Source organism: Nocardia sp. NPDC057663 (assembly GCF_042799895.1).
In the GTDB taxonomy this organism is placed as follows: domain Bacteria; phylum Actinomycetota; class Actinomycetes; order Mycobacteriales; family Mycobacteriaceae; genus Nocardia.
Genome location: NZ_JBHVHX010000017.1, coordinates 1 through 56,434 on the forward strand (window position 1 = coordinate 1; position 56,434 = coordinate 56,434).

The following is a 56,434-nucleotide window of genomic DNA, read 5'->3' on the forward strand; positions in this document are numbered from 1 at the left end:
GTAAACTTTGTCGGAGGCTTCTTTTGTTTATATTTCAAACCTCCGCGTGTTTCTTCACGGGGTTTTTTGGTAGCGCCGGCGGGAGCAGCGGCCCGCGCCGGCGCCTCCGGTCTAGTTCTTGCGCCAGTCGTCGAAGCGCTTGCCCAGATCGGCGACCGTTCGCCCGACTTCCTGGCCCACGGTGTTCACCGCCGATCCCATGTCCTTGCCCAGGTCACGCACGGTGCGCACCAGCAGATCCTCGGACTGGTCGAAGGACTCGCGGTAGCTGCGGGCCGCCTCCTTGACCTCGTCGCCGATCCGTGCGTTCTTGTCGTGCTCGCGGCGCGGGTAGCTGCCGCCGAGCACCCGCTCGTAGTCGCCGGACTGGATCCAGCGGCGCAGTTCGGCGGCGCGCAGCACCGAGAACGGGTGCGACTGCAGTTCCAGGTTGAGCAGCTTGAGGACACCGTCGCGCAGGTCACCCGAGCGCAGGTAGTCGTCGGCCTGGTCGAGGAACGCGCCGTGGTTCATCTCGTGCAGCCAGGCGCCGCCTGCGGTCTTCATGTGCACGCGCACCGAGGCCTCCACGTCCTGGCAGCACAGCAGCCCGGCCCGGTCGCCGGACAACTCCGACTTGCGGCTCCACTCCATCAGCGCCGCCACGATCGCCCGCAGCGCCCAGCCGCCGACCGGCAGCCAGCCGACCGAGGCCGACAGCCGCATCAGGTGCAGGAGCATCGTGCGATACACCGCGTGCCCGGACAGCGCGTGCCCGAGCTCGTGGCCGATGACGAACCGCAGTTCCTCGGTGTCCATCAGTTCGAGCAGGCCGGTGGTGAGCACGATGAACGGCCGGTCCATGCCGATGGTGAAGGCGTTGACCGACGGGTCCTGCAGGACATACATCTCCGGCGTGGTCTGCGCGTCGAGTACCCCGACACAGTCGGCACGCAGCTCGTGCAGCGTGCGGAACTGGCGGTCGTCGACCCGGACGGCGGTCGCGAGGTACATCAGCCGGTGCTGACGTTCTCGCAGCAGGCTCGACAGTGCCCGCAGCACCGTGTCGAAGCCGCTGAGCGAGCGCAGCGCCACCAGTGCGGTGCGGTCGGCGGGGTGTTCCCAGGCGCGCGTGCTGATTTCCGGCAAACGCACCCGGACGCGGTCAGGAGCCATGGTCATAGGATGAAATCCCCCCTCGGTGTGGAACTCTCGTCGATTCGAATCATCATGTCGCAATCTGCTACAGTCTGCCTGTGTCGTCGAGTGTCGCCCCGCAGATCCGCCATGAACTGGCGTTGATCGCTGTCGGCAACCTCGCCGTCGCGGACATCCTCTGTCGATGATCGGCCACCGGACACGTCTGCGCGTTCCTGCCCAGTAGACTGGCGCGCGCTTTTCCTTTCGCAGTCGTAGTCCGTCACTCCGGGGGCCAGTGGGCCCGAGTCGCGCCGACTGTCGTGTCTTCCGCACACGACAGGTCTACCGATCGACAAGAACGTTCCCTGCCGCAGTGAAAAACGTTGCGCCGCAGGTCTTTCCCGAAAGGTTCACCCCGATGTCTCGCAACACCTGGATCGGCTCGCGCCGCCGCGCCGCCGCCATCGCGCTCACTGCTGTCGCCGCGGTCACCCTGGCCGCCTGCGGCGGTGGCGCCAGCGACTCGACCGACGGCGCCGCCGGAGCCGACGGCAGCGGGGGCACTCTCAACCTCTACGCCTACGCCGTCCCGAAGCCGGGCTTCGACAAGGTCGTGCCCGAGTTCAACAAGACCGAGGCGGGCAAGGGCGTGCAGATCCAGGCCTCCTACGGCGCCTCGGGCGACCAGTCGCGCAAGGTCAAGGACGGCGCCGAGGCCGATGTCGTGAACTTCTCGGTCGAGCCCGACATCACCCGTCTCGTCGACGCGGGCCTGGTGGAGTCGAACTGGAACGCCGACGCGAGCAAGGGCATCCCCTTCGGCTCGGTCGTCACCCTGGTCGTGCGCAAGGGCAACCCCAAGGGCATCAAGGACTGGGACGATCTGCTCAAGCCCGGTGTCGAGGTCGTCACCCCGAACCCGTTCAGCTCGGGCTCGGCCAAGTGGAACCTGCTCGCCCCCTACGCCGCCAAGAGCGACGGCGGCAAGAACCAGCAGGCCGGCCTGGACTACCTCGCGCAGCTGATCTCGCCCGAGCACGTCAAGGTGCAGCCGAAGTCGGGCCGCGAAGCCACCGAGACCTTCCTGCAGGGCACCGGTGACGTGCTGCTGAGCTACGAGAACGAGGCCATCTTCTCCGAGCGCAACGGCGACCCGATCGAGCACATCAACCCGCCGACCACCTTCAAGATCGAGAACCCGGTCGCGGTGCTGAAGAACTCCAAGAACCTGGCCAAGGCCACCGCGTTCCGCGACTTCCTGTTCACCCCCGAGGGCCAGAAGGCGTGGGCGCAGGCCGGCTTCCGTCCGGTCGACCCGAAGGTCGCCGCCGAGTTCGCCAAGGACTTCCCGCAGCCGGCCAAGCTGTGGACCATCGATGACCTCGGTGGCTGGAAGGCCGTCGACAAGGAGCTGTTCGCACAGGGCACCGGCAAGGTCGCGGTCATCTACGACCAGGCCACCAAGTAGGGCGTGACCCAGCGCACACGCGATACTGGACAACTGTGACTGACAGCAGTGGGCACGCCGGGACCGGGACAACCCCCGATCCCGGCGTTGCCGTGAAACTGGAGAAATCGCCGCCGCCCGCGCGCGGACCACGCTGGTCGTGGCTGCGCGTCACCGGCTCGGTGGGCCCGCTCGGCATCGCCATCACCGTGCTCTGGCTCAGCATCATCGTGCTCCTGCCGCTGGCGGCGCTGACCGTCAGCTCGCTCGAGGGCGGCTGGTCGGCTTTCTGGGACGCGGTCACCGCGCCGGCGGCCCTCGATTCGCTGCGGGTGACGATCGGCGTCTCCGTCGTCGTCGCCGTGCTCAATGTGGTGATGGGCACCCTCATCGCCTGGGTGCTGGTGCGTGACGAGTTCCCCGGCAAGGGAGTCGTCAACGCGCTGATCGATCTGCCGTTCGCGCTGCCGACGATCGTCGCCTCGATCGTGCTGCTCGCGCTGTACGGCCCGAACAGTCCGGTCGACATCCACCTCAACGCCACCCAGCCCGGTCTGGTCGTCGCGCTGGCGTTCGTCACGCTGCCGTTCGTCGTGCGGTCGGTGCAGCCGGTGCTGATCGAGGTCGACAAGGAAGTGGAGCAGGCCGCGCTCTCGCTCGGCGCGAGCAACTGGATCACCTTCCGCCGCATCGTGCTGCCGACGCTGACCCCGGCGATCATCTCCGGCGGCGGTCTCGCCTTCGCCAGGGCGATCGGCGAGTACGGCTCGGTGGTACTGATCGGCGGCAATATCCCGCGCGAGACGCAGATGACCTCGCAGTACATCCAGCAGCAGATCGAGGTCGACCGTCCGCTGAACGCGGCGGCGGTCTCGGTGGCGCTGCTGGTCATCTCCTTCGCCACGCTGTTCGTGCTGCGGTTGCTGGCTGAGCGTGCGTCCCGGAAGGAGAGGGCAGCCGAATGAAGCTCTCCGTGTTCACTCGCCTTTCGCTGCGCACCGTGGCGCTGGGCTACCTGCTGATTCTGCTGGTGCTGCCGCTGGGGATCATTCTGTACCGCACGTTCGAGCGGGGGATCGGTGCGTTCATCGACTCGATCACCACGCCCGCGGCGATCTCGGCATTCCAGCTGTCGATGCTCATCGTGGCCATCGTCGTCCCGCTGAACGTGATCTTCGGTGTCATCACCGCGCTGGCGCTGGTCCGTAGCAAGTTCCCCGGCCGCAATCTGGTCCAGGGCATCGTGGACCTGCCGATCGCGACGTCGCCGGTCGTGGTGGGTGTTTCGCTGATCCTGCTCTGGGGCGCGGGCGGCTGGTTCGGCGCGATCGAGAACACCGGCTTCAAGGTGATCTTCAGTTTGCCCGGCATGGTGATCGCGACGATCTTCGTCACGTTGCCGTTCGTGGTGCGCGAGGTCGAACCGGTGCTGCACGAGATCGGTGAGGACCAGGAGATGGCCGCCGCGACGCTCGGCGCCAACCGCTGGCAGACCTTCTGGCGGATCACCCTGCCCGCCATTCGCTGGGGTTTGACCTACGGCGTCGTGCTCACCGTCGCTCGTTCACTCGGCGAGTTCGGCGCGGTGATCATGGTCTCGACCGCACTGCCAGGCAAGTCGCAGACGCTGACCCTGCTGGTGCACGGTCGCTACATCAACGACCACAACACCTTCGGCGCCTACAGCGCGGCCACCCTGCTGATGGGCATGGCCCTGGTGGTACTTCTCCTGATGACTCTCCTCGAACGCAAGCGGGGCCCCGAATGATCACCGTGACCAACGCGCGCAAGAACTACGGTTCCTTCGCCGCACTCGACGACGTCAGCATCGACATCACCTCCGGCGAGCTGACCGCCCTGCTCGGCCCGTCCGGTTCGGGCAAGTCGACACTGCTGCGCTCGATCGCGGGCCTGGAGTCGCTGGACTCGGGCATCGTGATGATCGCGGGCAACGACGTCACCCACGTGGCGCCGCAGAAGCGCGACATCGGCTTCGTGTTCCAGCACTACGCCGCGTTCAAGCACATGACGGTGCGCGACAACGTCGCCTTCGGCCTGACCATCCGCAAGCGGCCGAAGAAGGAGATCGACAAGCGCGTCGACGAGCTGCTCGGCATCGTCGGCCTGGACGGCTTCCAGCATCGCTACCCGGCGCAGCTCTCCGGTGGCCAGCGCCAGCGCATGGCACTGGCGCGCGCGCTCGCCGTCGACCCGCAGGTGCTGCTGCTCGACGAGCCGTTCGGCGCCCTCGACGCGAAGGTCCGCACCGACCTGCGGAAGTGGCTGCGCAGGCTGCACGACGAGGTCCACGTGACGACCGTCCTGGTCACCCACGACCAGGAGGAGGCGCTCGACGTCGCCGACCGGATCGCGGTGATGAACAAGGGCCGCATCGAACAGATCGGCTCGCCCGAGGACGTCTACGACCGCCCTGCCAACGAGTTCGTCATGTCGTTCCTCGGTGCGGTGGCCCGGCTCAACGGCCACCTGGTGCGCCCGCACGACATTCGCGTGGGCCGGGATCCGAGCATGGCGATGGCCGAGCACGAGGGCACCGCGGAGTCCGCGGGCGTCACCAGGGCGACGGTCGAACGCATCGTCCGGCTCGGTTTCGAGGTGCGTCTCGAGCTGCGCAATGCGGCGACCGGCGATCAGTTCGCCGCGCAGGTCACCCGCGGTGACGCCGCGGCCCTGCACCTCAGCGAGGGCGAGACTGTCTACGCTCGCGCCACCCGGATCCCGGATCTGCCGCAGAGCTGAGATCCCGCGCCCCTGTTGCCCGGGGTCACCCGGTGGGACGATATGGATTCGGTGCGGTCGCGGCCGCACCGAATCGGGCGGGGCCGAGCATGCGGGGAGCGCGCGGGCCGCGTCGACGGTGGTCGGGAACCCGGGGGTTCACCCGCCTGAGCGCAGGCGCCAGGACCGGAGGAAGACATCATGTCGACCGGGGTGTTCAGCGTAGATCCGTTACGTCGCTCCATCGGAGCGCAGGTCATCGGCCCAGGGGAGGCGGGCTATGACGAGGCTCGCACCGTCTGGAACGGCGCGATCGACCAACGGCCGCTCGCGGTCGTGCGACCCGCCGACACCGCCGAGGTCGCCGAGGCGGTCGGCGTGCTCCGGGCAATAGAGGCGGACCTGACCGTGCGCGGCGGTGGCCACAACTACGCCGGTCACGCGGTGGCCGACGGCGCGGTGATGCTCGATCTGAGCAGGCTCGACAGTGTGCTCGTCGACCGGCTGCGCCGGCGCGCTCGCTGCGGTGGCGGCGCGACCTGGGCCGAGCTCGACGGCACGGCCGCGACCCAGGGACTCGCGGTGACCGGCGGTTTCATCAGCGACACCGGTATCGGCGGGCTCACCCTCGGCGGCGGGTTCGGCTGGCTCACCCCGCTGTTCGGAATGACCTGCGACAACCTGGTGTCGGCGGAGGTGGTGACCGCCGACGGTCGTGTGGTCGTGGCGTCGGAGCGGGAGAATCCCGATCTGTTCTGGGCCCTGCGCGGCGGTGGCGGCAACTTCGGGATCGTCACGAGTTTCGAGTTCGACCTGCACGAATTCGGGCCGATGGTGCAGGTAGCGCTGCTGTTCTGGCCACCGGAGGACGGCGTCGCCGCGCTGACCGAGGGCCAGGCAGTACTGATGAACCTGCCCGATCGGCACTGCGGCTCGATGAACGCGATCAGCGGCCCGCCCGCGCCGTTCGTCCCGGAGCGCTGGCAGGGCGAACCCGGTTTCGTGGTCGGCATCGCCGGTGACGGCACGGCCGACGATCTCGCCGACGCGGTGGTTCTGCTGCGGGCACTCACCCCGGCCCCGGCCTGGGAACTGGTCGCCGAGATGCCGTACCCGGCGTTGCAGCAGCTGTTCGACGACATCGCGCCGTGGGGGATGTGCGCCTACGAGAAGTCGCTGTACCTGGACCGGATCGATGTCGCGGCGGCCGAGGTGATGGTGCGCCACTACCCGCTGCGGACCTCGCCGTTGTCGGTGATGCCGGTGATGCCGCTGTGCGGGCAGTTCTGCGCGACGGCCGACGCCGACTCCGCGTTCGGCGGGTCGCGAGCTCCGGGCGTGGTCGTCAATGTCTCCGGGTCGTGCCCCGATCCGGCCGGTTTCGCCGCCGAGCGGGCGTGGGTGCGCGATTTCTGGACCGAATTGCGCCCGTTCGCCCGTGCCGAGCAGGGCTACGTCAACTTCCTGAGCGATACCGGGCAGGAGCAGGTCGCGCAGACCTACGGTGCCAAGTACGGCCGGTTGCGCGCGGTCAAAGCCGCGTGGGATCCGGCCAATGTGTTCTGGCACAACGCGAACATCCCGCCCGCCGTCGGCTGAGTTGTCGAGCCGTTCGCTGAGCGTCCACGGCACTGCACCGCGCGCTGGGTTCGCGCAGGGTAGCCGGTACCGGCGGTCCGTTCGGCGAAACGGCGCGCTCGGCGCGAACTTATTTTCCGCGCCTACCGACCGGCTCCGCACGACTGTGCATGACGCAGTGTCACAGGTAGAACCATTTTTACTGGTGAGTAGCTTTTCCTCCAGGCGTTTCGACGCGCCGAACACGCGAAATCGGGACCATTGCAGAGTTGACGTGACCTCTCGTAGGTGTAACTATTGGAAACAGTAAACGTCCCTTGAGGAGAGGCAGTGACGACGATGTCTGCGCCCACCACCCCTGACGTCGATCCCGTAGTCGCGGAGGCTCAGGCGTACGCCGAGAAGTTGCTGATGCTGTCGGAGGCGTCGGTCAACCGCCACTTCGACCCGTTCGAGGACATCGACTGGGACAACCCGGAGTTCGACCCGGACCACAAGCCCGAGCGCTGGGTCCTGGTCACCTCGGCCGACCCGATCGGCCGCCACGCCTGGTACCAGGCGCTGCCGCTGGCCGAGAAGATCGAGATCGGCAAGGTCCGCCAGGCCAATGTCGCCAAGGTCGGCCTGCAGTTCGAGGCCATCCTGATCATCGGCATGATGCAGCACATCTTCAACCTGAAGAACAACGACCCGGAGTTCCGGTACTGCTCGCACGAGATGATCGAAGAGCACAACCACACTCTGATGTTCCAGGAGATGGTCAACCGCGTCGCCGACGTGCCGGGCATGAACCCGCTCGTGCGTCAGCTGCGCCACCTGGCCGCGCCGGTCGGCGCCGCGATGCCGAACCTGTTCTTCATGGCCGTGCTGGCCGGCGAAGAGCCGATCGACCACATCCAGAAGGACATCCTGCGCTCGGGTGACGACATCCACCCGATCATGCGCGGCGTGATGGCGATCCACGTGGCCGAGGAAGCTCGCCACATCTCCTTCGCCCACGAGTTCCTGAAGAAGAACGTGCCTGCCCAGCCCGCGCTCAACAAGGCTGTGCTCTCGATCGCCATGCCGATCATCATGTTCATCCTGGGCCGTGCCATCGCGACCCCGCCGAAGACCTTCTTCAAGCAGTTCGACATGCCGAAGGATGTCCGCAAGGAGCTGTTCTACGGTTCCAAGGAAGCCAAGCAGGTCTTCGCCGACTACTTCATCGACGTGCGCGCGCTCGCCGACGAGATCGGTCTGATGAACCCGGTCGCCAAGCGGGTCTGGAAGCTGCTCGGCATCGACGGCCCGTCCAGCCGTTACCGCTCGGAGCCCAAGCGCTCCGCCAAGCACGCGGCCTGAGTCGGTAGCACCATGCCATACGTTGTCACCCAGTCATGTTGTAGTGACGCCTCGTGCGTCTACGCATGCCCGGTCAACTGCATTCATCCGACCCCGGATGAGCCGGACTTCCTCACCGCGGAGATGCTCTACGTCGACCCGGCGGCATGCGTGGACTGTGGCGCCTGCGCCACCGCATGCCCCGTCGACGCCATCACCTCGTCGAAGAAGCTCACCGAAGAGCAGAAGCCCTTCATCGAGATCAACGCCGACTTCTACCGCATCCAGCGCGACCGGCCGACCCTGGCCAGGCCCGTGATGCCGCCGGCGATCGACACCCAGCGTTCGCCGCTGCGCGTCGCCATCGTCGGTTCGGGCCCGTCGGCGATGTACGCCGCCGACGAGCTGCTGACCCAGCCCGGCGTCGCGGTCACCATGTTCGACCGGCTGCCCCAGGCCTACGGTCTGGCCAGGCTCGGCGTCGCGCCCGACCACAAGCGCACCCGTCAGGTCGCCGACCTGTTCGACGTGATGTCGAAGCAGGAGGGCTTCGGTACCTACCTCGACGTGGAGATCGGCAAGCACATCAGCCATGCCGATCTGCTCGAGCACTTCCACAGCGTGATCTACGCCGTGGGCGCGTCCTCGGATCGCAAGCTGGGTATCCCGGGTGAGGGTCTGTCCGGCAATGTGTCGGCCACCGACTTCGTCGCCTGGTACAACGGCCATCCCGAGCATGTCGACGACCGGTTCGATCTGAACCAGCAGCGCGTCGTGATCGTCGGCAACGGCAACGTCGCCCTCGATGTCGCCCGCATCCTGACCGTCGATCCGGCCACGCTGGCCGACACCGACATCGCGCCGCACGCGCTGAAGGCATTGCGGGAGAGCAAGATCGAAGAGGTCGTGATCCTGGGTCGTCGTGGCCCCGCCGAGTCGGCGTTCACGGTGCCCGAGTTCGTCGGCCTGCTGGCCGCCGACATCGACATCGCGATCGAAGGCGAGCTGCCCGAGGTCACGCCCGAGCTGCCGTACAAGATCGAGCAGAAGCTGCGACTGCTGCACAGCGTCGCCAACCGCCCGTTCGGCGAGCGCAGGCGCATCGTGTTCCGCTACCTGTCCTCGCCGGTGGAGATCCTCGGCACCGACACGGTGACGGGTGTGCGGGTCGAGCGCAACGAGCTGGTCACCGACGCCGAGGGCCGCACCAGTGCGGTGCCGGCCGGCGACACCGATCTGCTCGAGGCGGGCGTCGTGCTCACCTCGGTCGGCTACCGCGGGGTGCCGACCAAGGATCTGCCGTTCGACGACGCGCGTGGCGTCATCCCGAACGAGCAGGGCCGGGTGCTCGCCGCGGCGGATGGCGAGGTCGTCACCGGCACGTATGTGACCGGCTGGATCAAGCGCGGCCCGACCGGCTTCATCGGGACCAACAAGTCCTGCGCGCAGGAGACCGTGCAGCAGCTCGCCGCGGACTTCAACACCGGCACGCTGCGCGAGCCCGCTCGTGACGCGCGGGAGTTCGATCGTCTGGTGCGCGCCCGCCGGCCCCAGGCGCGCGCAGGCGGCGCGGCGGCGCCGCACGAGCGCCCGTTGCGGCGTCTGCTCGCTCGCAGCTGATCCGCGAAACCGAAGGCCCGCCACGTCGTCCGAGTACGACGCGGCGGGCCTTCGGCGTTCACTGCGCGGTGAAGCCGCCGTCCACGGTGACCGCGGCTCCGGTGACGAACGACGCCTCGGCGCTGAGCAGGAACGCGCACAGCGCCGCGATCTCCGCGGGCTGCGCGATCCGCCCGATCGGGTGCAGCGCCGCGATCGCCGCCTCGCCCTCCGGGGTGGCGCCCATCGAGGCGCGGAACGCCGGGGTGTCGACGGCGCCGGAGACCAGCGCGTTGACCCGGACTCCGGATGCCGCGGTCTCCAGCGCTGCCGACCTGGTGAGCCCGACGACACCGTGCTTGGCCGCCACATACGGCGCCACCGACGCCATGCCGACGACGCCGAGATTGGACGCGTTGTTCAGGATCGCGCCGCCGCCGGAGGCCATGATCGCGGGCACCTGGTGCCGCAGCCCGTGGAACACCCCGGTGAGGTTCAGGTCGAGCTCGGTGCGCCACGCCGCGTCGTCGATCTCGGCGATCGGACCGAACGCGGTGACCGCGCCCGCGTTGTTGAACGCCGCGTCGAGCCTGCCGTACTCGGTGAGCGCGGCCTGGGTCAGCCGTTCGACGTCGGCGTCGACCGTGACGTCGGTGGGAACGAACAGCGCCCGTCCGCCCGCCGCGCGGATCTGTTCGGCGACCTGCTCGCCCTGATCCTTGCCGCGGGAGCCCAGGACGACGGCGGCGCCCTCGGACGCGACCCGCTGCGCGACCGCCTGACCGATGCCGGAACCGGCGCCGGTGACGAGGACGACCTGGCCGGCGAAACGAGTGGACATAGTTATTCCCTTCTCTCCCTTAATATTCGGAGGTCGATTCGGTGTCTCTCCGCGCTTCGAGTCAACCGCGGTGAGCGGGCCGGTGCCGGCGGGTATCGGCCGCGACGTTGATGCGTCATAGGTTTCGGCATGCGCTTCGATATGCGGTACCGCCCTGGGGCGATATTCGAAATCCGATAGGCAGTAATTGAATTGATTACCGGTCGGTAAGTGCATTAATTGACGGCCATAACAGACCGAAGGAATGTATTCATTAGGGGCTCAAGTCGATTACCAGCGAGTAGCTGTATCCCGGAGTCTGCCAGTCGATCTGGGAGCGTTCAGGGGACTGGACGGTCGTCCGCATCCCTGTTCACCTGCAAAAACCATCCAACAAGGGCCAAAGGTCACGTCTTTCGTATCAATCAGGCAGCAATTCGGATTTCGGCCGGTTAATCTGTGCGAGCTGTTTGGAAGACGACCGCGGCCACATGGTGCGCTCGCGTGCTGGACGTGGTCACGGTGCGTTGACGGGATAGCAAAAACATGACCAGAGGTCTGGGCTTCAGCATCGGTACGGTCAATGCGATTACGGCGGCAGTAGCCGATGATCCGACCAAACCGGCGGTGCGCACACGGCGTACCGCACTCACCTTCGACGAAGCGGGCCGGCCCCGCATCGGAGCGATCAACGAATTCGCCACGGCGGTGACGGATTTCGCGGACCTGAGCCGCGAGCCGGAACCGATGGTGATCGGTGGCCGGTTCTACTCGGCGACCAACCTGATCGCCGCGGTGGTCACGGGGCTCATCGAGCTGGCCGAACCGGCAGCCGGCGCCGTATTGACCTATCCCGCCGTGTATTCCGACAAACAGGTCGGACGGCTCGGGCAGGCGCTGCACCTGGCGGGCGCCGGGCAGGTGCTGCTCGCGCCGGAACCGGTCGCCGCCGCGGAATGGCTCGAGGCCGACCAGGGGCCGTTGGCTCCGGGTTTCGTCCTCGTCTACGACCTGGGTGCGAACAGTCTCGACCTCACCGTCCTGCGCGTCGGACCGGACTGGCCGCACCATCCGATGGTCGGAACTCCGGTGCGCTCCACCGATTTCGGCGGCAAGCCGCTGGGCGAGATGGTCGCCCGCTACATCGGTTCGCCCCGATCGGGCCGTGCCACGCAGATGCTCACCTCGATGGTGAACACCGATGCGCTGCGGTCCGAGCACATCCGCGACACCTTCCCGCTGGTCAGCAAGAGCGTGGCCGCCGCGGGCCTGCGACTGGCCGATCTCTCGCGCATCCTGATCGTCGGCGGAGCTTCGCGTCCGCCCGAGGTCGCGCGCGCGCTCGCCGAACTCGGCGTCCCGCTGGTCACCGTCGCCGACCCCGGCCAGGTGGTCGCCTCGGGCGCGGCAGCCTTGGCGGCCCGCACGTTCGCCCCCGTGCAGGAGGGCGGCCCCTCGGCGCCGCACGTGGCCGTGTTCTCCAGTGCCGCCGTCGTTTCCGCGCTCGCCATGTCGGCGATGACGGTGTTCGGCAGCCCCTTCGACCCGGGTCTGACCCCGGTCCTCGACCGTTTCCCGGCCCTCGGCGGCCCCACCGAAGCGCTGCTCTACGACATGAGCGCCGACCTCGTCGCCGCCCAGGCCACCGGGCTGCTCGGTGCTGTCGACCCGCTCACCGGCCGGGTCCGCGTCGCAGGCGCCGTCGCCGCGCAGACGGCCTACGAAATGATCGTCGCCCCCGCGAACGCGGGCCGTGGCAAGTCCCTCACCGGCGGCGAGCGCGGCGGCCCCGGCCACCAGGACACGGGCGACGACTGTCTCTCACCGCTGGCCAGGATGACCTACGGCGACCCCGCACGCTTCATCAACCCGCTGCCTTTCCGTATCAAGGCACCTTCCCAGAACGTCCCGACCAACCCGGGCACCCCCGGACTCCCGAACGAGGGTCCGATCACGACACCAGGTTCGGGCGTCCCTTCGGTCCCCGCACCGGGCACACCCACCGAACCCGGTGCCACCATTCCCGGCACCGCCCCGGCTCCGACCACACCGACGGACGGCACAACGACACCCTCCACCGGCACCTCGGGATCCGTCGGCGGAATCGGTACGGGTACAGCACCTTCCGGCGCACCCGGCACCAGCGGCACGACACCCGGAGGTACCTCGTCCGGTGGAACAACAGGCCCCGGCTCGACCGACGGCGGCGCCCCCAGCGGTGGAACAACGGGTGGCACCGACACCTCCGCAGGCGGTGCGTCCGGCGGCGCTACGGGCGGAACCTCCGGCGGCGCGTCGGGTGGCGATACCAGCGGTGGCGCATCGAGCGGCGGTTCGGACAGCGGTGCTTCCGGTGGAAGTGACTCGGGTGGTGGTGCTTCCGGTGGTGGTGCGTCGGGTGGCGGCGCATCTGGCGGTGGCGCCTCGGGTGGTGGTGCTTCCGGCGGAAGTGACTCGGGCGGTGGTGCTTCCGGTGGTGGTGCCTCGGGTGGCGGTGCTTTCGGCGGTGACTCCGGCGGAAAAGCATCCTCCGGTGGGGCATCGTCGGGTGGCGCCTCTTCCGGTGGTGCGTCGTCCGGTGGTTCCAAGGCTGGTGGCGTCGGTGGTGGTGGCGTCGGTGGTGGCGGCGTCGGTGGTGGTGGCGTCGGTGGTGGTGGCGGCATTGGCGGTGGTGGTGGCGTCGGTGGTGGCGGCATTGGCGGTGGTGGTGGCGTCGGCGGTGGTGGCATTGGTGGTGGCATCGGCGGTGGTGGTGGAGGGGTCGGTGGCGGCTTGCGCCGCTGAGTGGTAGACCGCCCGGCGAACGGCAGCCACTCGCGTTCGTACCGATGACGGGGTGAGGCGGCTGGCGGCTGCCCACTGCTCTGCGGAGCGGGTGGCGGCGGGACGGTTCCCGCCGCTGAGTGGCCGGTCCCGTTCAGCTGGAACATCCGGAGATTGTTGCTGGTAGCGGTGGGAAATATCGCGTGGGTGTCGGTGGGGGCGGGCACAATAGGGTGATGGCAGTACTCGGGGGAGCGCCGAAATTGATTGCGCTCGATGTGGACGGGACTCTGTTGGCTACGGGGTTCGCGATCAGTGCGCGGGTCGCGGCGGCGGTGGGGGCCGCGGTCGCGGCGGGGGCGCATGTCGTCGTGACGACCGGGCGCACCGTGCTGACGACGCGGCCGGTGCTGAAGGAATTGGGGCTCACCGAGGGGCACGCGTTGTGTTCCAACGGAGCCGTACACGTCGATGTGGCGCGCGGTGAACCGGTCGCGGTGCAGTCGTTCGATCCGGGGCCCGCCGTACTGGCCTTGCGCGCGCTGTTTCCCGACATGATCTTCGCGGCCGAACGGGTGGGCGAGGGCGTCTGGGCGACGGGCCACGGACCGGGGGAATTCTCCATCGGTGAGTTCCAGCTGGTCGATCATCACGTGCTGAGCAGTGCGCCGACGCCGCGGCTCAACGGCTGGTGGCCCGGTGGGAGCGCCGAGGAGATGGTGCGGATGCTCGCATCGCTGGTGGTGCCCGACGCCTCGTGGGTGCACGGCGAATTCGGCCCGTGGGTCACCGTGTCACGGCGCGGGGTGTCCAAAGGCTGGGCGCTCGAACGACTCCGGCGCTCGCTCGGCGTCGAACCGGAGGCGACACTGGCCATCGGCGACGGCTTCAACGATCGCGAGATGCTGCGCTGGGCGGCGCATTCGGTCGCGATGGCCGGCTCGCCCGACGCGGTGCTCGCCTTGGCCGACGAGGTGACCGGCGACGTCGCCGAGGACGGTGTCGCCACCGTCCTCGAGCGCTGGTTCGCCGCCTGAACTGTCAGGCCGAGGCTGCCGCGTCCCGGTCGGCGGTCATCGCGACGAAATGCGGGTTACTCATGATCCCGAGGACATTGCCGAACGGATCGAGCACCGCCGCGGTCGCGAACCCGGCGCCCTCGCCGCGCTCGGTGATCGGCTCGTACTCGGTGGCGCCCAGCTCGAGCAGGCGGGCGAAGGTGGCGGCGAGGTCGTCGACATGCCAGAACACGACACCGCCGCCACCGGGAGCGTTGCGCGCGCCCGCGGGAGCGTAGGCGCGATTGATGATGCCGAGCTCGGCGTGCATCGGCCCGACCCGGAACTCGTAGTAGCCGCCCGGCACCTCGTAATACGGTGCGATGCCGAGGAACTCGGCGTACCAGTCCTTGGCGGCGGTGAGGTCGTCGGCGTAGTAGGTGGTGGTGGCCATTCCGCGCAGCATGTCTGCTCCTGTGTCGTCGTTGTGGTGAGAACAACTCTGCCAGCCAAAGTGCTCACCGAATGAGCACTTTGTTCGGCAGAATCAGCGAGTATGCGAGCGGACAGATTGGTAGCCACCCTGCTGTTGATGCAGGCGCGTGGCCGGGTGACGGCTGCCGAGGTCGCCACCGAACTCGAGGTATCGGTCGCGACCGCGCGCCGCGATCTGGAGGCGTTGTCGGCGGCGGGTATCCCGGTGTATCCCCAGGCCGGGCGCGGTGGCGGTTGGTCGCTGATCGGCGGCGCCCGCACCGACCTGTCCGGGCTGACAGCAGGCGAGACGCGGGCACTGTTCCTGCTGGCGGGCCCCGCGGCGCAGGCCGCACCCGAGCTGAAGTCCGCACTGCGCAAGCTGGTGCGGGCGCTGCCGCAGACCTTCCGGGAGGACGCGGCCGCCGCGGCCGATGCGGTCGTCGTCGATCCAGCCCGCTGGGGCCGTCCGGATCCGGAACCGCCCGCCGCGCTGTCGTCGCTGCAACAGGCGGTGGTGGATCGCCGCCGGGCGCGCATCGAGTATGTGCGATCAGGGGAGCGCACCGTCCGCACGGTGAGTCCCTGGGGTCTGGTGGAGAAGGAAACGGTCTGGTACCTGATCGCGGGCACCGACCGCGGCCGCCGGACCTTCCGCCTCGACCGGATCGGCGAGGTCACCCTCCTCGACGAAACAGCCGCCCGGCCCGCGGATTTCGACCTTCAGGCCGAGTGGTCGCAGATCGTCACCCGAATGGAGGAGCGTCGTGCCGCCGTGGCCGCCACGGTCCTCGTCTCCGCCGCGCTGGCCCCGATCCTGGCCGATCAGCAGGGCCGCCATTGCACCCTGCTCGGGCCGGCGGACGACGGCCGGGTCCGTGCGCGGGTCACCGCCGACACCGCGAAGATGGTCGCCCGGCAACTGGCCGGCTGGGGCGCCGACGTGGAAGTCGTCGGGCCGCCGGAAGTCCGGGCGGAACTCGTCGCCTTGGGTACCGAGCTGGTGCGCGGCAACAGCTGACCGGTGCGTGGAACCGGCTGCGGGAGGCAACCGGTTCCACGCTGGATGCGTCTGCGAGCCGGGGCAGCGATCAGGCGCGGCGGAGCCGTCCGGCCAGCGCGCGAACGACCTCACTCGCCACCACCGCGTGCCCACTCATCGTGAAGTGGATGAGGTCGGCACTCATCAGATCGGCCCGCGTCCGCACCGGGTGCTCCCAGAATTCCGTGAGCACCGCGTCGTATTCTGCTGCCACCGAACGGATCACGTCGTTCAAGGCGGTCATGCGCGGCTGCATCGCCCGCATCGGCGCCATCCGCTCGATGCCCCAGACATCGGCCATCGTAAAAGTGGACACCTGTGCCCCCGATTCCGCCAGCGCCGCGAATATCGCAGAGAGGTTGTCCCGCAGCCGGTCCGGCTCGTAGCCGGCTTCGAACAGATCGTTCCCGCCGCAGCTGACGTGCACGAGATCCGGTGCGAATTCCAGGATCTCGGGCAACTGGCGTTCGCGAACCTGGGTGCTGGTGGCGCCGATACGCCCGGTATTGCGATAGGCCAGTGCGGGATTGACCGCGGACAAGGTGGCCGCGACCCGGTCGGCCCAGCCGGTGGACGCGTAGCCGGGGCTGGGGTCGCCGGTGCCTGCGGCGATCGAGTCGCCCAGTACCGCGAAACGCTGCCACGGTGCACCCCGCAGAACCGCGACAGCCTCGTCGGGGGAGATCAGCAGCGGGTCGTCGGCCTCGGTGAACTGCGCGGACAACGGTGTGGTGGAGGACATCTCGAGACTCCTAGTTCTGGTCGGCGGTTCGGGCATGCGACGGCACGGCGAGCAGCAGGGCTACCGCGACGCCGATCACCGCGCACACGGTGAACAGGGTGTGGAAGGCGCGCACCGCGTCGTCGGGGACGGCGGTGAAGACGGCGGCGAGCATCGCGACACCGAGCGCGCCACCCCCCTGCCGGGCGGTCACGGTCATGCCGATGCCCGCCGCGAACTGTTGCGGGGGAACCGAACTCGCGGCCGCGGTGCCGAGCACGGTGATAACGAGGCCGATGCCGCCACCGCCGAGCAGCCCGGCGGGAACCCACGCCGACCACAGCGCCGGGTCGGGTCCGAACGCGTCGGTGCTCATCCACACCAGCGCGGCCGTGTACATCAGCGCGCCGACCACCCCGGCCCAGCGCTGACCCCGCGGTGTGGTAATCCGGCCGGCGAGTACCGAGGTCACCATGGCGGCCACCGCGCCGACGGTGAGCGCCGCCGCCGACTCGAGCACCGAGTAGCCCCAGAGTGTGTCCAGGAACATCGGTCCCGCGAGCAGCCAGGCGAACATCGTCGCACCGAAGAGGAACGAGCCCGCGTTGGCGAACGCGAATTGCCGGTTCCGCCACAGCGATACGGCGACGGCCGGTTCAGGGTGGTGCCTCGAGCGGGCCAGCGCGAACACCACGAGCACGGTGCCGCCGATCAGCGCGAGCAGTGTGCCCGGTGCGGTCCATCCCCAGCTCTGACCTTCGGTGACCGCGGCGATGACGGCACCGAGGCCGAGTGCCACGGCGAGGATGCCGACCGGATCGGGCAGCGCGGAGTCGCGGCGCGTGTCCTCGGTCGCGGGCAGGCGCAGTCCCGGCACGATCAGCGCGATCGCGATCGGCACGTTGACGAGGAAGACCGCCCGCCAGCCGAGGCTCTCGACGAGCGCGCCGCCGACCGCCGGACCGACCACCGCGGCGAATCCGCCCGCCGCCGACCAGGCGCCGATGGCCGCGCCGATCTTCTCCCGCGGTGTGGCCGCCAGGACCAGGCCGAGCGCGGCGGGCACCATGAATGCCGCTGTCATGCCCTGCAGGATGCGCCCGGCGATGAGCCAGCCCGCGCCGGGCGCGAGCCCGCACAGCAGCGAGGTGAGCGCGAAGCCCGCCAGTGCCAGCGCGAACAGCCTGCGCCGGCCGAGTACATCGGCGAGGCGGCCCGCCGGGGTGAGCAGCGCGGCGAAGGCGATCGCGTAGCCGCTGACGATCCAGGTCAGGGTGCTGGTCGGGGTGCCGGGGTAGGTGGTCGCGATGGTCGGGAACGCGATGTTGACCACGGACAGATCGAGAAAGGCGATGAACGCGGCGCCCGAGGCGACGGCCAGGGTGCGGCCCGCTGCGCCGGTGTCGGCCGTCGTGCTGGTCGGTGGATCTTCGGGCCGAGCGGAAACGTCGGTCATGGGGAGTCCTTTGCAGGAGAGAAATAAGAACGTACGATCGTTCGTAGATAAAAGTACGACCGATCGTTCACTCATGCAAGAGGCGGTGGAACAATGGTTTCCATGACCCAGCTGACCGAGTCCGGCGATCAACGACTGGCCAAGGGCGCCCGCGCCAGGGCGGCCATCGCGCGCCGCGCCGCCGAACTCGCCTCCATCGAGGGGCTGGACGGTCTCAGCATCGGCATGCTCGCCACCGACCTGGGCATCAGCAAGAGCGGCATCGCCACGCTGTTCGGCACCAAGGAAGCGCTCCAGCTGGCCGCCGTGCAGGCCGCCCGTGACGTGTTCATCGAACAGGTGGTCGCGCCGAGCCTGCGCGAACCGCGCGGCATCGACCGGATCCGGACGCTGATCGACCGCTGGTTCGCCCATATCGACGAACCGCCCTTCCCCGGCGGCTGCTTCCGCGTCGCCACGCTGACCGAATTCAGCAGCAAGTCCGGCCCGGTCCACGACGCCGTGGTCGCAGACCGTGACGCGTGGCTGGGCCTGTTGACCACCGAGATTCGCAAGGCGCAAGAACAGGGTGACTTCGCCGGCGCCGACCCCGAGCTCCTGGTGTTCGAACTCGACGCGGTCGTGAGTGCCGCCAATATCGCCCGCCAGATCGGCGATTCCGCGCGAGTCGACGCCGCTCGATCCATCGCGACCCGACTCCTGTCCGCGGGGTCGACCAGCACCGCCTAGGTTGGGCGAGCCCCGGGATCAAGATCAACAGGCTCTGGTGGATTTTCCTTCTCGGGCGATGCTTGCCTGAGAGCCTGGTGATCATCTGTCCAGATCTGAGGGCTGTGTCAATGCGGACGGCGCCGGTACCCGATTCGGGTAGCGACGCCGTCGTGGGGGACGTTGTTCAGTGGTGGTGTGCGTGCTGCGGCGCGGCAACGCCCGCGGTCAGGGTGAACGCGGCGGTGCGGACCACGTCACCGTGCCGGAAGTCGAGGAACAACCGGTAGGTGCCCGGACCGGGAACCGCGGTGTGGAAGGTGATCTCCGGTCCCGCCGGGGTGATCCCGTCGCCCGGCTCGCCGTTGGGGTGCACGTGCACGTAGGCGAGATCGCCTGCCCGCAGGATCACGAGGTGGCCGAACGCGGCCAGGTAGGGCTGCAGATCCGTCACCGGCACACCGTCTTTGCGCACGGTCAGCGTCAGCAGGTCACCCTCGGTGCGCAACTCGCCGTCCACGGTCACCTCGTACCCGTCGACCTCCGCCGCCCGTCCGGCCGCCGGAACCGGCTGCGGCGCATAGTGACCCGCGAGGGCGAGATCGGCGCCGAGGGTGATCGTCCGGCCGAGGGCGCGCGGCGCGATGTCGGTGAACACGCGGTAGGCGCCGGCCTCCGGAAGGTCGAGGCGGATCACCCAGGTGCCGTCGGCCTCGCGTACCGGATGGACGTGCCAGAACCCGGTCAGCTCCCGCCGCGCGACGATCAGATGCAGTTCGCGATCGTGAATCGGATCGAACTCGGTGACAGCGGTTCCGTCCGGGCCGAGGATCCGGAACCGGAAGTCGATACCGCCCGGCTCGGCGATCGTGGTCTCCAGATCGAGCGTGTACCCGTCCTGGGTGACCAGGAGACCGCCCGGCGCGCCCGCGGCGTGGCCCGCGTGGGCGTCACCGTGGCCTGCGTGGATGGCGTGCTCGGGCGCGGCGTGCTTGCCGTGATGCTGGTGTGCCGCATGGTCGTTGGCATCGATTCCGGGCGTGGCGTGGTTGTCCTGGTGTCCGGCGTGCGCGGGCTGGGTCGCGGTGTCAGCGTGACCGGCATGGGTGTGGTGTCCGGCGTGGGCGTTGGTGGTCATCGTTTCGCCTCTCTGAGTTCGCTGTGCGTTGCTACGAACATATACCCCCTAGGGGTATGTAGGGAAGAGGTGTGACTCCGTGATCTGGATCACGGAGGGTTGGTCGACTGGGCGTCGCCCGTCAGCGCTGGGCGTTCCAGAAGCCGATGGCCATCGCTCCCCACCAGCAGACCTGGGAGATCGCGCCCGAGGTGGCGCCCCATACCAGTAATCGGGGTGGCAGTGGTGCTGCCGAGTGGTCGGCCAGCCGCCTGCTCAAGACCGTGGTCTGTAATCCGTTGACGGTGAGCAGCGCGGTCAGCACCATCTTGGTCTGCGTCAGTGGGGAATCGAGGTTCGGCTCCAATACGATGCCGCTGGCCACCAGCGCCGCGAGGCCGAGCCAGATCGGCACGTGCATCCGGGAGACTCCGGCCATCGCCTCGGCGAGGGTGCTGCGCCCGAGTAGCCACAGCGCGGCCAGGTAATCAGCGATCAGGACGCCACCGAATCCGAGCATCAGCCCGGCGAGGTGGACGAACAGTCCCGCGGTGTGCAGTGCTGGGTCCGGATTCACATGGGTGGCGATCCACAGTGCCGCGCCGAGGAGTCCCGTCGATGCCAGTGCGGCGGCGGCGACGAGCCACCAGGAGTCGAGCAGGCCGATCGGCCGGGACGGTTCCGGGGCGGGCCAGCGACCGCCGCGCGGCGTCGGAACCGGGGCATGTCGCGTGCCCCAGACCGTCGGTGTCATCGCGATATTCGGTCGAATGACCAGCAAACCCTCTGGCATGGATGCCTCCACCTGGTGTCCCAACAAAATGTTAGGAGAGGCTAAACTAGTTCTTCGGTTCGGGTAAAGACGTTCCCGGTCGCACATCGGCCGTGAGAGATTGGTGAGGGATGACGGTCGGATGGGGAGTGTCCATCGGTGCGCGGAACATCGTCTGCGCGGCAGTCGGCGGTGGCACCGATCCGGAGATCACCAGCGGTCGGACCGCGGTGGCGGGCGGCTCCGGTGCGAACTCGCGGATTCTCGGCTTCGGTGATCTGACCCTCGCCGCCGAGCTGTCCTTCGCGCCGGCCGCCGAGGCCGCCGACCTTGTCGCCAGGGTTCTCCGTGAGTCGATGGCAGCCGCGGGCGCTGTCGCCGAGCACACTGTGCTCGCGCATCCGGCGGTCTACACCGAGCAGCACGTCAGCGCGCTGCGGCGGTCGCTCGCACGGGCGCAATTGGGCGAGGTCGAGCTGGTGGCGGAGCCGATCGCGGCGGCGGCGGCACTCGACCCGATCGAACAGCAGGCGGAGCCGAACGAGAAGTCCGGCGATGCCACGGATTCGATGCTGGTGTACGACCTCGGCGCGACGTCCCTCGACCTCACCGTGGTCGTGCGCGACCGGCAGGCGCATCGGATCGCCGGTCGGCCGATCCGGTCCTATGCCTTCGGTGGCCGGTCCACCGCCGCGGCCATAGCCGCCATGGAGCACGATCTGGCGCCCACGGACGAACCGGTCGCCGGGTCGCCGGATCCCGTCCGGACGGCGGCGGTTCGCGCGCAGCTCGTACGGGATTCGCTGCCGCTGGCGCACGAATGCCTGCGCACCGCAGGGCTTTCCCCCGAACACCTCGGCGCGATCCTCCTCGCCGGTGGGGCGGCGGCGCCGGTCGAGGTGGCGCACACCCTCGCCGACGCGCTGGGCTGCCCGGTCGTTCGCGGTCCCGTGACCGCCGAGTCCGTCGCCCGCGGTGCCGCACTGCTCGGAGCCCGACGGTCGGCCACCGACACCGTGCTGGTGCCGGTCCGGCGTCCGATGTCGCGCACCGCGCTCGCCGGCGCCGCACTCGCTGTGCCGCTGCTCATTCCGGCCGTGCTCGGCCTGCTCCGTGCCGACGACGGCAGGCCCGGCGTCGTGGCGGCGGTGCCCGGTCGCAGTCTGCCCGACCGGCCCGTCGACGGGCGGGCAGGGGAACCGGCGCAGTTGCCGGCCGCCCTCGCGACCCCGCCGCGACAGCTCCCGGTGATGTGGTGGAACCCCCGCGCGGCGGTCGCTGTGCCGGAGTTGCTTCGAACGCAGGATGCTCCCTCGGATCCGGCGAACCTGCCTGCCCTCGATCCGTTCACGAGGTCTCCCGCGGTCGATGCCGCCCTGCTCGTCCAGGAAGCCTCATCGAGCGCGCCGATGACCAATCCGCAGTGGGTGTCGGATTCGGACCCGCCCGGTGACCGCGAGCAGCCGACACCGCCGTCTCCGTCTCCGTCGCTGTCGATCGAGATGCCGGCGCCCGCCCTACCCGATTCCCCCGTATCGCCCACTGTCCCAGGCCTTCCGGTCGACCACACTCCGGGATCGATGCCCGGCTCGACGCCGTCGACGACGGAAACCGTCACGTCCGCAATGGAATCGACTGCCGATACCGTCGCGTCGAGCACGGAGTCGTCCGCAGACGTCGTCGCGGACGCCGGGTCGACGGTCGGGGCGGCATCCGCCGAGACGACTTCCGAGACGACTTCCGAGGCGACTTCCGAGACGACTTCCGAGGCGACTTCCGAGGCGACCTCGGCCGGAGCGTCGGTGTCTCAGGCGGACAGTTCCCATTCGGCGTCGAGCGCGGTGTCGTAGCGATCCCACACGACCTCGGCGAGGGCCGGGTGGGCGCCGAGTGCCGGGGTATGGACGAGTCCCGGTGCGGTGGTGCGCAATCGGTCGGTCAGCAGACCTGGCGCCAGGAACCACGGCGCGACAATGATGTGCTCCACCCCGCGGTCGCGCAGCCGTTCGGTCGCGGCCAGGACGGTGGGTTCGCTTGTCGCGAAGCAGATTTCGGTGAGCAACCCGGTGCGCCGGGCGACCTCCACGGCGACCTCGGCGGTGCGCGCGTTGGCGCCGGCGCGCGAGGAGCCGACCGCGGCGACGGCGATACCGATGCGGCCACCGGGGTAGCCCGCGGTCGCTTCGGTGATCCGCTCGCACAGGGCGGTGATCAGTCGTGGATCGGGGCCGAGCACCTCGGCCTGCGCCAGGTCGAGCAGCGGATGCCTGCGCCGGGCGGCATCGAGCAGGCCGGGCAGATCGACACGGGCGTGGAACGCGCTGCCCAGCAGCAGCGGTACCACGATGGCATGCGAACAGCCCTGCGCCGCCACAGCATCGACCACCTGGTCGACGGACGGTGCGTTCAGATCGAGAAATGCCAGGCGCACGAGAAGATCCGGTCGTGCGGCGGCGACCCGATCGCGCACGGCCGCAGCGTTCGCCGCGGAACGCGGGTCACGACTGCCGTGGGCGACCAGGATCAGTGCGGGCCCGCCACCGCCGCGCGGCACCACAGCGGGGCCGCGCAGCGGGGCGAGCGTGCGATTCATCAGACCGCGGTACCGACCTCGACCGAGGTCAGCACATCGCCGACCAGGCCGGCGGCGAGGGTGTTGCCACCGGCGGGGTCGATCAGCAGGAACGACCCGGTGTACCGGTTGGTGCGGTAGTCGTCGGCCGGGATCGGCTCGGCCAGGCGCAGCGAGACCCGGCCGATGTCGTTGAGCTCCAACGACTCCGGGCTCTCCTGAGCGGTCAGGGTCTGCTCGTCGAAGCGCTCCACGAGCGCGCCGACGATGGCCTGGGTGGTCTTGGCGCCGTGCTTGAGCAGCAGCCGCGCGCCGGGGCGCAGCGCCTTGTCGCCGAGCCAGCAGACGGTCGCGTCGAAAGTGTCGATCGGCTCCGGCGCGTCGGCGGGGGAGGCGATGATGTCGCCGCGGGAGATGTCGACCTCGTCGGCGAGCAGCAGCGTGACACTGCGACCGACCTGCGCGACCGCCAGCTCACCGTCGGGGGTGTCGACGCGCTCGACGGTGGTGCGCTTGCCCGAGGGCAGCACCACGATCTCGTCGCCGGGGGAGACCGAACCGGCCGCGATCTGACCCGCGTAGCCGCGGTAGTCGGGGTACTCGGCGGTGCGCGGACGGATCACGTACTGCACGGGGAAACGCAGGCCCAGCGCGTGCGTGCCGGTCGAATCCGCGTCCACCGGAACCGATTCCAGGTGCTCGATGAGCGAGGGACCGTCGTAGTACGGGGTGTTGGCCGACCGGCTGGCGATGTTGTCACCGTGCAAGGCGGACACCGGGATCTCGAGGACGTCCTCGTCGGCCCAGCCCAGCTTCGACGTCAGCGTGTTGAACTCGGACGAGATCTCGGCGAACACCTCGGCGGGGTTGTCGACCAGGTCGATCTTGTTCACGGCCAGCACCAGCTTCGGCACGCCGAGCAGTGCCAGCACGGCGGCGTGGCGGCGGGTCTGCTCGATGACGCCCTTGCGCGCGTCGACCAGCAGGATCACCAGCTGCGCGGTGGACGCGCCGGAGACCGTGTTGCGGGTGTACTGCACGTGCCCGGGCGTATCGGCGAGCACGAAAGAGCGCTTGGGCGTGGCGAAGTAGCGGTACGCCACGTCGATGGTGATGCCCTGCTCACGCTCGGCACGCAGGCCGTCGACGAGCAGCGACAGGTCGGGGGTCGACAGACCCTTGTCGACCGAGGCGCGGGTGACGGCGTCGATCTGATCGGCCAGCACGGACTTCGTGTCGTAGAGCAGCCGTCCGACCAGGGTGGACTTGCCGTCGTCGACAGAACCGGCGGTGGCCAGCCTCAATAGGTCGGACATCAGAAATAACCCTCTCGCTTGCGGTCTTCCATCGCGGCCTCGGACACACGGTCGTCGCTCGCCCCGAGTCGGGCACTGTGCACCGCGTTCGGTCTGGTGTGTAGCTCGGAACGCATCAGAAATAGCCTTCGCGCTTGCGGTCTTCCATCGCGGCTTCCGACACACGGTCGTCGCCGCGAGTAGCACCACGTTCGGTCAGTCGGGACGCGGCGACCTCGGCCAGGATGGCCTCGTTGTCGGCGGCGTCGGAGATGATGGCGCCGGTCGTCGAGCCGTCGCCGACGGTGCGGTAGCGCACCGAACGGGTCTCGAGCACCTCGTTGTCGTTCGGGCCGCCCCACACACCGGGGGTCATCCACATGCCGTCGCGCTGGTACACCGGGCGCTCGTGGGCGTAGTAGATGCTGGCCAGATCGATGTCCTCGCGGGCGATGTAGCGCCAGATGTCGAGCTCGGTCCAGTTGCTCAGCGGGAACACGCGCACGTGCTCACCTGGCGCGTGCTTGCCGTTGTAGAGGTTCCACAGCTCGGGACGCTGGCGCTTCGGATCCCACTGGCCGAAGGCGTTGCGCAGCGAGAAGATCCGCTCCTTGGCGCGCGAGCGCTCCTCGTCGCGACGACCGCCGCCGAAGACCGCGTCGAAGCGGTGCTCGGTGATGGCGTCGAGCAGCGGGACGGTCTGCAGCGGGTTGCGGATGCCGTCGGCGCGCTCGGTGAGGCGGCCGTCGGCCAGGTAGTCCTCGACCGAAGCCACGTGCAGGCGCAGGCCGTACTTCTCCACCACCTTGTCGCGGAACTCGAGCACCTCGTCCAGGTTGTGCCCGGTGTCGACGTGCAGCAGCGCGAACGGCAGCGGCGCGGGCCAGAAGGCCTTGAGCGCCAGATGCAGCAGCACCGTGGAGTCCTTGCCGCCGGAGAACAGGATCACCGGCCGCTCGAACTCACCCGCGACCTCACGGAAGATGTGGATCGCCTCGGACTCCAGCGCCGCGAGGGTGTCGAACTCGGTCAGGCCGAGGTCGCGTTCGGTGGTGTCGGTACTCACAGGCTCACTCCCGGTGGTGGTGATGGTCATGATTGGTGCAATCCGCATTCGGTCTTGGCGAGGCCGGCCCAGCGGCCACTGCGCGGATCGGACCCCGGTTCGGGCTTGCGCGTGCACGGTGCGCAGCCGATGGACGGGTAACCCTCCTCCACCAGGGGATTGACGAGAATGCCGTTGGCCTCGATGTAGGCCTGCATCTCGTCGTCGGACCACGGTGCGATCGGGTTGATCTTCACCAGGCCGAAGGCTTCGTCGAAGGAGATCAGCGGCGCGTTGGCGCGGGTGGGCGCCTCGACCCGGCGGATGCCGGTGATCCACGCGTTGTAGCCGGCCAGCGACTTCTTCAGCGGGACGACCTTGCGCAGCCTGCAGCATTCGGCGGCGTCGCGGGCGAACAGATCCTTGCCCAGCAACTCGTCCTGCTCGGCGACGCTGTGCTCGGGACGCACGTTCACCACGTTCACCCCGTACACGGCCTCGACCGCGTCGCGGGTGCCGATGGTCTCGGCGAAGTGGTAGCCGGTGTCGAGGAACAGCACGTCGACGCCGGGACGGGTCTGCGCGGCCAGGTGCACCAGCACGCCGTCCTGCATGTTCGAGGCGACGATGTAGTTGTTGCCGAACGTGCGGTCGGTCCAGGCGATCAGGTCGGCGGCCGAGGCCTCGGGGCCCAGTTCGGCCGCGCCCTGCTCGGCGATGGCACGCAGCTCGCCTTCGGACAGCTTCGCGGCGAGATTCGTTGTCACTGTGGGGATCTCCTCATCGACTATCGGAGGTCGGCCTCGTCGGCGCGCACTGCCCACACCGCGAAACGTTCACCGGATTCCCGGTTCTTGACGAAGTTGCGGACGACGCGATCGATGTAGTCGCCGAGCTCGACGCTGGTCACCTTGTGCTGACGCAGCTTCCGCCCGAACCCGCTGTCCAGGCCGAGGCTGCCACCCAGGTGAACCTGGAAACCCTCGACCTGATTCCCGTTGCCGTCGTCGACGAGCTGGCCCTTGAAGCCGATGTCGGCGATCTGGGACCGGCCGCAGGAGTTCGGGCAGCCGTTGATGTTGATGGTGATCGGCACGTCCAGCTCGGCATTGATGTCGGCCAGGCGCTGCTCGAGCTCCGGCGCCAGCACCTGCGAGCGCTTGCGGGTCTCGACGAAGGACAGCTTGCAGAACTCGATGCCACTGCAGGCAAGCAGGTTTCGCCGCCAGATCGACGGACGGGCCTGCAGGCCCAGCGGTTCCAGCTCGTCGATCAGCGCGTCGACCTGGTCGTCGGCGATGTCGAGGATGATCAGCTTCTGGTACGGGGTGAACCGGATCCGGTCCGAGCCGTACTTCTCGGCGGCGTCGGCGACCTTGCTCAGGATGGTGCCCGAGACACGACCGGCGATGGGGGAGAAGCCGACGGCGTTGAGACCGTTGCGCAGCTTCTGCACGCCGACGTGGTCGATCGGCTTGGCCGGCTGCTCCGGCGCGGGACCGTCGATCAGCTTGCGCTTCAGGTACTCGTCCTCGAGCACCTGACGGAACTTCTCGATGCCCCAGTCCTTGATCAGGAACTTGAGGCGGGCCTTGGTGCGCAGGCGGCGGTAGCCGTAGTCGCGGAACAGCGAGACGACGGCCTCCCACACGTCGGGCACCTCGTCGAGCGGCACCCACGCGCCGACCCGCTTGGCCAGCATCGGGTTGGTCGACAGGCCGCCGCCGACCCACAGGTCGAGGCCGGGACCGTGCTCGGGGTGGTTCACGCCGACGAAGGCGACGTCGTTGATCTCGTGCACCACGTCCTGCTGGCCCGAGATCGCGGTCTTGAACTTGCGGGGAAGGTTGGAGTACTCCTTCTTCCCGATGTAGCGCTTCACGATCTCATCGATCGCCCAGGTCGGGTCGATGATCTCGTCGAGGGACTCACCGGCCAGCGGCGAACCGAGGACCACGCGCGGGCAGTCGCCGCACGCCTCGGTGGTGTGCAGGCCGACCGATTCCAGCCGCCGCCAGATCTCCGGGACGTTCTCGACCTCGATCCAGTGGTACTGGACGTTCTCGCGGTCCGAGAGGTCGGCGGTGTCGCGACCGAACTCGGTGGAGATCTGGCCGACGGTGCGCAGCTGGGCGACATTGAGCGCGCCCGCGTCGCAGCGCACCCGCATCATGAAGTACTTGGCTTCGAGGATGTCGATGTTGTCGTCGTCGGTCCAGGTGCCGTCGTAGCCCTCTTCGCGCTGGGTGTACAGACCCCACCAGCGGAAGCGACCGCGCAGATCGGCCTTGTCGATCGAGTCGAAGCCGCCCTTGGCGTAGATGTTCTCGATGCGCGCGCGCACGTTGAGCGGGTTGTCGTCCTTCTTGGACTGCTCGTTCGGGTTCAGCGGCTCGCGGTAGCCGAGGGCCCACTGGCCTTCGGAGCGGCGGCGGACCGGCTTGCCGGTGCGCTCGCGCGGCGCGACGGGGGCTTCGCTGCGCGGTCGATCGGGCCGCACGCGGCGTTCGGCTGCCGGGCGCTCGGGGCGGGCCTGCGCCGTCGACTGTTCGGTCGAAGCGGCGTCGGTGCTCGACGTCATGTGGGGTCGCTCCTGCGGGGTGGGTGGTACATCCGTGCTGAAGGCGCGAGGGGCTGGCTCGCGTCAGGTGGTCAGCGGGCCGATGAAAGTCGATGGCACCGGGGGATACCCGGGCGTGGACGCCGCTGCGCTACCGGTGAGAACCGGGCCGACAGCAGGCGCTGCAGACACGCTGGAAGTCGACGTGGCGCCGGGCCACGAGTCGTACTCCAGTTGCGTGCATGAGGCTATTGTGCCATGTCAGCCGGGTCGTTCCGACCGCAAGGAGATATTTCCCGCACTTTTGGGGGAAATTCCCTGGACGGCCGTCCCGTTCTGTGACGGGGGTCATAGTTCGCCTGCCGGAAGCGACCGGTGATTCGTCATGGACCCTCCGTGTGCGGTGCGGCACAATGCGTTGACCTGGAGTGTCGTTGAGGTTGCACAGTGGGCCACATGAGCAACGACGTCACCGTGACAGGCCAGACCCCCGGCGAGCTCGACACCGAACTCGCGGCCATCACCGCCGTGGTCGACACCATCGCCCACGCCCAGGACAACGAACTGATCGACGAGTTCACCGCCGTCTTCCGCGCCGACGCGATCTGGACCACCGGCCACGGCAAGCGGCTGTTCGGCAGGCCTGCCATCGCCGAGTTCACCGCCCAGGTACTGCCCGGCGCCACCACCCACGGCAAGGCGACCTACGAGATCGAGCATGTGCTGTTCCTGCGGCCCGACGTCGCCGCCGTCAAGATCCGGCAAAGCTACTTCACCCTCGACGGCGAGCTGTCCGGGCAGGGCACGCCCATGTATGTGATGACCAAGGAAGACGGCACCTGGGTGCTCACCGCCAATCAGAACACCCCCGTGGTGACGAACTGACACGCTGAGTCGCATGCCGGGCGAAGGGGCCGTGCGGGGCGGTTCACCAGGGCCCGGCAGACTGGAGGGGTGACTACCAGCGCTGCTCCCGGGGCTCCCGGCGTGACACCGGCCGATGCCGATCGGCCGGTGCTGCGCGATTTCGGGGGCGGCGCGTTCGGGGTGTACGTGCACGTGCCGTTCTGCGCGACGCGGTGCGGGTACTGCGACTTCAACACCTATACGGCGGGGGAGCTGGGGACCTCGGCGTCGCCGCAGTCGTGGCTCGAGGCGTTGCGCGGTGAGCTCGCGACCGCGGCGGCCGAGTTCGCCGCCCTGCCGAGCGCGACGCCCGCGGTGTCGACCATCTTCGTCGGCGGCGGGACGCCGTCGCTGCTCGGCGGCGACGGACTGGCATCGGTGCTCGACGCGGTGCGCGCCAACTTCACCTTGGCCGCCGGTGCCGAAGTGACCACCGAATCCAATCCGGAATCCACCTCGCCCGAGTTCTTCGACCGCATCCGCGCGGCCGGCTACACCCGGGTGTCGCTGGGCATGCAGTCCGCGGCACAGCATGTTCTGAAGGTGCTCGACCGCACCCACACGCCGGGGCGCGCGGTCGCCGCCGCGAAGGAAGCCAGGGCCGCCGGGTTCGAGCACGTCAACCTGGACCTCATCTACGGCACGCCCGGCGAGACGGACGCCGATCTCGCCGCGAGCCTCGACGCCGTGCTGGCCGCCGGTGTCGACCACGTCTCCGCCTACTCGCTGATCGTCGAGGACGGAACCGCCTTGGCGCGCAAGGTCCGTCGCGGTGAACTGCCCGCCCCCGACGAGGACGTCCTCGCCGCCCGCTACGAACGCATCGACTCCCGTCTCGCCGATGCGGGCCTGTCCTGGTACGAGGTCTCGAACTGGGCCGCGAACGATGCGGCCCGCTGCCGCCACAACCTCGGCTACTGGGACGGCGGCGACTGGCTCGGCGCAGGCCCGGGCGCGCACAGTCACGTCGGCGGCGTCCGCTGGTGGAACGTCAAGCACCCCGCCCGCTACGCCGACCGCGTCACCCTCGGTGGCCTTCCCGCCGCAGGCTGGGAAGCCCTCACCGACGACGAGCGCTACACCGAGCACCTCATGCTCACCGTCCGCCTCCGCACCGGCCTCCCGCTCACCACCCTCGCGCCCACGGCGCGCCCCGCGCTCGACCGCATCCTCGCCGACGGTCTGGCCGTGATCACCGACGACCATCTTGTCCTCACCGACCGGGGTCGCCTCCTCGCCGACGGCGTGGTTCGCGACCTCCTCGACTGACCCGCGAAAAACCGGTTTCCGTGCCTCGGGCACCGTGGCACGATGCGCCGCGTGTCCACATCGCGGAGTGAGCTGGTGCGCTGGCAATTCGACCTGGTCTGGTCGCTGTTCGAGTACCACCTGGAGCAGTTGTCGCCGGCGGACTTCCTGTGGGAACCGGCCGCGTTGTGCTGGACCATGCGCGAGGACGGCAGTGGCGGCTGGGTGGCGGACTGGGCGGACACCGAACCCGATCCGATTCCGGTGCCGACGATCGGCTGGCTCAGCTGGCATATCGGCTGGTGGTGGAGCGTGGCCCTCGATCATGTGCGGCACCAGCCTCCACGGGAGCGGACCGATATCGCCTGGCCGGGGCCGGGGTCGCCCACCGTCGAGTGGCTGCGGCAGTTGCGGGCGGACTGGGTCGAGCTCGTCGACACGCTCGACGATGCCGCGCTGGACTCCGGCTCGGCCTATCCGTGGCCTGCCGACGCCGGACTGACGATCGCTCATCTGGTCTCCTGGGTCGATGCCGAGCTGATGAAGAACGTGGCCGAGATCGGTCAGTTGCGGTTGCAACGAGCAGTGGGTGCCGGGTCGCCTGACACCGATTCGTGACCCGAATTTCAGGGTCGGCGGGTGCTCGGGGCCACATCGATGATCGCCCGGTCAGCATCATGAGATGACGTGATGCACACCTCACCGAGGGCAGTTCGCACCGGGGTCGCGAAGTGGAAGGTTCGGTGGGTTCGGGGTCGAAGATAACGATTGGGGGCGTAGGCTTCGACTCGATCCTAGGGAGCTATATGTCCACCGAACGGCACATCACCCTCGTCCACGAGCAGAGCGAATTCGCTGAAGCGCGCTCTGCGGAGAAGGCGGAGAACGCGCGGCAGTGCGCGGTCGCCGCTCGCACGGTCGCGTCGCATTCCAACGACGCGGAAGATTGCGTATCGCTGCTGGCGATGCTCGGCCTGGATGCCCTCGCGGGCAAGCAGGTGGGCGCCGCCTCCTCCGCAGCCCGGAGCTGACCCGGTCTGGGCCGCCCTCTCGGGCGGCCCTCGCCGGTCGCTCGGATCGACCGTGCGGGCGCGGTGCCCTCGGCTCGCTGACCCTGTCAAGCCTGCACCGCAGCTCGGTGCTGCGCGCCCGACTACCCACCGTCTCCGCCCCCGATCACGCCCCCGCTGACCGTCGGTCGCGGATTGCCAAGCAGCGCATCGCTATTCGCCTGTGTGATCAGGTAGTCCGGGAGCACACGCGCAGCTTCGCTGTCCGGCACTTGCCCGGCGCCAGGCGGTACGGCGTAATGAAACAGTCGATCGAGCACGCGGGCCGGCGACGGCGTGGCCGGTGAGTTCGCCCCGATGACCGGTCCTGCCGCGCCCGGCATACTTCGCCCGGCACCCGGCCGCGGCGGTTCTGCGTCGTGCGCAGACAATGCGGGCGTGCCCCGGGCTGATTGATCGCCCGAAGCTGTCGGTGCCGCAGCCGAGGCCAGCTCCGCGCCGCCCGAATGTGCCGACCCGCTGTAGCCCATCGACGTCATGGTCGGGTCCACCACCGACGCGACTGTCCCCGCAGCAGTACCCGGCCATCCACACCCGTCGAACAACGCCGGATTCAGAGCCGAACCCATGGTCACCGTCGCATCGCTTGCCCTCACCGAGCCTCCACCTGGCCCTGCCGAGCGGTCGCCCCGCCCCGTTGAGTCGCCATGTGACCCGGCCGAGTCGTTTTCCGGCTCCGCCAGGTCGCTGCCTAGCGCTGAGCTGTCGCCTGGCATCGTCGAGTCCCCATCCGGCCCCGCCGAGTCAGCCGACGTTGCCGAGTTGTCATCCGGTTCCACCAAGCCGGCCGCCCCCGCCAGGTCACCACTTCGTGCCGAGGCATCATCGGACATCGCTGAGCCGCCGCCCAGCGCACTCGTAGCGAGGTCAGGGACAACGTCTTCCGAGCCGGTCGCGGCCAGTCTGAGCCTCGCTGCCTGGGTCGAGTGCGGTGTGTCAAGGGACTCCGACTGCGCGAACCCACCTTCGACACCACTGCCCGAATGCTCGCCGAAGATCTCGGCCGACCTGCCTCCGCGCACCAGCCGATCACCGGAATCCCCACCAGGTACGTCCCGCCGACTCGGCATGGGCAACACCGGAATTCGGGCATCTACTTCGCCGAAGGGCACCACATACCGCTCACGCATCGCGAGACGCGCGTCCTCCAGCGCCGCGGTTGCCGCGCGATGCGACCCCGCCTGACCCGTCGCGAGCAACGGTGGACCCACCTCGGCGACGACCTGCTCCGGGATCGCGTACTTGGTCGCCACGATCGCATCGGCCGCAGTCCGAACCAAGCCGGAGAACTGGTCCAGAACAGCGGTCAGCGCTCGAGCTTGCGCGACATAACTGCAGACAGCCGTACTCGAGGCATCAGCGGCGGCACCGGACCACCCCGCCGAGCCGCGCGTGGCCCGTTCGAAGGCCGCCACCCCGTCCTCCCACAAGTGGGCGATCCGCGCGAACCTGTCCGCCTGCGCGACGGCATCGGTCACCTCGAGCGGCGCGAAGGCCGCGGCGATCTCCCGATGACGCCAACTCCGCGCATTCTCACCGCCACCCGGAATGCCACGCGGCTCATGCGTGGTCACAGCGCCGTCTCCAGCAAATCAAGGTGTCCCGCAACCGATTCCACCGACCGGACCCGCCCAGCCCACTCCTCGTCAGCGAGCATCAGCCGGTCCCGCACCACCCGATGTGCCGCACGGATACCGGCGACAACGCGCGCATGCTCCGCCATCACCGCATCGATGCTGTTCCCCTCGCCGCCTGCCTTCGCCCGCAACCGCGCCACCACCGTGGCACCGGATATCAGCCGCGCATCACCCTCGCCCAGCCCCCAATGCGCCTGATCGCCGATGTCTCCGGCCAGCACCCTGATCCGGTCGATCACCCGGAGAAAATCCCCACACCCCCGATCGAACCCGGCGAACTCCGCCGGATCCAGTGCCACCACCGTGGCAGCGGTGCTCCCGTTCTGCTGCATCACAAGCCCCTCCCGACCCGCCGCCGACAGCTGAAAACCGCTGGTAAACAGTTGAATCAATGCCGAACGTACGCCGGTGTGCAGAGCGCGGCCAGCCCCTGTCTGTCACTTGTGGATAAACCGCGGCCTGTGGATAACCCTGCCCACAGCAGCGATGTGAGCGGGCGAGCCGGGACCGGACAATTAGACTGGACAACGAGACGCTCCGAGCGTCCGCGTGCGAGTCTGTGCGGCGAACACAGCAGCACACGCGGGCCGATGACGTACCCGGCACGAGCGAGGAGGTGGGGTCGATGGCGTCGAGCACCGAGGATCGGCGGTTCGAGGTCCTGCGAGCGATCGTTGCGGACTACGTCGCCACCAAGGAACCGATCGGCTCCAAGTCGCTCGTGGAACGGCACAGCCTGGGCGTATCCAGCGCCACCGTTCGCAACGACATGGCCGTGCTGGAGGCGGAGGGGTACATCACCCAGCCGCACACCAGCTCCGGCCGCATCCCCACCGACAAGGGGTATCGCGAGTTCGTCGACCGGATCGCCGAGGTGAAGCCGCTCTCGGGCGCCGAGCGCCGCGCGATCATGGAGTTCCTCGAATCCGGGGTCGATCTCGACGACGTCCTGCGCCGCGGAGTGCGGCTGCTGGCGCAGCTGACCCGCCAGGTCGCCGTCGTCCAGTACCCCACGGTCTCGGCGTCGATCGTGCGCCACATCGAGGTCGTCGCGCTCAATCCGGCCCGCCTGCTGCTGGTGGTGATCACCGACACCGGCCGGGTCGACCAGCGCATCGTCGACCTCGGCGCGGTGATCTCCGACGACGATCTCGCCGCGGTGCGGGGCCTGCTCGGCGGCGCGATGGACGGCAAGCTGCTGTCGGTGGCCAGCGCGTCGGTGGCCGGCCTCCCCGAACAGGCGCCGGCCAAGATCAAGGACGTGCTCGTCCGCGTCTCGACCGTGCTGGTGGAGACGCTGGTGGAGCATCCCGAGGAACGGCTCGTCCTCGGCGGCACCGCCAACCTCACCCGCAATGTCGCCGACTTCGGTTTCCCCGGCTCCCTGCGCACCGTGCTGGAGGCGCTCGAGGAACAGGTCATCGTGCTGAAACTGCTCGCCGCGGCGCAGCAGCCGGGCCGGGTGATGGTGCAGATCGGCGAGGAGACCCAGGTCGAGCAGATGCGCGGTACCTCGGTCGTTTCCACCGGCTACGGCGCGGCCGGCGCCGTCCTGGGTGGCATGGGTGTGCTCGGCCCCACCCGGATGGACTACCCGGGAACCATGGCGTCGGTGGCCACCGTTGCCCGGTACATCGGAGAAGTACTGGCGGAAAGGTGACGGCGAGCCGGGAACGGCCAACCCGCACTGTTAAGGTCGATACTTCGGCCGGTAAAGTTGAGTGGATTCGACTAAAGGATGCGCCCGGCGCTCGGCTGGACCACAGCGACCAAGGACTAGAGAACTCAAGTGGCACGGGATTACTACGGACTGCTCGGCGTCGGCAAGAACGCCACCGACCAGGAGCTCAAGCGCGCCTACCGCAAGCTGGCCCGCGAACTCCACCCCGACGTGAACCCGGACGAGGCCGCCCAGGCCAAGTTCAAGGAAGTCTCCACCGCCTACGAGGTGCTGACCGACCCGGAGAAGCGCCGGATCGTCGACCTCGGTGGTGACCCGCTCGAGAACGGCGGCGGCGGAGCCGGATTCAGCGGCGCGGGCTTCGGTGGTCTCGGCGACGTCTTCGAGGCGTTCTTCGGCGGCATGAGCGGCCAGGGCGGTGGCGCGCGCAAGCCGCGCGGCCGCGTGCAGCCCGGCGCCGACTCGCTGATCCGCACCCGGCTGAGCCTGGCCGAATGCGCGGTCGGCGTCACCAAGCACCTGACCGTCGACACCGCCATCCTCTGCGACATCTGTCAGGGCGCGGGCACCAACGGCAACTCCAAGCCGGTGCGCTGTGAGACCTGTGACGGCCACGGTGAAGTGCAGTCGGTGCAGCGTTCCTTCCTGGGTCAGGTGCTCACCTCGCGGCCCTGCCCGACCTGCCGCGGCGCGGGCGAGACCATCCCCGATCCCTGCCACAAGTGCGGCGGCGACGGCCGCGTGCGCGCGCGTCGCGAGATCGCCGCGCCGATCCCGGCTGGTGTCGCCAACGGCATGCGCGTTCGCCTGGCCGCTCAGGGCGAGGTCGGCCCCGGTGGCGGCCACGCCGGTGACCTCTACGTCGAGGTCGTCGAGCAGCCGCACGACACCTTCGTCCGCGACGGCGACGACCTGCACTGCACCGTCCGGGTGCCGATGGTCGACGCGATCCTGGGCACCACGGTCGTCGTCGACACCATCCTCGACGGCCCGACCGAGCTGACCATCGCGGCGGGCACCCAGCCCGGCGAGGTCATCCAGCTGCGCGCTCACGGCATGCCCCGGCTGCGGTCGGGCGCCCGCGGCGACCTGCTGGCCCACCTCGACATCGTCGTGCCGACCAAGCTGGACGGCAAGCAGACCGATCTGCTGCGCAAGTTCAAGGGCATGCGCGACAAGGATCGCGCCGAGGTGATGTCGGCCCAGTCCGAGCACAACAGCGGCCTGTTCGCCCGGCTGCGCGCCTCCTTCAGCGGACGCTGAGCCCGTGGCCGCGACGGTCTTCTATCTCGACGAGGTACCCGAACCGGGCGCCGTCGCGGTCCTGGACGGTCCGGAGGGCCGCCACGCGGCGACCGTGCGCCGGATCAGGATCGGCGAGCCGATCACCCTGTCCGACGGACACGGTGTGCTCGCCGAATCGGAAGTCGTTGCGGCCCAGAAGGACCGGCTCGAACTCGCGGTGCGCACCCGGCGGGTCGCCACCCCGGTGACCCCGCAGGTGACCGTGGTGCAGGCACTGCCGAAGTCGGATCGCTCCGAACTGGCCGTCGAACTGATGACCGAGGCGGGCGCCGACCTCATCGTGCCGTGGCAGGCCGCGCGCTGCGTCGCGAACTGGGAAGCCAAGGCCGCCAAGGGAATCGAGAAGTGGCGAGCCGCCGCCCGCGCGGCCGCCAGGCAGTCCCGGCGCGCCTACATCCCCGACGTCGCCGATCTGCACCGCACCCGTGACCTGCTCGATCTGGTGCGAAAAGCCAAGGCGGACGGCGCGATCGTCGCCGCATTGCACGAATCCGGCACCGGCAAGTTCACCGAGCTGCCGCTGGCGCAGACCACCGACGTGGTCCTGATCGTCGGCCCCGAAGGCGGCCTCGACGACACCGAGCTGACCGCACTGGCCGAGGCGGGCGCCGACATCGTGCTGCTCGGCCCGACGGTCCTGCGCACCTCGACCGCCGCCGCGGTGGCCCTCGGTGCCCTCGGCGCCCTCACCCCACGCTGGTAGTTCCAGGCCACGAACCGCCGACCCCGGTCGTGACCTGCGATCACCGGTCGATAGCGGTTCGGCTGGTCCTGCCGTTATATCGCTGGGCGGTGTCGGTGCTGCGCGTTAAACTGGGCTCATCGAACACACAGTCGAGACCGGAAGCAGGCCATAGGCACTTTTGAAGAACTCAGGCGAGATCGGCGACCCCACCAACCCCGTAACAGGCATCGGCGCAGGCGGAAACAATGCGGGTCCCGCGGCGCGCACAGTGCGTTCCAGCATCGAACTCGCCCCGGAGTCTGTCTTCCCCTTTCTCGGCTCGGCCGACCAGAATCTTCGTCAGCTGGAGAAGCTGCTCCCGGCCGACATCCATGTCCGTGGCAACACCGTCACCATCACCGGTAAGGCCGGCGATGTGGCGCTGGCCGAGCGCGTCATCGAGCAGCTCGTCGCGCTGACCGGCCGTAACCGGGTGATCACTCCCGAAGCGGTCAGGCACACCGTCTCGATGCTCACCGAAGGGTCATCGGAATCCCCGGCCGAAGTGCTGAGCCTGGACATCCTGTCCCGTCGCGGCAAGACCATCCGCCCCAAGACGCTGAATCAGAAGCACTATGTCGACGCGATCGACGCCAACACCATCGTCTTCGCCATCGGTCCCGCCGGTACCGGCAAGACCTACCTGGCGATGGCCAAGGCGGTGCAGGCCCTGCAGTCCAAGCAGGTCACCCGCATCATCCTGACCAGGCCGGCGGTCGAGGCCGGTGAGCGGCTCGGCTTCCTGCCCGGCACGCTCAACGACAAGATCGACCCGTATCTGCGGCCGCTCTACGACGCGCTGCACGACATGATGGATCCGGAAGCGATTCCCAAGCTGCTCGCCTCCGGTGTCATCGAGGTCGCGCCGCTGGCGTACATGCGTGGCCGTAGCCTCAACGACTCGTTCATCATTCTCGACGAGGCGCAGAACACCACGGCCGAGCAGATGAAGATGTTCCTGACCCGCCTCGGCTTCGGCTCGCGGATGGTGGTCACCGGTGACATCTCGCAGGTCGACCTGCCCAACGGGCAGCGTTCGGGTCTGCGGGCCGCCGCGGAGATCCTCACCGATATCGAAGACATCCACTTCTCGGAGCTCACCAGCGCCGATGTGGTGCGGCACCGGCTGGTCTCCGACATCGTCGACGCCTACGACCGGTACGAGTCCGACACCCGCGCGGTGCCGGGTCCGCACTATCCGGGCAACCGGGCGCAGCGCCGCGCGGCCGGTCGTACGAACCGCGGGTAACTCACGCCACGCTGGCCCGATGCCGCTCCCGGCGGCGTCGGGTCGGCACCGTACCCTGAACAGGTGAGCATCGAGATCGCCAACGAATCGGGCATGGACGTCCCCGAAGAAGACCTGGTCAGCGTCGCACGTTTCGTGATCGGCCGGATGGACGTGCATCCCGCCGCCGAGCTGTCGATGGTGCTCGTCGATCTCGACACCATGGCCGACCTGCACGTGCGCTGGATGGACCTGCCCGGCCCGACCGATGTGATGTCGTTCCCGATGGACGAGCTGGAGCCGGGCGGTCGCCCCGACAGCCCCGAGCCCGGCCCGTCGATGCTCGGTGACATCGTGCTGTGCCCGGAGTTCGCGATGGGCCAGGCCCAGAAGGTAGGCCACTCGCTCGATCACGAGCTGGCGCTGCTCACCGTGCACGGCGTGCTCCACCTGCTCGGCTACGACCACGCCGAGCCGGAGGAGGAGAAGGAGATGTTCGCGCTGCAGGCCCAGCTCCTCGAGGAGTGGTATGTGAGCCTGCGCGAGGAACAGCGCCGCGCCGAACTGGCCGAGCGCGACGCCCAGCTACTCGGTAAGGCAGGTTTCACCGCACCGGGTGACGCACTGGGCCCGGCGTGACCTCACTGACCCAGATCCTGCTGGCGATTCTGTTGATCGGGCTCGGCGGGGTGTTCGCCGGGGTCGACTCGGCGCTGAACACGGTGTCGCGGGCCCGGCTCGACGACATGGTCCGCGAGGAAAGACCCGGCGCCGCGCGATTGCGCAAGATCGTCGACGACCGCCCGCGGTACGTGAATCTCATGGTGCTGCTGCGCATTCTGTGCGAGATCACCGCCACCGTCCTGCTCGCCGCGGCGACCCTGGCGCTGTGGACCGCGGCCACCGCGCTGCTGGTCACCGCCGCGGTGATGGTGGTCGTCTCCTACGTCGTGATCGGCGTCGGCCCGCGCACCCTCGGCCGCCAGCACGCCTATTCGATCGCGCTCGGCGCCGCGGTGCCGCTGCAGATCATCGGCGCGGTGCTGAGCCCGGTGAGCAGGCTGCTGATCCTGCTCGGCAACGCGATCACCCCCGGTAAGGGTTTCCGCAACGGCCCGTTCGCGTCCGAGATCGAGCTGCGCGAAGTGGTCGACATGGCCCGCGAGCGCGGTGTGGTCGCCGACGACGAACGCCGGATGATCCAGTCGGTCTTCGAACTCGGCGACACCGTCGCCCGCGCGGTGATGGTGCCGCGCACCGAGATGGTGTGGATCGAGGCCGACAAGACCGCGTCCCAGGCGATGTCGCTGGCGGTGCGGTCCGGTCATTCCCGGATCCCCGTGGTCGGTGAGAACGTCGACGACGTGCTCGGCGTCGTGTACCTGAAAGACCTTGTCCCATATGCCGATCGCAGCCGCAAGGTGACGGTGCGCGAGGTCATGCGGCCCGCGGTGTTCATCCCCGACTCCAAGCCGCTCGACGATCTGCTCGACGAGATGCAGCGCCGCCGCAACCACATGGCGCTGCTGGTCGACGAGTACGGCGGCATCGCGGGTCTGGTGACGATCGAGGACGTGCTCGAGGAGATCGTCGGCGAGATCGCCGACGAGTACGACACGGACGAGACCCCGCCCGTGGAAGACCTGGGCGACGGCCGCTACCGGGTGTCGGCACGCCTGTCGGTGGAAGACCTCGGCGAGCTGTACGGATTCGATATCGAGGACTCCGACGTCGACACCGTGGGTGGTCTGCTGGCCCACGAGCTGGGTCGTGTCCCGCTGCCGGGATCGAAAGTGACCGTGTACGGGCTGGTCCTGCGCGGCGAGGGCGGCGCCGATGCCCGCGGCCGGATGCGGGTGAACACCGTGCTGGTGCGCCGCGCGGCCGAGAAGGACAAGAAGAAGACCGCAGCGGGCGCCGAGTCCGCCGAGGTCACCGTGCCCGACGACAACGGAGAAACCGATGAGTGAACTGGACGCCGAGGACAACAAACTGCTGGTGCTGGCGCGTGGCGCGCTGGGCCGCACCGGTGGCGCGAGCGGGGCCGCGATCCGCGACACCGACGGCCGCACCTACGCCGCGGGCGAGGTGGCGCTGACCGCGCTGCGCCTGACCGCGTTGCAGGCCGCCGTGGCCGCCGCGATCTCCAGCGGCGCCGAGGGTTTCGAGGCGGCGGTCGTCGTCGGCGGTGAGTCCGACGACGCGGGTATCACCGCGGTGCGCGAGGTTTCGCCGTCGGCCGCGGTGATCCGCACCGACCGCACCGGCGCGGTGCTGAGCGAGGTGCAGGGTGGCTGACAAGGAATTCCGTTCCGGCTTCGTCTGTTTCGTCGGCCGCCCGAACACCGGCAAGTCGACGCTGACCAACGCACTGGTCGGCACCAAGATCGCGATCACCTCCTCGCGCCCGCAGACCACCCGCCACACCATCCGCGGCATCGTGCACCGCGACCACGCCCAGCTGATCCTGGTCGACACCCCCGGCCTGCACCGGCCGCGGACCCTGCTCGGCCAGCGCCTCAACGATCTCGTGCGCGACACCTACTCCGAGGTCGACGTGATCGCCCTGTGCATCCCGGCCGACGAGAAGATCGGTCCCGGTGACCGCTGGATCGTCGAGCAGATCAAGATGATGGCGCCCAAGACCACCGTGCTCGGCGTGGTCACCAAGATCGACAAGGTGAGCCGCGACCAGGTCGCCCACCAGCTGATGGCGGTCTCGAAGCTGCTCGGCCCCGAGGCCGAGGTCGTCCCGGTGTCGGCGGTCAAGGGCGAACAGGTCGAGGTGCTCGTCGACGTGATCGCCTCGAAGATGCCCGAGGGCCCGGCGTTCTACCCCGACGGCGAGATCACCGACGAGCCCGAGGAAACCCTCATGGCCGAGCTGATCCGCGAGGCCGCGCTCGAGGGCGTGCGCGACGAACTGCCGCACTCGCTGGCCGTGGTCATCGAGGAGATCCAGCCGTATGAGGCCAACGAGGACATGCTCGAGGTGCATGCCCTGCTGTATGTCGAACGGCCGAGCCAGAAGGCGATCATCATCGGCAAGAACGGGGCCCGCCTCAAGGAGGTCGGCACCAACGCCCGCAAGCAGATCGAGCACATTCTCGGTACCCGGATCTACCTGAATCTGCACGTGAAGGTAGCCAAGGATTGGCAGCGCGACCCGAAACAGCTGGGGAAGCTGGGCTTTTGACCGTTTGAGCGTCGGCGGTACGGGGTATCGTTCGGCGAATACGCCGACAGTGCGCGGCGTGCTCGCTGATCGCCCGGGGAGGCCGTCGAAGTGCCCGATGCCAACGATGTCGGCAAGCTGCTGGAGTTGCTGCGGGCACTGGAGATCCCCGACACCAAACCGCGGGTGCTGCGCACGCTGTGGCGCGGGCGCCGCACGCTGCCCCGGCCGATCGTCGAACTGGTCGGGGTGCAGGGGCATTCCGTGCTGGTCGCCGACCTCTACAGCTGGCTGGGCGAATCCGGTGGCAGGCGCGCGACCCCGCGGGCCAAGATCGATCTGCACGCCCCCGATCTGCCGCGCACCGCGCTCACGCCCGACCTCGCCGCGGTCAGCTCGCACGACGATCAGGAGATCGCCGGGCACTGTCTGCCGATCATCCAGCAGCTGGTCGCCGGTTTCGCGGCCGACGACACCGCGATGGGCGCGATCAAGTTCCCGCGGTACCGCACCGCCGATTGGCTGACGCGCCAACGGGTCACCAGCGACGAATCCGAGGCGCCCGACGAGTTGCGCCGCAGGCTGCCCAAGCTGCTGCGCAGCGGTTCGCCGACCAGCCGGTCCGACACCGCGGAAGGCGTTGCGGGCGACACGATCTCGCGGGTGGTCTTCGGCGTGCTCGCGCTGTGGCCGGTGCTGCGGTTGTGGCTGTGGGTGTCCGGGCGCATTCCCGGTATGTCGAAGGTGACCCGGTGGTTCCTGCACCAGCGCTACCTGGCGCCCGAATTGTCGGGCAGCTTCCTGGGTTTCGCGTCTCGTCTCACGGCCTCGCACCGGGTCGACGAGAACGAGGAGCAGGTCGCCAAACTCCTGATCCACGCGTTCCTCGAGGACCTGCGCGACGCCTACCGCCGCCGGATCTGGCGGCCGTCGAGCTGGCGGCGCACCGCCTACCCGGTGGCGCTGCTCGGCGGCCTGGCCGAGGGCAGTGACGGCGCGCGGATCCTCACCTGGGTCAACGAGATCAGGAACGAGACGGGCCATTTCGATCCGCTGGTGATCGTGGCCTTCCGCGACGAAGGCCCGAACCGCGAGGTCGGCGAGCTCGGCCACATCGGTGAGCTGCGCACACTGCGCACCCTGGAGAGCCTCGCCGAGCAGCCGTCGCCGCAACCGCCGGACCCGCTGCAGACCTGGGTGCGCGAGATCGACAACCGGCGCACCCATCGCCAGACCGACGCCTGGTTCCTGCCGTTGCGCGCACTGCTGCCCGCCGACACACCGCCGCGGATCAGCGACCCCCGCTTCCGTGGGCTGGCCCTGCCGCCCGCGCCGCCGATGGCCGCGCGCAGCTGGTTCGTCGGCCTGTGCGTGCTGATCCCGATCGTGCTCGCGATCGGTGCCGCGCTGGTGTACTTCCCACCGCTGCGCAACGCGCCGTGCTCGCAGTGGCCGTGGACCGATGGCGTGTCGGTGAGCCTGCGCGACGGCGAATGCGTCGGCTACAGCGACAACACCGCGCAGCTGTTCGCCGACGATCCCGAGCTGACGGCGATGCAGCGCGAGGTGTTCCGGCTCAACACCGCGGCCGCCGAGGCGCGCGAGAGCAATCCGAACCGGCCGCTGGTCTCGCTGGTGTACTTCGCCGGCCTCAGCTACGCCGACACCAATGTGCGCTACCCGCACGCCCAGGTCGAGGAGCTGGCCGGGCTGGCGGTGCAGCAGCGCCGCGCGCTGCTGGCCTCCGACGAGTCGGAACCGTTGCTGCGCATCATCATCGCCAACGGTGGCTCGGATATGCGACAGGCCGGGTGGGTGGTCGACCATCCGCTGCGCGCGCTGGTGGCCGACGATCCCAGCGTGCTCGGCGTGGTCGGCATCGACCGCAGCACCGACGAGACCCGCAAGGCGATCACCCGGCTCGGCGAACTCGGGGTGCCCGCGGTGGCGACGACCCTGTCCGCCGACGGGCTGGATCAGGCCTCGCCGCTGTATTTCCAAGCAGCGCCGAGCAATACCGTGCAGGCGCGACTGGTCGCGGACTACGTGCAGGGCGCGCGTGCGGGGAACGGCACGCCCCGCTACGACAAGGTGACGATCTATCACCCGGAGTCCGCCGACGATCTGTACGTGACGAGCCTGGTCGACGATCTGAAGGCCGAGCTCACCACCCGCGGTGTCGCGCAGGAGAGTCTGAGCTGGCGCGAACAACAGCAGCTCTACCGGTTCCCCGCACCGTGTGAGACCGACGGCTTCGACCGGCGCACCCTGCTGTTCTTCGCCGGTCGCAACGACGACTTCCCGACCTTCGCCAAATCGGTCAGCCGCGGTTGCCTGAGCGGAGCGGGCCCGGCGATCCTCGGCAACGACGCGGTGACCCGGCTGATCACCGACCCGAAGGCCACGGCCGCCCTTCCCGCGAATCTGACCGTGCGCTATGTGTCGAAGGCGGCGCCGGTGATGCTCGGAGGCGCCGACTGTGTCGGCGGCATCGGCAAACTCGGCAATCAACCGGTGCCGTTCGAACACGAGCAGCTGTGCGTCGAACTGGCCGGTCTGATCGAGGACCTGCGCGGCTACCCGGAACTCACCGACTACCGGCCGACCTGGGCAGGCGACCGGACCGGCCTCGCGTTCGACGTCAGCGGATTGTTCCTGCAGGCCGTGCGCAGCAGTCGCGGTGTGCTGGCCGACCTGCCGCCGAACCGGACCGCCATCGCGGTGCAGCTGCGCGAGAGCGACTATCGCGGTGTCACCGGCACACTCGGTTTCTCGACCCGACGCGTCGCCGACGGATCATCGATCGCGGTGCTGGTCACGACGGCAGTCGGCGGCCCCGGACCTCAGCGCTGCCTGGTGATGTTCCCGCGCCAGACCGGTCAGGACGGATGTCCGTCGGGCACGAAGAGCGATCTCGAGGGTTGGGTCGAACCAGGACGTTAGTGCTCGAGCGCGATCGCCGACCAGGACATCAGTGCCGGCGATCGCCGCACCCTCGTGCGGGTTTCGACACAGACGACCAGGACTTCCGTCGGCTCTGCGCCATCATGCGGGACGACGACCTGCCATGACTCACCACCACGGTGTAGGGCGGTTGCGCTCCCAGTGCAGCTCCGATTCCAGCTGTGCGGCCAGCGAGATCAGCATGGGCTCGGTGTTCGCGGTGCCCATCAGTTGCGCGCCGATCGGCAGTCCGGTCTCGGTGAAGCCTGCGGGGACGTTCACGCTCGGCCAGCCGAGCACATTCCACGGCCAGGTGTAGGGGCAGGCGCCGGTGATCAGGTTGTTGGTCGCGCCGACGCCGATGCCGTCGATCTCCTCGGCGAGTGGTGCGGGGGTGGCGGTGGTCGGGGCGAGCACCAGATCGTAGTCGTCGAAGAACGAGCCGATGCGCCTGTGCAGCAACGGTTCCAGCATCCGGGCTCCGCTGAGCGCGGGTCCGCTGAGCGCCCGGCCGATGCGGGAGTTGGCCGTGGTGCGCGGGTCGACGATCGCCTCCGGCATGGCCCGGCGCACCCGGCTGATGCCCGCGAGTGAACGCGGCAGGAACGAAGCGCCGATCATCAGCCCGTAGTCCAGGTCGGCCACCGTGACCGTATGCCCCAGCGCGCGCAACGTCTTCGCCAGCGCGTGCACCGCCGCCGCGATCTCCGGGTCCAGCGCGGTCTTGGTCGCGGTGAACGGAATACGCAGGGACAGTGCGATTCTGAGCTTGCCGGGATCGCGTCCGACGGCGGCGCTCGCGTCGATCGGCGCCGGCGTGTGCAGGTCACCGTTGTGCGGCCCGGCGGCGACATCGAGCAGCAGCGCCGCGTCGCGGACGGTGCGCGCGAGCGGCCCGTTGACGGTCAGTCCGTAGAACGCCTCGGCGTGCGGCCAGGTGGAGATGCGACCGCGCTGCGGCTTGATCCCGACCAGATTGGTCCACGACGCCGGGATGCGCACCGAGCCCGCGCCGTCGGAACCCAGTGCGGCAGGGACCAATCCGGCCGCGACCGCCGCCGCCGAACCACCCGACGAACCGCCGGGAGTGCGGGTGCGATCCCACGGATTGCGGGAGTGGCCGAACGCGTCACCGCTGGTGAACGGCAACTGTCCCAGCTCGCAGGTGTTGGCCTTGCCCACGATCACCGCACCGGCGGCGCGCAGCCTGCGCACCGATTCGGCGTCCTCGGTCTTCGGCGTGAACTCGCCACCGCAGCCGAACGCGGTGACCTCACCGGCGATATCGGTGTCGTCCTTGACCGCGATCGGCACGCCGAGCAGCGGCAGGCGCGCACCGGCGGCCAGCCGCGCGTCGGCGTCGGCGGCCTCCCGGAGCGCGGCTTCGCGGCGGACGACGCGGAAGGCGTTGAGCGTCGGCTGGGACGCCTCGATCCGGTCGAGCGCGGCGGTGACGGCCGCGACCGAGGAGACGCGGCCGTCGGCGATCGCGGCGGACAGGTCGGCGAGGCCGAGATCGGCCGCGGGGTTCGGCACGACGCGGTCGGACACGGGCATGTGAGCTCCATCTCTGCAGGTAATCGGGTCGACCGTAGCGTGAAGCTGGTCACCCGTCCACATACCCTGGGTGGATTTCTCGGCTATAGACATACATACCGAATGTATGTAACAGTGGATATGCCCAGCATTCGAACCAGGGGAGGACCCCATGGGAATCAGCTCAGCACTCGGCCCGGCGCGCGAGATCGCCCTGTCGTCCGGCCGCATCCGCTATCACGACACCGGCACGGGATCGCCGGTCGTGTTCGTGCACGGCCTGCTCGTCAACGCCGACATCTGGCGCGGGGTGGTACCTGGCGTCGTAGCCGCCGGACATCGCTGTCTCACGCCCGACTGGCCGCTCGGCTCGCATTCGATCCCGATGCCCGACGCCGACCTCACACCCACCGGCATCGCGGACCTGATCGCCGAGTTCCTCGACGCGCTCGACCTCGCCGACGTCACGATCGTCGCCAACGACACCGGCGGCGCGCTCACCCAGATTCTGATGACCCGCCGACCGGAACGGATCGGCCGCGTCGTGCTGGCGGCCGTCGACTGCTACGAGGTCTTCCCGCCGTTCCCGTTCGGCGCGTTGCTGAAAGTCGCGAAGCTGCCCGGCACGATCGCTCCGCTGCTCGCGCCGATGCGGTGGAAGCCCATGCAGCGGTTGCCGCTCGCCTTCGGGCTGGTCACCAAACATGCTCTGCCGCAGGAGATCGCGGAGTCCTACCTGCGGCCCGCCCAGCGCAATGCCGCGATCCGCGCCGACCTGCGCCGCTTCGCCGCGGGCGTGGACAACCGGGTCACCCTCGCCGCCGCCGAGCACTTCGCCGAGGTCGAGTTCCCGGTACTGGTGGTCTGGTCGACCGAGGACCGGCTGTTCCCGATGGCACTGGCGCAGCGGCTGGCCGCCGATCTGCCGAAGGCGAGCCTGCGCACCGTCGACGACTCCTACACCTTCGTGCCCGAGGACCAGCCGGAGTTGCTCGCCGAACTGATCGTGGAGTTCACTCGGCTGCATGCAGCGCCGTAGTCAGGAGGATCGCTCCCGCACCACCCGGGCCGCGCTCGAGCAGGCAGGTCGCGACCTGTTCGCCGAGCGCGGCTTCGCGGGTACTTCCGCCGAGCAGCTGGTCGCGGCCGCCGGGGTCACCCGGGGTGCCCTGCACCACCACTACGGCGACAAGCGCGGCCTGTTCCTGGCCGTTCTCGAGCAGCTCGAAGCGGAGATCACCGCCGAGGTGCAACGCGTACTCGACGCCACCGACCCCGATGACGTCTTGGCGGGCATGACCGCCGGTTTGGCCTGTTTCCTCGAAATCTGCTCCCGCCCCGAAGTTCTGCGCATCGCCCTGACCGATGCCCCCACCGTGCTGGGATGGCAGGCGTGGCGCGAACTCGAGGCCCGCCACGGGCTCGGCCTCATCACCGACCAGCTCGACCGGGCGACGAGCGCGGGGCTGATCGCGACTGTCCCGGTCCCGGTGCTCGCGCAACTGTTGCTCAGTGCGATCGCCGAATCCTCCCTCATCGTCGCCCACGCCGAAGACCCGGCCCGCGCCCGCCTCGAAACGCAGCAGTCGCTGCTTCTCCTCATCGCCGGCTTGCTCCGGCAGAGCTGATGTATCGACGACATCACCAGTGAGCACCGCGCCTGGTCTACGCGTTCGAGCCGGGCAGCGTCGCCGTGCTGTCGTACCGGTCCACTACGACCGAGTCCACCGTGTCCGTGGCCGCGGTGTCGGGCCGACGTGGAAGACTGGGCGCGTGCGGTTGTATCGGGATGAGGCGGTGGTGGTCCGTCAGCACAAGCTGGGCGAGGCCGATCGCATCGTCACGCTGCTGACCAGGCAACACGGTCTGGTGCGCGCGGTGGCCAAGGGGGTCCGGCGCACCAAGTCGAAGTTCGGGGCGCGGCTCGAGCCGTTCGCCTACATCGACGTGCAGCTGCATCCGGGCCGCACGCTCGACATCGTCACCCAGGTGACCACGGTCGAGGCGTTCGCCGCCGACATCATCGACGACTACGGCCGCTACACCACGGCCTGCGCGATCCTCGAGACCGCCGAACGCCTCGCGGGCGAGGAACGCGCCCCCGCCCCGAAACTGCACGCGCTCACCGCGAGCGCCCTGCGCGCCATCGCCGCCAAACAGCGCCCGCACGAATTGATCCTCGACGCATACCTGTTGCGCGCCATGGGTTTCGCCGGCTGGGCGCCCGCGCTCGACGAATGCGCTCGCTGCGCCACCCCCGGCCCGCACCGCGCGTTCCACGTCGCGGCGGGCGGCGCGGTCTGCGTGCACTGCCGCCCACCGGGCGCGAGCACCCCGGCCGCGGGTGTGCTCGATCTGCTCGTCGCCCTGCTGAAGGGGGAGTGGGACTACATCGCGGGCGTCCCCGACAATGTCCGCCGCCAGGCGAGCGGTCTGGTCGCCGCCCACCTCCAGTGGCACCTGGAACGCCAATTGCGCACATTGCCGCTGGTCGAGCGGTCGGCCGGTCCCGCGACGAATCGGTCGGCCGTCGCAGGCTGACTGCGCTCAGCGCTCACTGTGACGCAGGCACCGCCCGCAATCCAGCCCCCGGCCACCATCAGGCAGGATAGAAGCTGTGATTCTGCGTCGTGACTCTTCCGCCGGGGCCAAGCCGGGAACCGGTGCCGCCCGCACCGTGCGCCCGCCGTCTGCGCACTCCTCCGGCGCGCGTCCGCCCGCGATCCCGCCGGAGCTGGTCCCCAACCACGTCGCACTGGTGATGGACGGCAACGGCCGCTGGGCGCAGGAGCGCGGGCTGCCGCGCACCGCCGGTCACGAGCGCGGCGAGGCCGTGCTCATGGACGCCGTCGAAGGCTGCATCGAGATCGGCGTCAAGTGGCTCTCGGCCTACGCCTTCTCCACCGAGAACTGGCGGCGCAGCCCCGACGAGGTCCGCTTCCTGATGGGCTTCAACCGTGACGTGATCCGCCGCCGCCGCGACGAGATGCACGAGATGGGGGTGCGCGTGCGCTGGGCCGGGCGCCGGCCGCGCCTGTGGCGCAGCGTGATCAAGGAGCTCGAGATCGCCGAAGAGCTCACCAAGGACAACGACGTGATGACGCTGACGATGTGCGTCAACTACGGCGGCCGCGCCGAGATCGCCGACGCCGCACGGGAAATCGCGCGCCGGGTGGCGGCGGGGGAGATCGATCCGGAGAAGATCGACGAGGCGACCGTCGCCCGCTACCTCGACGAACCCGACATGCCCGATGTCGACCTGTTCCTGCGTCCGTCGGGTGAGTTCCGCAGCTCGAACTTCCTCATCTGGCAGGCCGCGTACGCCGAATTCGTCTACCAGGACACGCTTTTCCCTGATTTCGATCGGCGTAACCTGTGGGACGCGTGCCTGGAATACGCCAAGCGCGATCGTCGCTTCGGCGGCACCAAATGAGCGACGGAGCCGACATGGACGCGGTGGTCACGCCCGAACTGGACCTGCAGGCGCGCACCGGCGCCTGCCTGCAGATGCAGGACATCGATATCCGCGTCGACGCCGACGGCTCGCTCGGCTTCGAGTACGACGGCGCGCTGTGCTCGATCCGCGCCGTCACCCTGGCGCCCGGCCTCACCGTGCTGTCGCTGACCAGCGTGCTGGCCTGGGACCGCCCGCTCAAGCCGCAGCTGCACAAGCGCGTCGCCGAGCGCAACAACGAGATCCAGTTCGGCTCGGTCACCCTGATCGGGCGCGGCAAACTGGGCGATGTCATCCTGCGCTACACGTTCCCCGCCGAGGGCCTCGACGATCAGGCCCTCACCACCATGCTGCTGCTCGCCCTGACCGGCGCGAGCAGGGCCAGGCAGGGCCTGCTCGCGCCGTAGGCGTCAGTTCGAGGGCTGCCAGGTGATCTTGCCGCCCTGGAAATCCTGGGCCTTGCCGCCCTGGTAGTCGTATTCGTCGCTGGTGGGGTAGCCGTAGCGGCCGCCCTCGGCGCCCGCGCGGATCCAGTCCGCCTGGATGTTGCCCCACACCGCGTGCGCGCCGGTCGCCGAGGACCAGTAGATGGCGCCGGTCGGGAACATGGCGAACTGGCCGTCGCCCTTGCCCGCCTTCGACACGTCGCTGAGCGGGAAGCCCAGCGGGCTCGACTCCCAGCCCAGCGCGGCCCACCTGTCCCGGATCGGGCCGCTGATCTGGTGCGCGCCGGTGCCGACGGACCAGTAGATCGAGCCCTTCTGGAAGTGGTTGAACCGGCCGGCGCCACCCGGCGTCGACTGCTCGCGGGTGACCGGGTAGCCGAGCTTGCCCGACTCGTTGCCGTGTTCGGCGAACTTGTCCCGGATCTGCCCGGCGACGGTGTTGGCGTTGGTGTCGGGGTGCCAGTAGATCGCCGCGTTGTTGGCGAAGGTCTGGTACTTGCCGCCTGCCGCGGCGTCGGATTCGGGGGAGGTGGGATCGCCGAGCGTGGCGGCGCCCGCCTGGTCGTATTCGGTCTCGATCGCGCCGCCCACCTCGAATTCGCCGATCATGCGCGCCTGCGCGGTGCCTGCGAGGGCGGCGGGCAGTACGGCCACCGCGGTCGCGGCCGCGAGCGCGGCCAGGCCGCGTGATCGAAGGGTTCGTCGGTGCAGTGCCACAGGAAACTCCCTGGTCGGATCGATGTTCAGCAATGTCCGGCGCGCGGGACCCCCTCCGGTGCCGCACCCGAACCTACCCGTTCGCCGTCGCAGGTAACAGTGAGGTCTCTAACGATCTCCGGGCGGGACGACGGGCAGCATCACCGCGATACCCCTGGCGACCTCGTCCGGATCGACGTCGCCGAGCAGCAGATGCTGCAGGATGAAACCCGGCAGAATCCCGATGACCGTCTTGGCCAGCGCGTCGACATCGGTGTCGGCCGGAATCCAGCCCAGCTCGCGCATCCGCACCACATATTCGAGCCAAAGGTCACGCATGGCGGCGATGCCCTCGCGCACGGGCACGCCCGCCTCGGGCTGCACCAGCGCCAGTGCCCAGGCCTGCGGCGCCAGCCGCAACGGCCCGTCCGGACCACTGCGCTTGATCACCTCGGTGGTCAGCATCCGCATCACCTCCGCGGGAACCGGTGGCGTCTGGGCGCGGATGATCTCGGCCAGCCGCAGCCGCAGCGGCACCATCGTCTGCATGACGAGCGCCGCGATGATCTCGTTCTTGCTGGTGAAGTACCGGTAGACGGCCCCGGCGGACAACCCCGCCTCGGCGAACACGTCCTGCATCGAGGTCTCGTGGAACCCCTTCCTGGCGAAGCAGAGCTGCGCGGCGTCGAGGATCTGCTGCCTGCGGCGTTCGAGGTGTTCTTCGCTGACTCGGGGCATGACTCAAAGTAAAACGAATATCCGTTCTTGACAAGCGCGGTGGGTGGGTGTCACCGTTGAACCACCAAAAAGAACGAACATTCGCTTTAAAGGGGAGAACCGCCATGACGATCACCCGACGAGCAGTAGCGCTCGGCCTGGCAGCCACCGCGCTGCAGGCACTGCTCCTGATCGCCTTCGCCTGGCCCGCCGTCAACCTGGCCCCGCGTGACCTGCCCATCGCGGTCACCGGCCCGCAGTCCGCGCAGGTCACCCAGCAACTGCAGCAACGCAGTCCCGACTCCTTCGAGATCACCACCCTCGCCGACGCGGGCGCCGCCCGCACCGCGCTCGCCGACAACGAGATCTACGGCGCCATCGTCACCGGCGGCGGCGCACCGCAGGTCATGGTCGCCTCGGCCGCCTCACCCGCCGTCGCCCAGCAACTCACCGCCCTGGCCCAGCAGCTCAGCGGCACCCCCGTCGCCCCGGTCCAGGACGTCGTCGCCACCGACCCCGACGACCCACGCGGCGCCGGCTTCGGCTCGATGGTCCTGCCACTGGTGATGTCCGGCATCGCCGCAGGCGTCCTGCTCACCCTGCTGATCCACGGCTTCGCCGCCCGCCTCACCGGCCTGGTCACCTTCGGCCTCGCCGGCGGCCTGCTCAGCACCCTGGTCTTCCACACCTGGCTCTCGATCGTCCCCGGCTCCTACCTGGAACTCGCCGCCATCGCGGGCCTGGCCGCCTTCGCCGTCTCCGCCACCATCGTCGGCCTGGCCGCCGCCATCGGCCGCCCCGGCATCGGCCTCGGCGCGATGATCATGCTCCTCATCGGCAACCCGTTCTCCGCCGCCACCTCCGCCCCCGAACTCCTCCCGCAGCCCTGGGGCACCATCGGCCAGCTGTGCCCACCCGGCGCCACCGCCTCCCTGCTCCGCTCGGTCGCCTACTTCGACGGCGCGGGCGCCCTGGCCCCGCTCGCGGTGCTGCTCACCTGGTCGGCTGCCGGTCTCGTCCTGCTCGGCGTGGGCGCCCTGCGCTCTCGCCCCGCGGGCACTCCGGACCTCACCCCGGCACCGGTCGCCGTTCCCGCCTGAAGTCCCCGCGCGAAGATGCTCCGCACGAACAACATTCGTGCGGAGCATCTTCGCGCGCCGGGCGCTGAACCTCAGCCGTGCAGGATCAGGTCCGCGCATTTCTCGCCGATCATGATGGTGGGCGCGTTGGTGTTGCCGCCCGTCACGCTCGGCATGATCGATGCGTCGGCTACCCGGAGTCCGTCGATTCCGCGTACGCGGAGCTGCGGATCCACGACTGCGCGTTCGTCGACGCCCATGCGGACCGAGCCGACCGGGTGATAGACGGTGTGGATGCGGTTCGGCAGTTCTTCGCGCATCGCCGCTTCGTCGGTGAAATTCGCGCCGGGGACTATTTCGCCCTTGTTGTCGCCGGTTCCCGCCATGATCTCGCGGACCATGTCGATGCCTTCCAGCAGGACCTCGGTGTCCTTGGGGGCCGTCAGGTACGCCGGATCGATGAGTGGTGCGGCTGTCGGATCTGCCGATGCCAACCGGACGGTTCCCCGGCTCTCCGGGTAGATGAGCGCGGGGAAAATGCTTTGACCTGGTTTTTTGGTAGCCGGAACGATCCGCTTGTCGGAGTCTTGATTCGGCGACGGATAGACCCAGTAGAGGCTGAGTAGTTGCAGGTCGGGGATCTCGCGGGCATGGGAGGTGCGCACGAATGCGACGGATTCGAAGGAGGAACCGGCCGCCCACGACGAACCGGGACGACATCGTTCCGCCGCCAGTCCGCGCAGGAAATACGGCGTCGTGGGCTTGCGCAATGCCGATTTCATCTCGAAGGAGAGGGGGACGAAAAGGTGGTCGTGCAGGTTGTCGCCGACCGGCAAGTCCGCCTTGGCGGCGATACCCTGCTCTTTCAGATGCGCCGCGGGGCCGATCCCGGACAGCTGCAAGATCTGCGGCGACCCGAACACGCCGGCCGATACGACGACCTCGCGCGAGGCCCCGATCACCTGCTTGCCGCCGTCGACCAGGATCTCCACGCCCGTCGCGCGGGATCCTTCGATGACGACCTTCGTCACCGTCGTCTCCGTGAGCACGGTGAGATTGGGCAGCGGATCTTCGTGCAGGTAGCCCTTGGACGCGGAGTACCGCACACCGTTCGCGGCGCTCTGCTGAAAAACCGCGACACCTTCCTGACTCTCGCCGTTGTAGTCATCGAGCGTCGGCACACCGAGGCGCGTCGCGGTGGCGTCCATGAACGCGCGCGCCGCGTCGGTGATGGTGTGCTGGCGGGTGACCTTGATCGGGCCGCCGGACCCACGCAATGCGCTCGCCCCGCCCTCCCAGTCCTCCATCCGCCGGAAATAGGGCAGGACGTCCGCGTAGGCCCACCCGTGACAGCCTTCGGCGGCCCAGTCGTCGAAGTTCTTCCGGTTACCCCGGACGAAAAGCATCCCGTTGACCGAGCTCGACCCGCCGAGTATCCGGCCGCGCACCATGGGGATCGTGCGGTCGAGCGCATGGCGCTGCGGTGTCGACTTGTCGCCCCAATCGAACAGCTTCTTCAGCTGCGGCGTCGAGTGGATGACATTGATCGCGCCCGGAATCCGGAACAGCATCTTGGCCCAGCCCTTGTCGTCCGCCCCACCCGCTTCGAGCAGCACCACGGACGCGCCGCTTTCGGCGAGCCGGCGCGCGACGGCACAGCCCGCGCTCCCAGCCCCTACAACGACATAGTCGGCCTCTGCCACCTTGTGCTCCGGTCGGGAGTCGACCCAAAACGACCTTCGGATTCTATCGCGATCTACTTCGCGCCAGTAGTCGGCTGACCTCGGTGGGGTTCGGACGAGCCTCGTTAGCATCGGTGTGAGCGACTGTCGGTGTCGTGGTGGCCGTTTCTGATCGGAGGAATCGTCGTGGACGGTCTGGCGGTGACATCCCGGGGGCTGCGTTCTTCCGGGCGTGGGGTTGCGGTGCACGTGGCGGCGGCGATATTGCTCGTGGTTGCGTTCGTGCTCGTTCCGGGGATGGTGGCGGGATGGGGATCCGAGGGCGGGATCGGCGACGAGGGGGAGCTTCGGGATGCGCTGCGGGTGGCGTTCGCCGGGTACTGGAGTTCGGGTGCGGGCGAGTTCTCGCCCGCGCTGGATGATGTTGTGGAGTACTGGTTTCGGTATCACGTGGTCAAAGCGCTGATCGCTGTTGTGCTGCTCGGCGTTCTGGTCGCGCTGGCCTCGGTGCTGTGGAAAGCCGTTGGGCGGAAGGGTGATTCGGGGCGGGGGCGAAGGATTGCGCTCGGGACGGCCGGTGCGGGCGTCATGATGTTCGCACTCGTCGCGTTGGTGGCGGTGATGGCGAATGTGCAAGGTGCGCTGGTGCCTTACGCGTCGGTGTTGCCGATGCTGTTCGACGAAGCGGTGGGGCCGGAACTGGCGGGGACATTGGAGGACGTCGGTCGGCAGTTGGCCGCGTCGGCAGGGGCGGGTGCTTCGCCTGCGCTCGACGTGATGATTGATGACTTCGCGCGCTATCACGTGGTGATGGCGGTGATCGCGGCCGTTGTCGCGGTGGGTTTTGCCGTGGCGAGTGTGGTGCTGTGGAAGCGGCGTGCGGGGAGGTCGTCGGGGGAGCGGCGCGTGCTCGCGGGGTCGGGGGTGCTCGCGGTGGGGTTGGCGGTGGTGTTTCTCGTTGTCGCGGTGGCGAATACGACGACCGTGGCGGATCCGGTTCCTGCGCTGCGGGCGTTGTTCGACGGCGGGTGGTGAGAGGCTCAGGCGAGGCGTTCGTCGGGGTCGCCGAATTCCTGGTGGTAGCGCTGGGCTCGGGCAAGCATGCGGCGGATACCGGCGATCATGCGGTCGGTGGGGAGGGGTTCGGCGATGATGGGGTCGCCGGTTTTGACGTAGTAGCGGCCGTCGTCGTAGTCCATCCACCAGAAGGTGCGGCCGGGACTGGGGCGGGCGTCGACGGCGGGGCCGGAGAAGGTGGAGATTTCGCCGAAGGCGCGGCGTTTGCGGTGGAAGATGCGGTTGAGCTGGTCGGCGGAGCTGAGTTGGCCTGCGCGGTATTCGAAGTGTTCCTCTTCGGCGGCGAGTCTTTCGCGGCGGACTTCCACCGGCGGCTTGGTGCCCGGCTTCGCACGGGGGAGCGCCGCGACCGCGAGGGCGGCCACCTGGTCTGCGCGGCAGTAGGTCATGACGACGTCGCCGCCGATGTCCTCGGCGGTGCCACGCGCTTGGGTCAGGGTCGCCCCTGCCGGTCCGCGGATCGCGCCGTGGAAACGGATGGCGTTCGAGGTGTCCTGTCCGACAAAGCCTTTGGATTCGACCCTGGCGTCCGGGTCGAGTAGGACGGTCAGAGCGTGCTCGACCGCGGGATCGTATTTGCGGAGCAGGCTCTCGACCGCCGCTTCCCGATGCCGCTTCAATTCGTCGAAGTCCGCGATGTCGGTGCGGTATTGCACGGGGTAGGGGAGACGGTCACGGCCGTAGCCAGCCCACAGGATCTCGAATTCGATGCCGGTGAATTCAGCTCGGTGCACTGTCGTGGTCTCCGCCTATCACCGGGGGCACGGTCCGGAGTCCGTCCGTGCCGATCAGCAGCTCGCCGTTGCCTTGGTTGATCAGATAGTCGGGGATGCCCTTGGTCCGCTCGTCGTCGGACCCGCCGCGGCCCGCACCCGGCGCACCCATTCCGGCCATGCCTGGCGCGCCACGGCCGCCGGTCGCCGCGCCGGATCGGGCTGCGGCCGCCGCTGCGGCGGCGGAGGATTGGCCGCCGGGCAGGCTGCGTCCGGGGGCCGGAGTGGAGGGGGTGCCGCCACCTGGTGTGCCGCCACTTGCGCCACGACCGCCGCCGGGGATGCCCGTGCCCGGTGTGGCTGTGCCGGGGGAAATCGGTGTGGTGGTGCCGGGAGCAGTCGAGCTCGGGTTGGTCGCGGTCGGTGTCGTGGACTGCGGTGTGGTGCTGGGGCTTTGCTGTGTCGTCGAACCCGTGTCAGCGGATTGCGTTGTAGTCGGGGAGGATTCGGTGTCCTCGGTCGGCGTGCTCTCGGCCGGTGTGCCGGTCGACGGGTCGTCGGTGGTCGAACCGTCGCCAGCAGTTTGTCCCTGTGTCCCACCGGTATTCGTGCCGCCGCTACCGCCCGTCGCGCCGGGGTCGCCGGTGCCTGCGGTGATGGACGGCGCCGTCGGCAGATAGGGGACGCCGTTGTCGGTCTGGACGGCCACCTGGCCGTAGACCGAGTACAGGATCCGCCTGCCCTCGTCCTCGGCTTCCTGCTGGTTGTGCTCGTCGACCTTCATCACGCCGTCCGCGGGCAGCGTCTTGCCGGTGACGTTCACGCGCTCGGTCAAGCCGGGCATCAGGGCCTGGGTCTCCTCGATGCCCGTGCGCATCTCGGACAGCTTCAGACTGATCGCCGTGGCCGCCTGCGACAACGGGATCGACTGCTCCGCATAGTTGTTCACCGCGGTCACCGCCGCGGACG

General features: G+C 69.0%; 53 protein-coding genes (1 of these 53 cut by a window edge). 33 read left to right on the top strand and 20 right to left on the bottom strand.

Annotation, left to right across the window (positions count from 1 at the left end):
- Positions 1–111: 111 nt before the first annotated feature.
- Positions 112–1,161, bottom strand: a complete 1,050-nt coding sequence (locus tag ACFVAV_RS27010) for a M48 family metallopeptidase (RefSeq protein ID WP_379038204.1) — start codon at positions 1,159–1,161, stop codon at positions 112–114.
- Between the two features lie 74 nt (positions 1,162–1,235).
- On the opposite strand from ACFVAV_RS27010, the gene ACFVAV_RS27015 reads away from it, so the two are divergent.
- The 8 genes from ACFVAV_RS27015 (at position 1,236) to ACFVAV_RS27050 (ending at position 9,826) form a co-directional block, all read left to right on the top strand.
- Positions 1,236–1,325, top strand: a complete 90-nt coding sequence (locus tag ACFVAV_RS27015; protein ID WP_019045829.1) for an Ms4533A family Cys-rich leader peptide — start codon at positions 1,236–1,238, stop codon at positions 1,323–1,325.
- 212 nt (positions 1,326–1,537) lie between these two features.
- On the top strand, positions 1,538–2,587 hold the full coding sequence (locus tag ACFVAV_RS27020; RefSeq protein ID WP_379038206.1) for a sulfate ABC transporter substrate-binding protein: 1,050 nt from the start codon (positions 1,538–1,540) through the stop codon (positions 2,585–2,587).
- 92 nt (positions 2,588–2,679) lie between these two features.
- The gene (gene cysT, locus ACFVAV_RS27025; RefSeq protein WP_379038442.1) at positions 2,680–3,531 is read left to right on the top strand and encodes a sulfate ABC transporter permease subunit CysT; all 852 of its coding nucleotides are present in this window, start codon (positions 2,680–2,682) and stop codon (positions 3,529–3,531) included.
- Positions 3,528–4,334, top strand: a complete 807-nt coding sequence (gene cysW / locus ACFVAV_RS27030) for a sulfate ABC transporter permease subunit CysW (protein ID WP_379038208.1) — start codon at positions 3,528–3,530, stop codon at positions 4,332–4,334. The genes cysT and cysW overlap by 4 nt, the downstream gene beginning before the upstream one ends.
- Positions 4,331–5,326 carry a sulfate/molybdate ABC transporter ATP-binding protein gene (locus ACFVAV_RS27035; RefSeq protein WP_379038210.1) on the top strand — a complete coding sequence of 332 codons (996 nt, stop codon included), beginning with the start codon at positions 4,331–4,333 and terminating at the stop codon, positions 5,324–5,326. The genes cysW and ACFVAV_RS27035 overlap by 4 nt, the downstream gene beginning before the upstream one ends.
- Before the next feature lie 180 nt (positions 5,327–5,506).
- A complete protein-coding gene (locus ACFVAV_RS27040) occupies positions 5,507–6,904 on the top strand; it encodes an FAD-binding oxidoreductase (protein WP_379038211.1) in 1,398 nt (465 codons plus the stop codon).
- 318 nt (positions 6,905–7,222) lie between these two features.
- Positions 7,223–8,227, top strand: coding sequence for a diiron oxygenase (locus ACFVAV_RS27045; protein ID WP_379038443.1), 1,005 nt, complete (start codon positions 7,223–7,225; stop codon positions 8,225–8,227).
- 12 nt (positions 8,228–8,239) lie between these two features.
- A complete protein-coding gene (locus tag ACFVAV_RS27050; RefSeq protein WP_379038213.1) occupies positions 8,240–9,826 on the top strand; it encodes an FAD-dependent oxidoreductase in 1,587 nt (528 codons plus the stop codon).
- A 58-nt stretch (positions 9,827–9,884) separates the two neighbouring features.
- Here ACFVAV_RS27050 and ACFVAV_RS27055 read toward each other — a convergent pair whose 3' ends face one another.
- Positions 9,885–10,646 carry an SDR family NAD(P)-dependent oxidoreductase gene (locus tag ACFVAV_RS27055; protein WP_379038216.1) on the bottom strand — a complete coding sequence of 254 codons (762 nt, stop codon included), beginning with the start codon at positions 10,644–10,646 and terminating at the stop codon, positions 9,885–9,887.
- Between the two features lie 525 nt (positions 10,647–11,171).
- Here ACFVAV_RS27055 and ACFVAV_RS27060 point away from each other — a divergent pair.
- Both ACFVAV_RS27060 and ACFVAV_RS27065 read left to right on the top strand, forming a co-directional pair.
- Positions 11,172–13,409: an Hsp70 family protein gene (locus tag ACFVAV_RS27060; protein ID WP_379038218.1), complete on the top strand. Its 2,238-nt coding sequence runs from the start codon at positions 11,172–11,174 to the stop codon at positions 13,407–13,409.
- A gap of 215 nt (positions 13,410–13,624) precedes the next feature.
- Positions 13,625–14,425, top strand: a complete 801-nt coding sequence (locus tag ACFVAV_RS27065; protein ID WP_379038220.1) for an HAD family hydrolase — start codon at positions 13,625–13,627, stop codon at positions 14,423–14,425.
- A gap of 4 nt (positions 14,426–14,429) precedes the next feature.
- Here the strand turns inward: ACFVAV_RS27065 and ACFVAV_RS27070 are convergent, their stop codons facing one another.
- Positions 14,430–14,852 (bottom strand): VOC family protein, encoded by a 423-nt coding sequence (locus ACFVAV_RS27070; protein WP_379038221.1) that lies wholly within the window; start codon positions 14,850–14,852, stop codon positions 14,430–14,432.
- A gap of 90 nt (positions 14,853–14,942) precedes the next feature.
- Here ACFVAV_RS27070 and ACFVAV_RS27075 point away from each other — a divergent pair, with 90 nt between their 5' ends.
- The gene (locus ACFVAV_RS27075; RefSeq protein WP_379038224.1) at positions 14,943–15,881 is read left to right on the top strand and encodes a helix-turn-helix transcriptional regulator; all 939 of its coding nucleotides are present in this window, start codon (positions 14,943–14,945) and stop codon (positions 15,879–15,881) included.
- 70 nt (positions 15,882–15,951) lie between these two features.
- Here ACFVAV_RS27075 and ACFVAV_RS27080 read toward each other — a convergent pair whose 3' ends face one another.
- Together ACFVAV_RS27080 and ACFVAV_RS27085 are read right to left on the bottom strand one after the other, a co-directional pair.
- Positions 15,952–16,644 (bottom strand): SGNH/GDSL hydrolase family protein, encoded by a 693-nt coding sequence (locus ACFVAV_RS27080; RefSeq protein ID WP_379038225.1) that lies wholly within the window; start codon positions 16,642–16,644, stop codon positions 15,952–15,954.
- Positions 16,645–16,654: 10 nt separating this feature from the next.
- On the bottom strand, positions 16,655–18,079 hold the full coding sequence (locus ACFVAV_RS27085) for an MFS transporter (RefSeq protein ID WP_379038227.1): 1,425 nt from the start codon (positions 18,077–18,079) through the stop codon (positions 16,655–16,657).
- Between the two features lie 102 nt (positions 18,080–18,181).
- Between ACFVAV_RS27085 and ACFVAV_RS27090 the strand changes: the two genes are divergently transcribed.
- A complete protein-coding gene (locus ACFVAV_RS27090) occupies positions 18,182–18,808 on the top strand; it encodes a TetR/AcrR family transcriptional regulator (RefSeq protein WP_379038228.1) in 627 nt (208 codons plus the stop codon).
- Between the two features lie 166 nt (positions 18,809–18,974).
- On the opposite strand, the gene ACFVAV_RS27095 is transcribed toward ACFVAV_RS27090, so the two are convergent.
- Positions 18,975–19,925 carry a hypothetical protein gene (locus tag ACFVAV_RS27095; RefSeq protein ID WP_379038230.1) on the bottom strand — a complete coding sequence of 317 codons (951 nt, stop codon included), beginning with the start codon at positions 19,923–19,925 and terminating at the stop codon, positions 18,975–18,977.
- Positions 19,926–20,046: 121 nt separating this feature from the next.
- The gene (locus tag ACFVAV_RS27100; RefSeq protein WP_379038231.1) at positions 20,047–20,697 is read right to left on the bottom strand and encodes a hypothetical protein; all 651 of its coding nucleotides are present in this window, start codon (positions 20,695–20,697) and stop codon (positions 20,047–20,049) included.
- Between the two features lie 110 nt (positions 20,698–20,807).
- Here ACFVAV_RS27100 and ACFVAV_RS27105 point away from each other — a divergent pair, with 110 nt between their 5' ends.
- Complete coding sequence (locus tag ACFVAV_RS27105) at positions 20,808–22,526, top strand: FGGY-family carbohydrate kinase (RefSeq protein WP_379038233.1); 1,719 nt, start codon at positions 20,808–20,810, stop codon at positions 22,524–22,526.
- On the opposite strand, the gene ACFVAV_RS27110 is transcribed toward ACFVAV_RS27105, so the two are convergent.
- The 5 genes from ACFVAV_RS27110 to ACFVAV_RS27130 form a co-directional block, all read right to left on the bottom strand.
- On the bottom strand, positions 22,484–23,269 hold the full coding sequence (locus ACFVAV_RS27110) for a sirohydrochlorin chelatase (RefSeq protein ID WP_379038234.1): 786 nt from the start codon (positions 23,267–23,269) through the stop codon (positions 22,484–22,486). The two genes, ACFVAV_RS27105 and ACFVAV_RS27110, sit on opposite strands and share 43 nt — an antisense overlap.
- Positions 23,269–24,564: a sulfate adenylyltransferase subunit 1 gene (locus tag ACFVAV_RS27115; RefSeq protein ID WP_379038236.1), complete on the bottom strand. Its 1,296-nt coding sequence runs from the start codon at positions 24,562–24,564 to the stop codon at positions 23,269–23,271. The genes ACFVAV_RS27110 and ACFVAV_RS27115 overlap by 1 nt, the downstream gene beginning before the upstream one ends.
- A gap of 115 nt (positions 24,565–24,679) precedes the next feature.
- On the bottom strand, positions 24,680–25,639 hold the full coding sequence (gene cysD, locus ACFVAV_RS27120; protein ID WP_379038237.1) for a sulfate adenylyltransferase subunit CysD: 960 nt from the start codon (positions 25,637–25,639) through the stop codon (positions 24,680–24,682).
- A complete protein-coding gene (locus ACFVAV_RS27125) occupies positions 25,636–26,355 on the bottom strand; it encodes a phosphoadenylyl-sulfate reductase (RefSeq protein ID WP_379038239.1) in 720 nt (239 codons plus the stop codon). Before ACFVAV_RS27125 ends, cysD begins: the two co-directional genes overlap by 4 nt.
- Before the next feature lie 20 nt (positions 26,356–26,375).
- Entirely contained in the window at positions 26,376–28,169 is a 1,794-nt protein-coding gene (locus ACFVAV_RS27130) for a nitrite/sulfite reductase (RefSeq protein ID WP_379038240.1), read from the bottom strand.
- Positions 28,170–28,604: 435 nt separating this feature from the next.
- Between ACFVAV_RS27130 and ACFVAV_RS27135 the strand changes: the two genes are divergently transcribed.
- The 4 genes from ACFVAV_RS27135 (at position 28,605) to ACFVAV_RS27150 (ending at position 31,333) form a co-directional block, all read left to right on the top strand.
- Positions 28,605–29,033: an SgcJ/EcaC family oxidoreductase gene (locus tag ACFVAV_RS27135; RefSeq protein ID WP_379038242.1), complete on the top strand. Its 429-nt coding sequence runs from the start codon at positions 28,605–28,607 to the stop codon at positions 29,031–29,033.
- A 102-nt stretch (positions 29,034–29,135) separates the two neighbouring features.
- Positions 29,136–30,323, top strand: coding sequence for a radical SAM family heme chaperone HemW (gene hemW, locus ACFVAV_RS27140; protein ID WP_379038444.1), 1,188 nt, complete (start codon positions 29,136–29,138; stop codon positions 30,321–30,323).
- Positions 30,324–30,365: 42 nt separating this feature from the next.
- Positions 30,366–30,920, top strand: coding sequence for a DinB family protein (locus ACFVAV_RS27145; protein WP_379038243.1), 555 nt, complete (start codon positions 30,366–30,368; stop codon positions 30,918–30,920).
- A gap of 188 nt (positions 30,921–31,108) precedes the next feature.
- A complete protein-coding gene (locus ACFVAV_RS27150) occupies positions 31,109–31,333 on the top strand; it encodes a hypothetical protein (RefSeq protein WP_189033064.1) in 225 nt (74 codons plus the stop codon).
- A 122-nt stretch (positions 31,334–31,455) separates the two neighbouring features.
- On the opposite strand, the gene ACFVAV_RS27155 is transcribed toward ACFVAV_RS27150, so the two are convergent.
- Both ACFVAV_RS27155 and ACFVAV_RS27160 read right to left on the bottom strand, forming a co-directional pair.
- Positions 31,456–32,946, bottom strand: coding sequence for a hypothetical protein (locus ACFVAV_RS27155; RefSeq protein ID WP_379038244.1), 1,491 nt, complete (start codon positions 32,944–32,946; stop codon positions 31,456–31,458).
- Entirely contained in the window at positions 32,943–33,341 is a 399-nt protein-coding gene (locus tag ACFVAV_RS27160; protein ID WP_379038246.1) for a hypothetical protein, read from the bottom strand. Before ACFVAV_RS27160 ends, ACFVAV_RS27155 begins: the two co-directional genes overlap by 4 nt.
- A 293-nt stretch (positions 33,342–33,634) precedes the next feature.
- Here ACFVAV_RS27160 and hrcA point away from each other — a divergent pair, with 293 nt between their 5' ends.
- The 9 genes from hrcA to ACFVAV_RS27205 all read left to right on the top strand — a co-directional run bounded on the left by hrcA (position 33,635) and on the right by ACFVAV_RS27205 (position 44,065).
- Complete coding sequence (hrcA, locus tag ACFVAV_RS27165) at positions 33,635–34,669, top strand: heat-inducible transcriptional repressor HrcA (protein WP_379038248.1); 1,035 nt, start codon at positions 33,635–33,637, stop codon at positions 34,667–34,669.
- A 129-nt stretch (positions 34,670–34,798) separates the two neighbouring features.
- On the top strand, positions 34,799–35,953 hold the full coding sequence (gene dnaJ / locus ACFVAV_RS27170) for a molecular chaperone DnaJ (protein WP_379038249.1): 1,155 nt from the start codon (positions 34,799–34,801) through the stop codon (positions 35,951–35,953).
- A 4-nt stretch (positions 35,954–35,957) separates the two neighbouring features.
- Positions 35,958–36,698: a 16S rRNA (uracil(1498)-N(3))-methyltransferase gene (locus ACFVAV_RS27175; protein ID WP_379038251.1), complete on the top strand. Its 741-nt coding sequence runs from the start codon at positions 35,958–35,960 to the stop codon at positions 36,696–36,698.
- Between the two features lie 208 nt (positions 36,699–36,906).
- Positions 36,907–37,968, top strand: coding sequence for a PhoH family protein (locus ACFVAV_RS27180; protein ID WP_379038445.1), 1,062 nt, complete (start codon positions 36,907–36,909; stop codon positions 37,966–37,968).
- Between the two features lie 63 nt (positions 37,969–38,031).
- On the top strand, positions 38,032–38,586 hold the full coding sequence (ybeY, locus tag ACFVAV_RS27185) for an rRNA maturation RNase YbeY (RefSeq protein WP_379038254.1): 555 nt from the start codon (positions 38,032–38,034) through the stop codon (positions 38,584–38,586).
- Entirely contained in the window at positions 38,583–39,917 is a 1,335-nt protein-coding gene (locus ACFVAV_RS27190; RefSeq protein ID WP_379038256.1) for a hemolysin family protein, read from the top strand. The genes ybeY and ACFVAV_RS27190 overlap by 4 nt, the downstream gene beginning before the upstream one ends.
- The gene (locus ACFVAV_RS27195; RefSeq protein ID WP_379038258.1) at positions 39,910–40,245 is read left to right on the top strand and encodes a cytidine deaminase; all 336 of its coding nucleotides are present in this window, start codon (positions 39,910–39,912) and stop codon (positions 40,243–40,245) included. Before ACFVAV_RS27190 ends, ACFVAV_RS27195 begins: the two co-directional genes overlap by 8 nt.
- Complete coding sequence (gene era, locus ACFVAV_RS27200; protein WP_378846056.1) at positions 40,238–41,143, top strand: GTPase Era; 906 nt, start codon at positions 40,238–40,240, stop codon at positions 41,141–41,143. Before ACFVAV_RS27195 ends, era begins: the two co-directional genes overlap by 8 nt.
- 90 nt (positions 41,144–41,233) lie before the next feature.
- Positions 41,234–44,065 carry an ABC transporter substrate-binding protein gene (locus ACFVAV_RS27205; protein WP_379038260.1) on the top strand — a complete coding sequence of 944 codons (2,832 nt, stop codon included), beginning with the start codon at positions 41,234–41,236 and terminating at the stop codon, positions 44,063–44,065.
- 129 nt (positions 44,066–44,194) lie between these two features.
- Here the strand turns inward: ACFVAV_RS27205 and ACFVAV_RS27210 are convergent, their stop codons facing one another.
- Entirely contained in the window at positions 44,195–45,622 is a 1,428-nt protein-coding gene (locus ACFVAV_RS27210; protein ID WP_379038262.1) for an amidase, read from the bottom strand.
- Between the two features lie 151 nt (positions 45,623–45,773).
- Between ACFVAV_RS27210 and ACFVAV_RS27215 the strand changes: the two genes are divergently transcribed.
- From ACFVAV_RS27215 to ACFVAV_RS27235, 5 genes are all read left to right on the top strand, one after another.
- A complete protein-coding gene (locus ACFVAV_RS27215; RefSeq protein WP_379038264.1) occupies positions 45,774–46,640 on the top strand; it encodes an alpha/beta fold hydrolase in 867 nt (288 codons plus the stop codon).
- Complete coding sequence (locus ACFVAV_RS27220; RefSeq protein WP_379038266.1) at positions 46,627–47,229, top strand: TetR/AcrR family transcriptional regulator; 603 nt, start codon at positions 46,627–46,629, stop codon at positions 47,227–47,229. Before ACFVAV_RS27215 ends, ACFVAV_RS27220 begins: the two co-directional genes overlap by 14 nt.
- Positions 47,230–47,374: 145 nt before the next feature.
- Positions 47,375–48,142, top strand: a complete 768-nt coding sequence (gene recO / locus ACFVAV_RS27225; protein WP_379038268.1) for a DNA repair protein RecO — start codon at positions 47,375–47,377, stop codon at positions 48,140–48,142.
- A gap of 76 nt (positions 48,143–48,218) precedes the next feature.
- On the top strand, positions 48,219–49,034 hold the full coding sequence (locus tag ACFVAV_RS27230) for an isoprenyl transferase (protein WP_379038270.1): 816 nt from the start codon (positions 48,219–48,221) through the stop codon (positions 49,032–49,034).
- Positions 49,031–49,462: a YbjN domain-containing protein gene (locus tag ACFVAV_RS27235; RefSeq protein WP_379038271.1), complete on the top strand. Its 432-nt coding sequence runs from the start codon at positions 49,031–49,033 to the stop codon at positions 49,460–49,462. Before ACFVAV_RS27230 ends, ACFVAV_RS27235 begins: the two co-directional genes overlap by 4 nt.
- A 3-nt stretch (positions 49,463–49,465) precedes the next feature.
- Here the strand turns inward: ACFVAV_RS27235 and ACFVAV_RS27240 are convergent, their stop codons facing one another.
- On the bottom strand, positions 49,466–50,218 hold the full coding sequence (locus ACFVAV_RS27240) for an LGFP repeat-containing protein (RefSeq protein ID WP_379038274.1): 753 nt from the start codon (positions 50,216–50,218) through the stop codon (positions 49,466–49,468).
- A 108-nt stretch (positions 50,219–50,326) separates the two neighbouring features.
- Positions 50,327–50,935, bottom strand: coding sequence for a TetR/AcrR family transcriptional regulator (locus ACFVAV_RS27245; protein WP_379038276.1), 609 nt, complete (start codon positions 50,933–50,935; stop codon positions 50,327–50,329).
- A 104-nt stretch (positions 50,936–51,039) separates the two neighbouring features.
- Between ACFVAV_RS27245 and ACFVAV_RS27250 the strand changes: the two genes are divergently transcribed.
- Positions 51,040–52,014 carry a hypothetical protein gene (locus ACFVAV_RS27250; protein ID WP_379038278.1) on the top strand — a complete coding sequence of 325 codons (975 nt, stop codon included), beginning with the start codon at positions 51,040–51,042 and terminating at the stop codon, positions 52,012–52,014.
- Positions 52,015–52,085: 71 nt separating this feature from the next.
- Here the strand turns inward: ACFVAV_RS27250 and ACFVAV_RS27255 are convergent, their stop codons facing one another.
- Complete coding sequence (locus ACFVAV_RS27255; protein ID WP_379038281.1) at positions 52,086–53,807, bottom strand: GMC family oxidoreductase; 1,722 nt, start codon at positions 53,805–53,807, stop codon at positions 52,086–52,088.
- A 54-nt stretch (positions 53,808–53,861) separates the two neighbouring features.
- Between ACFVAV_RS27255 and ACFVAV_RS27260 the strand changes: the two genes are divergently transcribed.
- On the top strand, positions 53,862–54,710 hold the full coding sequence (locus tag ACFVAV_RS27260) for a hypothetical protein (protein ID WP_379038283.1): 849 nt from the start codon (positions 53,862–53,864) through the stop codon (positions 54,708–54,710).
- Between the two features lie 5 nt (positions 54,711–54,715).
- Here the strand turns inward: ACFVAV_RS27260 and ACFVAV_RS27265 are convergent, their stop codons facing one another.
- Positions 54,716–55,486: an ESX secretion-associated protein EspG gene (locus ACFVAV_RS27265; RefSeq protein WP_379038285.1), complete on the bottom strand. Its 771-nt coding sequence runs from the start codon at positions 55,484–55,486 to the stop codon at positions 54,716–54,718.
- On the bottom strand, positions 55,473–56,434 hold the 3' portion of the coding sequence (locus ACFVAV_RS27270; RefSeq protein WP_379038286.1) for a hypothetical protein. It continues 343 nt past the right edge of the window; only the last 962 of its 1,305 coding nucleotides appear in the window; its start codon lies off the right edge, out of view; its stop codon occupies positions 55,473–55,475. The genes ACFVAV_RS27265 and ACFVAV_RS27270 overlap by 14 nt, the downstream gene beginning before the upstream one ends.

Bases quoted from the DNA above. Each gene is read 5' to 3' on its own strand.
- ACFVAV_RS27010 (WP_379038204.1), bottom strand. From the start codon at position 1,161: ATGACCATGGCTCCTGACCGCGTCCGGGTGCGTTTGCCGGAAATCAGC.
- ACFVAV_RS27020 (WP_379038206.1), top strand. From the start codon at position 1,538: ATGTCTCGCAACACCTGGATCGGCTCGCGCCGCCGCGCCGCCGCCATC.
- cysW (WP_379038208.1), top strand. From the start codon at position 3,528: ATGAAGCTCTCCGTGTTCACTCGCCTTTCGCTGCGCACCGTGGCGCTG.
- ACFVAV_RS27035 (WP_379038210.1), top strand. From the start codon at position 4,331: ATGATCACCGTGACCAACGCGCGCAAGAACTACGGTTCCTTCGCCGCA.
- ACFVAV_RS27040 (WP_379038211.1), top strand. From the start codon at position 5,507: ATGTCGACCGGGGTGTTCAGCGTAGATCCGTTACGTCGCTCCATCGGA.
- ACFVAV_RS27045 (WP_379038443.1), top strand. From the start codon at position 7,223: ATGTCTGCGCCCACCACCCCTGACGTCGATCCCGTAGTCGCGGAGGCT.
- ACFVAV_RS27050 (WP_379038213.1), top strand. From the start codon at position 8,240: ATGCCATACGTTGTCACCCAGTCATGTTGTAGTGACGCCTCGTGCGTC.
- ACFVAV_RS27055 (WP_379038216.1), bottom strand. From the start codon at position 10,646: ATGTCCACTCGTTTCGCCGGCCAGGTCGTCCTCGTCACCGGCGCCGGT.
- ACFVAV_RS27060 (WP_379038218.1), top strand. From the start codon at position 11,172: ATGACCAGAGGTCTGGGCTTCAGCATCGGTACGGTCAATGCGATTACG.
- ACFVAV_RS27065 (WP_379038220.1), top strand. From the start codon at position 13,625: ATGGCAGTACTCGGGGGAGCGCCGAAATTGATTGCGCTCGATGTGGAC.
- ACFVAV_RS27070 (WP_379038221.1), bottom strand. From the start codon at position 14,852: ATGCTGCGCGGAATGGCCACCACCACCTACTACGCCGACGACCTCACC.
- ACFVAV_RS27075 (WP_379038224.1), top strand. From the start codon at position 14,943: ATGCGAGCGGACAGATTGGTAGCCACCCTGCTGTTGATGCAGGCGCGT.
- ACFVAV_RS27080 (WP_379038225.1), bottom strand. From the start codon at position 16,644: ATGTCCTCCACCACACCGTTGTCCGCGCAGTTCACCGAGGCCGACGAC.
- ACFVAV_RS27085 (WP_379038227.1), bottom strand. From the start codon at position 18,079: ATGACCGACGTTTCCGCTCGGCCCGAAGATCCACCGACCAGCACGACG.
- ACFVAV_RS27090 (WP_379038228.1), top strand. From the start codon at position 18,182: ATGACCCAGCTGACCGAGTCCGGCGATCAACGACTGGCCAAGGGCGCC.
- ACFVAV_RS27095 (WP_379038230.1), bottom strand. From the start codon at position 19,925: ATGACCACCAACGCCCACGCCGGACACCACACCCATGCCGGTCACGCT.
- ACFVAV_RS27100 (WP_379038231.1), bottom strand. From the start codon at position 20,697: ATGCCAGAGGGTTTGCTGGTCATTCGACCGAATATCGCGATGACACCG.
- ACFVAV_RS27105 (WP_379038233.1), top strand. From the start codon at position 20,808: ATGACGGTCGGATGGGGAGTGTCCATCGGTGCGCGGAACATCGTCTGC.
- ACFVAV_RS27110 (WP_379038234.1), bottom strand. From the start codon at position 23,269: ATGAATCGCACGCTCGCCCCGCTGCGCGGCCCCGCTGTGGTGCCGCGC.
- ACFVAV_RS27115 (WP_379038236.1), bottom strand. From the start codon at position 24,564: ATGTCCGACCTATTGAGGCTGGCCACCGCCGGTTCTGTCGACGACGGC.
- cysD (WP_379038237.1), bottom strand. From the start codon at position 25,639: ATGACCATCACCACCACCGGGAGTGAGCCTGTGAGTACCGACACCACC.
- ACFVAV_RS27130 (WP_379038240.1), bottom strand. From the start codon at position 28,169: ATGACGTCGAGCACCGACGCCGCTTCGACCGAACAGTCGACGGCGCAG.
- ACFVAV_RS27135 (WP_379038242.1), top strand. From the start codon at position 28,605: ATGAGCAACGACGTCACCGTGACAGGCCAGACCCCCGGCGAGCTCGAC.
- ACFVAV_RS27145 (WP_379038243.1), top strand. From the start codon at position 30,366: ATGCGCCGCGTGTCCACATCGCGGAGTGAGCTGGTGCGCTGGCAATTC.
- ACFVAV_RS27150 (WP_189033064.1), top strand. From the start codon at position 31,109: ATGTCCACCGAACGGCACATCACCCTCGTCCACGAGCAGAGCGAATTC.
- ACFVAV_RS27160 (WP_379038246.1), bottom strand. From the start codon at position 33,341: ATGCAGCAGAACGGGAGCACCGCTGCCACGGTGGTGGCACTGGATCCG.
- hrcA (WP_379038248.1), top strand. From the start codon at position 33,635: ATGGCGTCGAGCACCGAGGATCGGCGGTTCGAGGTCCTGCGAGCGATC.
- ACFVAV_RS27195 (WP_379038258.1), top strand. From the start codon at position 39,910: ATGAGTGAACTGGACGCCGAGGACAACAAACTGCTGGTGCTGGCGCGT.
- ACFVAV_RS27210 (WP_379038262.1), bottom strand. From the start codon at position 45,622: ATGCCCGTGTCCGACCGCGTCGTGCCGAACCCCGCGGCCGATCTCGGC.
- ACFVAV_RS27215 (WP_379038264.1), top strand. From the start codon at position 45,774: ATGGGAATCAGCTCAGCACTCGGCCCGGCGCGCGAGATCGCCCTGTCG.
- ACFVAV_RS27220 (WP_379038266.1), top strand. From the start codon at position 46,627: ATGCAGCGCCGTAGTCAGGAGGATCGCTCCCGCACCACCCGGGCCGCG.
- ACFVAV_RS27235 (WP_379038271.1), top strand. From the start codon at position 49,031: ATGAGCGACGGAGCCGACATGGACGCGGTGGTCACGCCCGAACTGGAC.
- ACFVAV_RS27245 (WP_379038276.1), bottom strand. From the start codon at position 50,935: ATGCCCCGAGTCAGCGAAGAACACCTCGAACGCCGCAGGCAGCAGATC.
- ACFVAV_RS27250 (WP_379038278.1), top strand. From the start codon at position 51,040: ATGACGATCACCCGACGAGCAGTAGCGCTCGGCCTGGCAGCCACCGCG.
- ACFVAV_RS27255 (WP_379038281.1), bottom strand. From the start codon at position 53,807: ATGCTAACGAGGCTCGTCCGAACCCCACCGAGGTCAGCCGACTACTGG.